The organism is Caballeronia sp. BR00000012568055 (assembly GCF_029439455.1).
Lineage (GTDB): Bacteria > Pseudomonadota > Gammaproteobacteria > Burkholderiales > Burkholderiaceae > Caballeronia.
This window is the reverse complement of sequence record NZ_JAQFVG010000154.1, coordinates 1,394-57,322: the sequence shown is the minus strand read 5'-3', so window position 1 is coordinate 57,322 and position 55,929 is coordinate 1,394. Positions and strand designations below refer to the sequence as shown.

Annotated in this window: 61 protein-coding genes and 1 other RNA gene (1 of these 62 running past the window's edge); 27 read left to right on the top strand and 35 right to left on the bottom strand. The window is 60.0% G+C overall.

Translation table 11 applies throughout. The annotated features are described in order from the left end of the window. Together P7F28_RS08490 and P7F28_RS08485 are read left to right on the top strand one after the other, a co-directional pair. On the top strand, positions 1-189 hold the 3' portion of the coding sequence (locus tag P7F28_RS08490) for a hypothetical protein (RefSeq protein ID WP_277184066.1). It extends 36 nt beyond the left edge of the window; only the last 189 of its 225 coding nucleotides appear in the window; its start codon lies off the left edge, out of view; the stop codon is at positions 187-189. A 72-nt stretch (positions 190-261) separates the two neighbouring features. Then, complete coding sequence (locus P7F28_RS08485) at positions 262-759, top strand: dihydrofolate reductase (RefSeq protein ID WP_277184065.1); 498 nt, start codon at positions 262-264, stop codon at positions 757-759. A gap of 54 nt (positions 760-813) precedes the next feature. On the opposite strand, the gene pmbA is transcribed toward P7F28_RS08485, so the two are convergent. Next, positions 814-2,184 carry a metalloprotease PmbA gene (pmbA, locus tag P7F28_RS08480; RefSeq protein WP_277184064.1) on the bottom strand — a complete coding sequence of 457 codons (1,371 nt, stop codon included), beginning with the start codon at positions 2,182-2,184 and terminating at the stop codon, positions 814-816. 173 nt (positions 2,185-2,357) lie between these two features. Here pmbA and yjgA point away from each other — a divergent pair, with 173 nt between their 5' ends. Then, positions 2,358-2,960, top strand: a complete 603-nt coding sequence (gene yjgA, locus P7F28_RS08475; protein WP_277184063.1) for a ribosome biogenesis factor YjgA — start codon at positions 2,358-2,360, stop codon at positions 2,958-2,960. Further along, positions 2,944-3,552, top strand: a complete 609-nt coding sequence (gene mog, locus P7F28_RS08470) for a molybdopterin adenylyltransferase (protein ID WP_277184062.1) — start codon at positions 2,944-2,946, stop codon at positions 3,550-3,552. The genes yjgA and mog overlap by 17 nt, the downstream gene beginning before the upstream one ends. Here the strand turns inward: mog and orn are convergent. Then, entirely contained in the window at positions 3,549-4,136 is a 588-nt protein-coding gene (gene orn / locus P7F28_RS08465; RefSeq protein ID WP_277184061.1) for an oligoribonuclease, read from the bottom strand. The genes mog and orn overlap by 4 nt on opposite strands. A gap of 121 nt (positions 4,137-4,257) precedes the next feature. Here orn and P7F28_RS08460 point away from each other — a divergent pair, with 121 nt between their 5' ends. From P7F28_RS08460 to P7F28_RS08450, 3 genes are read left to right on the top strand one after another with little or no spacing between them, the layout of a single operon-like run. Next, positions 4,258-5,526 (top strand): M48 family metallopeptidase, encoded by a 1,269-nt coding sequence (locus P7F28_RS08460; protein ID WP_277184060.1) that lies wholly within the window; start codon positions 4,258-4,260, stop codon positions 5,524-5,526. Next, positions 5,523-6,449, top strand: coding sequence for a ribosome small subunit-dependent GTPase A (gene rsgA, locus P7F28_RS08455; protein WP_277184059.1), 927 nt, complete (start codon positions 5,523-5,525; stop codon positions 6,447-6,449). The genes P7F28_RS08460 and rsgA overlap by 4 nt, the downstream gene beginning before the upstream one ends. Next, positions 6,446-6,769, top strand: a complete 324-nt coding sequence (locus P7F28_RS08450; protein WP_277184058.1) for a DUF2007 domain-containing protein — start codon at positions 6,446-6,448, stop codon at positions 6,767-6,769. The genes rsgA and P7F28_RS08450 overlap by 4 nt, the downstream gene beginning before the upstream one ends. Here P7F28_RS08450 and P7F28_RS08445 read toward each other — a convergent pair. The 6 genes from P7F28_RS08445 to rpsP all read right to left on the bottom strand — a co-directional run bounded on the left by P7F28_RS08445 (position 6,766) and on the right by rpsP (position 11,018). Beyond that, positions 6,766-7,704 carry a CobD/CbiB family protein gene (locus P7F28_RS08445; RefSeq protein ID WP_277184057.1) on the bottom strand — a complete coding sequence of 313 codons (939 nt, stop codon included), beginning with the start codon at positions 7,702-7,704 and terminating at the stop codon, positions 6,766-6,768. The two genes, P7F28_RS08450 and P7F28_RS08445, sit on opposite strands and share 4 nt — an antisense overlap. 125 nt (positions 7,705-7,829) lie before the next feature. Further along, on the bottom strand, positions 7,830-8,483 hold the full coding sequence (locus P7F28_RS08440) for a CoA pyrophosphatase (RefSeq protein ID WP_277184135.1): 654 nt from the start codon (positions 8,481-8,483) through the stop codon (positions 7,830-7,832). Between the two features lie 144 nt (positions 8,484-8,627). Beyond that, entirely contained in the window at positions 8,628-9,014 is a 387-nt protein-coding gene (gene rplS / locus P7F28_RS08435; protein ID WP_277184056.1) for a 50S ribosomal protein L19, read from the bottom strand. 137 nt (positions 9,015-9,151) lie between these two features. After that, positions 9,152-9,922: a tRNA (guanosine(37)-N1)-methyltransferase TrmD gene (trmD, locus tag P7F28_RS08430; protein ID WP_277184055.1), complete on the bottom strand. Its 771-nt coding sequence runs from the start codon at positions 9,920-9,922 to the stop codon at positions 9,152-9,154. A gap of 30 nt (positions 9,923-9,952) precedes the next feature. Next, positions 9,953-10,669 (bottom strand): ribosome maturation factor RimM, encoded by a 717-nt coding sequence (rimM, locus tag P7F28_RS08425; protein ID WP_277184054.1) that lies wholly within the window; start codon positions 10,667-10,669, stop codon positions 9,953-9,955. A gap of 94 nt (positions 10,670-10,763) precedes the next feature. After that, positions 10,764-11,018, bottom strand: a complete 255-nt coding sequence (gene rpsP, locus P7F28_RS08420) for a 30S ribosomal protein S16 (RefSeq protein ID WP_277184053.1) — start codon at positions 11,016-11,018, stop codon at positions 10,764-10,766. 221 nt (positions 11,019-11,239) lie between these two features. Here rpsP and P7F28_RS08415 point away from each other — a divergent pair, with 221 nt between their 5' ends. Continuing rightward, complete coding sequence (locus tag P7F28_RS08415; protein WP_277184052.1) at positions 11,240-11,743, top strand: hypothetical protein; 504 nt, start codon at positions 11,240-11,242, stop codon at positions 11,741-11,743. 9 nt (positions 11,744-11,752) lie between these two features. On the opposite strand, the gene P7F28_RS08410 is transcribed toward P7F28_RS08415, so the two are convergent. Then, positions 11,753-12,871, bottom strand: a complete 1,119-nt coding sequence (locus P7F28_RS08410) for a PA0069 family radical SAM protein (protein ID WP_277184051.1) — start codon at positions 12,869-12,871, stop codon at positions 11,753-11,755. Positions 12,872-12,926: 55 nt separating this feature from the next. Next, positions 12,927-13,415: an Lrp/AsnC ligand binding domain-containing protein gene (locus P7F28_RS08405; protein ID WP_277184050.1), complete on the bottom strand. Its 489-nt coding sequence runs from the start codon at positions 13,413-13,415 to the stop codon at positions 12,927-12,929. A 154-nt stretch (positions 13,416-13,569) separates the two neighbouring features. Here P7F28_RS08405 and P7F28_RS08400 point away from each other — a divergent pair, with 154 nt between their 5' ends. After that, positions 13,570-14,862, top strand: a complete 1,293-nt coding sequence (locus tag P7F28_RS08400; RefSeq protein ID WP_277184049.1) for a D-amino acid dehydrogenase — start codon at positions 13,570-13,572, stop codon at positions 14,860-14,862. Between the two features lie 65 nt (positions 14,863-14,927). Here P7F28_RS08400 and P7F28_RS08395 read toward each other — a convergent pair whose 3' ends face one another. From P7F28_RS08395 to P7F28_RS08365, 7 genes are all read right to left on the bottom strand, one after another. Further along, on the bottom strand, positions 14,928-16,718 hold the full coding sequence (locus P7F28_RS08395) for an acyl-CoA dehydrogenase (protein ID WP_277184047.1): 1,791 nt from the start codon (positions 16,716-16,718) through the stop codon (positions 14,928-14,930). 93 nt (positions 16,719-16,811) lie between these two features. Then, positions 16,812-17,747 carry an electron transfer flavoprotein subunit alpha/FixB family protein gene (locus P7F28_RS08390; RefSeq protein ID WP_277184046.1) on the bottom strand — a complete coding sequence of 312 codons (936 nt, stop codon included), beginning with the start codon at positions 17,745-17,747 and terminating at the stop codon, positions 16,812-16,814. A gap of 2 nt (positions 17,748-17,749) precedes the next feature. Further along, positions 17,750-18,499 (bottom strand): electron transfer flavoprotein subunit beta/FixA family protein, encoded by a 750-nt coding sequence (locus P7F28_RS08385; RefSeq protein ID WP_277184045.1) that lies wholly within the window; start codon positions 18,497-18,499, stop codon positions 17,750-17,752. A 175-nt stretch (positions 18,500-18,674) separates the two neighbouring features. Beyond that, entirely contained in the window at positions 18,675-19,469 is a 795-nt protein-coding gene (locus tag P7F28_RS08380) for a MetQ/NlpA family ABC transporter substrate-binding protein (RefSeq protein ID WP_277184044.1), read from the bottom strand. Between the two features lie 5 nt (positions 19,470-19,474). Continuing rightward, the gene (locus P7F28_RS08375) at positions 19,475-20,128 is read right to left on the bottom strand and encodes a methionine ABC transporter permease (protein ID WP_277184043.1); all 654 of its coding nucleotides are present in this window, start codon (positions 20,126-20,128) and stop codon (positions 19,475-19,477) included. After that, positions 20,118-21,152 (bottom strand): methionine ABC transporter ATP-binding protein, encoded by a 1,035-nt coding sequence (locus P7F28_RS08370; protein WP_277184042.1) that lies wholly within the window; start codon positions 21,150-21,152, stop codon positions 20,118-20,120. Before P7F28_RS08370 ends, P7F28_RS08375 begins: the two co-directional genes overlap by 11 nt. Before the next feature lie 180 nt (positions 21,153-21,332). Further along, the gene (locus P7F28_RS08365; protein ID WP_277184041.1) at positions 21,333-22,256 is read right to left on the bottom strand and encodes a histone deacetylase family protein; all 924 of its coding nucleotides are present in this window, start codon (positions 22,254-22,256) and stop codon (positions 21,333-21,335) included. Positions 22,257-22,665: 409 nt separating this feature from the next. Here P7F28_RS08365 and mltB point away from each other — a divergent pair, with 409 nt between their 5' ends. Beyond that, the gene (mltB, locus tag P7F28_RS08360; protein ID WP_277184134.1) at positions 22,666-23,733 is read left to right on the top strand and encodes a lytic murein transglycosylase B; all 1,068 of its coding nucleotides are present in this window, start codon (positions 22,666-22,668) and stop codon (positions 23,731-23,733) included. Between the two features lie 47 nt (positions 23,734-23,780). On the opposite strand, the gene cysM is transcribed toward mltB, so the two are convergent. The 16 genes from cysM to gyrA all read right to left on the bottom strand — a co-directional run bounded on the left by cysM (position 23,781) and on the right by gyrA (position 41,604). Next, complete coding sequence (gene cysM, locus P7F28_RS08355; RefSeq protein WP_277184040.1) at positions 23,781-24,683, bottom strand: cysteine synthase CysM; 903 nt, start codon at positions 24,681-24,683, stop codon at positions 23,781-23,783. A gap of 252 nt (positions 24,684-24,935) precedes the next feature. Beyond that, positions 24,936-25,298 carry a helix-hairpin-helix domain-containing protein gene (locus tag P7F28_RS08350; protein ID WP_277184039.1) on the bottom strand — a complete coding sequence of 121 codons (363 nt, stop codon included), beginning with the start codon at positions 25,296-25,298 and terminating at the stop codon, positions 24,936-24,938. A gap of 74 nt (positions 25,299-25,372) precedes the next feature. After that, entirely contained in the window at positions 25,373-26,365 is a 993-nt protein-coding gene (gene rfaD, locus P7F28_RS08345; RefSeq protein ID WP_277184038.1) for an ADP-glyceromanno-heptose 6-epimerase, read from the bottom strand. A gap of 10 nt (positions 26,366-26,375) precedes the next feature. After that, positions 26,376-27,347 carry a D-glycero-beta-D-manno-heptose-7-phosphate kinase gene (gene rfaE1 / locus P7F28_RS08340; RefSeq protein ID WP_277184037.1) on the bottom strand — a complete coding sequence of 324 codons (972 nt, stop codon included), beginning with the start codon at positions 27,345-27,347 and terminating at the stop codon, positions 26,376-26,378. Next, a complete protein-coding gene (locus P7F28_RS08335; RefSeq protein ID WP_277184036.1) occupies positions 27,319-28,716 on the bottom strand; it encodes a UDP-glucose/GDP-mannose dehydrogenase family protein in 1,398 nt (465 codons plus the stop codon). The genes rfaE1 and P7F28_RS08335 overlap by 29 nt, the downstream gene beginning before the upstream one ends. Positions 28,717-28,761: 45 nt before the next feature. Then, positions 28,762-29,937, bottom strand: coding sequence for a lipopolysaccharide assembly protein LapB (lapB, locus tag P7F28_RS08330; protein WP_277184035.1), 1,176 nt, complete (start codon positions 29,935-29,937; stop codon positions 28,762-28,764). 88 nt (positions 29,938-30,025) lie between these two features. Then, positions 30,026-30,319 (bottom strand): lipopolysaccharide assembly LapA domain-containing protein, encoded by a 294-nt coding sequence (locus P7F28_RS08325; protein ID WP_277184034.1) that lies wholly within the window; start codon positions 30,317-30,319, stop codon positions 30,026-30,028. Positions 30,320-30,570: 251 nt separating this feature from the next. Beyond that, on the bottom strand, positions 30,571-30,900 hold the full coding sequence (locus tag P7F28_RS08320) for an integration host factor subunit beta (protein WP_008342376.1): 330 nt from the start codon (positions 30,898-30,900) through the stop codon (positions 30,571-30,573). Between the two features lie 21 nt (positions 30,901-30,921). Beyond that, positions 30,922-32,655 (bottom strand): 30S ribosomal protein S1, encoded by a 1,734-nt coding sequence (rpsA, locus tag P7F28_RS08315; protein WP_277184033.1) that lies wholly within the window; start codon positions 32,653-32,655, stop codon positions 30,922-30,924. A 130-nt stretch (positions 32,656-32,785) separates the two neighbouring features. After that, the gene (gene cmk / locus P7F28_RS08310) at positions 32,786-33,466 is read right to left on the bottom strand and encodes a (d)CMP kinase (RefSeq protein ID WP_277184032.1); all 681 of its coding nucleotides are present in this window, start codon (positions 33,464-33,466) and stop codon (positions 32,786-32,788) included. A 62-nt stretch (positions 33,467-33,528) separates the two neighbouring features. Next, positions 33,529-34,839, bottom strand: a complete 1,311-nt coding sequence (gene aroA, locus P7F28_RS08305) for a 3-phosphoshikimate 1-carboxyvinyltransferase (RefSeq protein ID WP_277184031.1) — start codon at positions 34,837-34,839, stop codon at positions 33,529-33,531. A 9-nt stretch (positions 34,840-34,848) separates the two neighbouring features. Then, the gene (locus tag P7F28_RS08300; RefSeq protein ID WP_277184132.1) at positions 34,849-35,784 is read right to left on the bottom strand and encodes a prephenate dehydrogenase; all 936 of its coding nucleotides are present in this window, start codon (positions 35,782-35,784) and stop codon (positions 34,849-34,851) included. Between the two features lie 28 nt (positions 35,785-35,812). Continuing rightward, on the bottom strand, positions 35,813-36,895 hold the full coding sequence (gene pheA, locus P7F28_RS08295) for a prephenate dehydratase (protein WP_277184030.1): 1,083 nt from the start codon (positions 36,893-36,895) through the stop codon (positions 35,813-35,815). A 23-nt stretch (positions 36,896-36,918) separates the two neighbouring features. Further along, on the bottom strand, positions 36,919-38,001 hold the full coding sequence (gene serC, locus P7F28_RS08290; protein ID WP_277184029.1) for a 3-phosphoserine/phosphohydroxythreonine transaminase: 1,083 nt from the start codon (positions 37,999-38,001) through the stop codon (positions 36,919-36,921). A gap of 164 nt (positions 38,002-38,165) precedes the next feature. Beyond that, a complete protein-coding gene (locus P7F28_RS08285) occupies positions 38,166-38,783 on the bottom strand; it encodes a DUF2059 domain-containing protein (protein WP_277184131.1) in 618 nt (205 codons plus the stop codon). Between the two features lie 175 nt (positions 38,784-38,958). Next, complete coding sequence (gyrA, locus tag P7F28_RS08280) at positions 38,959-41,604, bottom strand: DNA gyrase subunit A (protein ID WP_277184028.1); 2,646 nt, start codon at positions 41,602-41,604, stop codon at positions 38,959-38,961. 279 nt (positions 41,605-41,883) lie between these two features. Between gyrA and P7F28_RS08275 the strand changes: the two genes are divergently transcribed. The 17 genes from P7F28_RS08275 (at position 41,884) to P7F28_RS08195 (ending at position 54,622) form a co-directional block, all read left to right on the top strand. Then, positions 41,884-42,051, top strand: coding sequence for a hypothetical protein (locus P7F28_RS08275; RefSeq protein WP_277184027.1), 168 nt, complete (start codon positions 41,884-41,886; stop codon positions 42,049-42,051). A gap of 281 nt (positions 42,052-42,332) precedes the next feature. After that, the gene (ompA, locus tag P7F28_RS08270) at positions 42,333-42,995 is read left to right on the top strand and encodes an outer membrane protein OmpA (RefSeq protein WP_277184026.1); all 663 of its coding nucleotides are present in this window, start codon (positions 42,333-42,335) and stop codon (positions 42,993-42,995) included. A gap of 190 nt (positions 42,996-43,185) precedes the next feature. Next, on the top strand, positions 43,186-43,884 hold the full coding sequence (ubiG, locus tag P7F28_RS08265) for a bifunctional 2-polyprenyl-6-hydroxyphenol methylase/3-demethylubiquinol 3-O-methyltransferase UbiG (protein WP_277184025.1): 699 nt from the start codon (positions 43,186-43,188) through the stop codon (positions 43,882-43,884). Between the two features lie 4 nt (positions 43,885-43,888). After that, positions 43,889-44,647 carry a phosphoglycolate phosphatase gene (gph, locus tag P7F28_RS08260; protein ID WP_277184024.1) on the top strand — a complete coding sequence of 253 codons (759 nt, stop codon included), beginning with the start codon at positions 43,889-43,891 and terminating at the stop codon, positions 44,645-44,647. Between the two features lie 63 nt (positions 44,648-44,710). Next, positions 44,711-45,068, top strand: a transfer-messenger RNA (tmRNA) gene (gene ssrA / locus P7F28_RS08255). A gap of 189 nt (positions 45,069-45,257) precedes the next feature. After that, positions 45,258-46,484, top strand: a complete 1,227-nt coding sequence (locus P7F28_RS08250; protein ID WP_277184023.1) for an integrase arm-type DNA-binding domain-containing protein — start codon at positions 45,258-45,260, stop codon at positions 46,482-46,484. Between the two features lie 483 nt (positions 46,485-46,967). Further along, positions 46,968-47,234 carry an AlpA family transcriptional regulator gene (locus tag P7F28_RS08245; RefSeq protein ID WP_277184022.1) on the top strand — a complete coding sequence of 89 codons (267 nt, stop codon included), beginning with the start codon at positions 46,968-46,970 and terminating at the stop codon, positions 47,232-47,234. After that, complete coding sequence (locus P7F28_RS08240) at positions 47,234-47,809, top strand: hypothetical protein (protein WP_277184140.1); 576 nt, start codon at positions 47,234-47,236, stop codon at positions 47,807-47,809. The genes P7F28_RS08245 and P7F28_RS08240 overlap by 1 nt, the downstream gene beginning before the upstream one ends. Next, positions 47,802-48,164, top strand: a complete 363-nt coding sequence (locus tag P7F28_RS08235) for a hypothetical protein (protein WP_277184021.1) — start codon at positions 47,802-47,804, stop codon at positions 48,162-48,164. The genes P7F28_RS08240 and P7F28_RS08235 overlap by 8 nt, the downstream gene beginning before the upstream one ends. Positions 48,165-48,366: 202 nt before the next feature. Continuing rightward, positions 48,367-49,197 (top strand): hypothetical protein, encoded by an 831-nt coding sequence (locus tag P7F28_RS08230; protein WP_277184020.1) that lies wholly within the window; start codon positions 48,367-48,369, stop codon positions 49,195-49,197. Next, positions 49,194-50,561: a replicative DNA helicase gene (dnaB, locus tag P7F28_RS08225; protein WP_277184019.1), complete on the top strand. Its 1,368-nt coding sequence runs from the start codon at positions 49,194-49,196 to the stop codon at positions 50,559-50,561. The genes P7F28_RS08230 and dnaB overlap by 4 nt, the downstream gene beginning before the upstream one ends. A 155-nt stretch (positions 50,562-50,716) precedes the next feature. Next, on the top strand, positions 50,717-50,911 hold the full coding sequence (locus tag P7F28_RS08220; RefSeq protein WP_277184018.1) for a hypothetical protein: 195 nt from the start codon (positions 50,717-50,719) through the stop codon (positions 50,909-50,911). A 68-nt stretch (positions 50,912-50,979) separates the two neighbouring features. After that, complete coding sequence (locus P7F28_RS08215; RefSeq protein WP_277184017.1) at positions 50,980-51,345, top strand: phage antirepressor KilAC domain-containing protein; 366 nt, start codon at positions 50,980-50,982, stop codon at positions 51,343-51,345. A gap of 439 nt (positions 51,346-51,784) precedes the next feature. After that, positions 51,785-52,009 carry a hypothetical protein gene (locus P7F28_RS08210; RefSeq protein WP_277184016.1) on the top strand — a complete coding sequence of 75 codons (225 nt, stop codon included), beginning with the start codon at positions 51,785-51,787 and terminating at the stop codon, positions 52,007-52,009. Positions 52,010-52,054: 45 nt separating this feature from the next. Beyond that, entirely contained in the window at positions 52,055-52,306 is a 252-nt protein-coding gene (locus P7F28_RS08205; RefSeq protein WP_277184015.1) for a hypothetical protein, read from the top strand. 705 nt (positions 52,307-53,011) lie between these two features. Further along, positions 53,012-53,635, top strand: a complete 624-nt coding sequence (locus P7F28_RS08200) for a hypothetical protein (protein WP_277184014.1) — start codon at positions 53,012-53,014, stop codon at positions 53,633-53,635. 237 nt (positions 53,636-53,872) lie between these two features. Next, the gene (locus P7F28_RS08195) at positions 53,873-54,622 is read left to right on the top strand and encodes a hypothetical protein (RefSeq protein ID WP_277184013.1); all 750 of its coding nucleotides are present in this window, start codon (positions 53,873-53,875) and stop codon (positions 54,620-54,622) included. A gap of 64 nt (positions 54,623-54,686) precedes the next feature. Here P7F28_RS08195 and P7F28_RS08190 read toward each other — a convergent pair whose 3' ends face one another. Both P7F28_RS08190 and P7F28_RS08185 read right to left on the bottom strand, forming a co-directional pair. Then, entirely contained in the window at positions 54,687-54,920 is a 234-nt protein-coding gene (locus P7F28_RS08190; RefSeq protein WP_277184012.1) for a hypothetical protein, read from the bottom strand. Between the two features lie 22 nt (positions 54,921-54,942). Next, positions 54,943-55,659, bottom strand: coding sequence for a hypothetical protein (locus P7F28_RS08185; RefSeq protein ID WP_277184011.1), 717 nt, complete (start codon positions 55,657-55,659; stop codon positions 54,943-54,945). Between the last annotated feature and the right edge of the window lie 270 nt (positions 55,660-55,929).

The window sequence follows — 55,929 nt, the reverse complement described above, 5'->3', positions numbered from 1 at the left end:
AATACCGTCCAGCCGGTCGATGGCAAGGAACGGGGCGAGTTGTCCTGGACACAATCGCAGATCATGCTCGACATCCGCGACGGCGGATCGTCCCGAACAGCGTATGGATCGGTCATGGCGCGCAATGTCACGCTATGGGACGAAGGACCGCGTACGGTCCGCGATCCACTCGACGACGACGCCGAATAAGCGAACCACGTCGGTTAGAATCGTGGGCTCTGCTGCGCAATCAGCGCGGCTTCGCACCGATTCCGGAACCGAATGACGACGCTGACACTGATCGTCGCCCGTGCGCGCAATGGCGTGATCGGCCGCGACAACCAACTTCCCTGGCGACTGCCCGAAGACCTCGCGTTCTTCAAGCGCACGACGATGGGCGCATCCATCATCATGGGCCGCAAGACGCATGAGTCGATCGGACGGCCGCTGCCGGGGCGGCGCAATATCGTGGTGTCTCGCGATGCTTCGCGGCGCTATGAAGGCTGCGACGTCGTCACGAGCGTGGAAGACGCGCTGAAGCTGTCGCCCGATACGGAAGCGTTTCTTATCGGCGGCGCACAGCTTTATGCCGATGCCATCGCGCGCGCCGACAAGCTCATCATCACCGAGATCGATGCCGATTTCGAAGGCGACACGCACTTCCCCGCGCCTGATCCGGAGTTGTGGCGCGAAGTATCGCGCGAGGCGCATCAAGCAAAAGCGCCGAATGATTTTGCGTTTGCGTTCGTGTCCTACGAGCGCATTGCATCGGCAGAGTAAAAACGCAAAAGGCTCCGAAAATCCGGAGCCTTTTTGCTTTGCGACGGCTGGGTCTTACTGACCCGCGATCGTCATACGCTCGATCAGCACCGAACCGAGTTCCTTCGTACCGCGCACGACCGTGTCCGCGCCGATCGCCTCGATATGGCGGAACATCTCCTGCAGCGTGCTCGCCACGGTGATTTCCTCCACGGCATGCTGAATCTTGCCGTTCTCGACCCAAAAACCCGACGCGCCGCGCGAATAATCGCCGGTCACGTAGTTCACGCCCTGACCCATCAATTCGGTAAGCAAGAGGCCCGTATCGAGTTTCTTGAGCATCGCCTCGAAGTCGTCTTCGGCCTTCGTATGCGAGCTTGTCAGCGTCAGATTGTGCGATCCGCCCGCGTTGCCGGTGGTCTTCATACCGAGCTTGCGCGCCGAATACGTTGACAGGAAATAGCCCTGCACCACGCCGTCTTCGACCACATTGCGACGCTGCGTACGCACGCCTTCTTCGTCGAACGGCGCGCTGCCCATGCCGCTCTTCACATGCGGATCTTCGACGACCTGAATATGCGGCGCGAACACCGGCTTGCCGAGGCTATCGACCAGAAACGTGGTCTTCCGATACAGCGCGCCGCCGCTCACCGATTGCACGAACGCGCCGAGGATGCCTGCGGCCAGCGGCGCTTCGAACAGCACGCGACACTTGCGCGTGTCGAGGCTGCGTGCGCCGAGACGCGCGAGCGCGCGTTGCGCGGCGTATCGGCCAACGGCTTCGGGATCGGCCAGTTCGCCTGCGCTGCGGCGCGACGTGTACCAGTCATCGCGCTGCATATCGCGGCCATTTTGCGCGATCGGCGCGCACGCGATGTAATGCCGCGAATACGGATAACCCGCCATGAAGCCGCGCGACGTGGCCAGCACGAACTGCGAGTGCTGCGCGGACACGCTCGCGCCTTCCGAATTGGTGATGCGCTTATCGACATCGAAGGCGGCGGCTTCGGCGCGGCGCGCGATATCGGCGGCTTCTTCCGCGTCGAGTTCCCACGGATGGTAGAGATCGAGGTCCTGCGGCGCCTTCTCCAGTAGATCCTCTTCCGCCAGACCCGCCGCGCTGTCTTCCGCCGTGAAGCGCGCGATGTTGTACGCGGCCGCGACCGTATCGCGCAGTGCATCGCGGGTGAAGTCAGCCGTGCTCGCATTGCCGCGCTTCTTGCCGATGAACACCGTCACGCCGACCATCTTGTCGCGGTTGTGCTCGATCGTCTCGACTTCGCCGCGCCGCACGCTGACCGACAGGCCATCGCCTTCGGAAATTTCGGTGGCGGCGTCGCTTGCGCCGAGTTCCTTCGCGTAGCGCAGGATGTCGGAAGCGATCTCCTTCAGTTCGTCTTGCGTATGCGGAAAGAATCGTTGCTTGACGTCCATGTCTGCTGCCATTTTGTCGTTGCCTCTGGAAGTCGGGCGATGAATGCGCGCCCGCGCGAGTTGTGCATTGCGGTCCTTCGACCCATCACGCGATCATAGCAAGGAGCGCGCTTGTGCACTCGCCGCATTGGCCCGGATCGCGCGTATGGAAGATGTAGCGCAAACCCGCAAGCTACAATATCGCCATGAACCGTAAAACCCGCATTCAACCCATCGACGCCGGCGACGAAGCCGACGACAACGGCTACGACCGTCCCAGCAAATCGCAGCTCAAGCGTGAAATGCACGCGCTGCAGGAACTGGGACAGGATCTCATCGACCTGCCGAAAGACGCGCTCAAGCGCATGCCCATGCCCGAAGCGCTCGACGAAGCCGTGCGCGAGGCGCGCCGTATCACCGATCACGAAGGCAAGCGCCGTCAATTGCAGTATGTCGGCAAGGTCATGCGCTCGCTGCTGGACGAAGAAGTCGCCGCGCTGCGTACCGCGCTGGACACGTATCGTGGCGTGAACAAGGCCGAAACCGCGCGCATGCACTGGATCGAGCGCACGCGCGAACAACTGCTCGCCAGCGACGACGCGCTCACCGAATTTCTGCGTCAGCATCCGGGCGTGGACGTGCAGGAGGGCCGCACGCTGATCCGCAATGCGCGCAAGGAACGTGAGCAGCAGAAACCGCCGCGCTATTACCGCGAGCTGTTCCAGTGGATCAAGAACGCGGCGGGCGCGGAAACCGACGACGCCGAAGACGACCACGATCAGGAAGAACGCGATGACGACACGGAATGAGTTGATCGTTGGACTCGTCTCGATCAGCGACCGCGCCTCGCAAGGCGTCTATGAAGACAAAGGCGTGCCGTCGCTTCAGGAGTGGCTCGGCAACGCGCTGACGACGCCCTGGCGCGCCGAAACGCGCCTGATCCAGGACGACGCCGCCACCATTTCCGCGACGCTTATCGAACTGGTCGATACCTGCGGCTGCGATCTGGTCCTCACGACTGGTGGCACCGGCCCCGCGCGCCGCGATGTCACGCCCGAAGCCACACTCGCCGTCGCCACCAAGCCGATGCCTGGTTTCGGCGAGCAAATGCGCCAGATCAGCCTGAATTTCGTGCCGACGGCCATTCTGTCGCGGCAAGTCGCGGTGATCCGCGAAACGCCCGCGCACGCGGCGCTCATCATCAATCTGCCGGGTCAGCCGAAGTCAATCCGCGAAACGCTCGAAGGCCTGAAAGATGCCGACGGCAAGCCGAAAGTGCCGGGCATTTTCGCGGCGGTGCCGTATTGCATCGATTTGATTGGCGGACCGTATATCGAAACGCGGCCGGAAGTCGTTGCTGCGTTCCGTCCCAAGAGCGCGATCCGCCCCGCGAAAAACTAGGAAGCCGACGGAATCAGGAAGTGCTCGCGGTAGTACTTGAGTTCGTCGATCGACTCGTGGATATCGGCAAGCGCGGTGTGCATCGCGCGCTTCTGGAAGCCTTTGTAGATGGCGGGCTGCCAGCGGCGGCACAACTCCTTCAGCGTGCTGACATCGAGATTGCGGTAGTGGAAGAAGGTTTCCAGTTCCGGCATCCAGCGCGCCATGAAACGGCGATCCTGGCAAATGGAATTGCCGCACATCGGCGATTTGCCCGGCGGCACGTACTGACCCAGAAAATCGCGGATTTGCCGCGTGGCTTCCGCTTCATCCACCGTCGATGCCTTCACGCGTTCCGTCAGCCCCGAGCGGCCGTGCGTATTGCGATTCCACTCGTCCATGCGGCCGAGCGCTTCTTCCGATTGATGGATCGCGAACACCGGTCCTTCCACCAGCTTGTCGAGCGTGGAATTCGTCACCACCACCGCAATTTCAATAATGCGGTCGTTTTCCGGATCGAGCCCGGTCATCTCCATGTCGAGCCACACGAGATTCATGTCGCTGCGCACCAAAGCGGTATCGGTCGAAGTGGAAATGTCGGTCATGGGATGCCTGATGTGGAAGGGAAACCGCTAACGCCGTAATTGCAGGCGCTTTTGCAGTATCTGACAGCGCCGATACGGCCTAGAACCTATAATTCTCGCATAGTTCAATCGGAATTCCCGGATGACCAACATCACACTCGCCTTCTCGACGATCTTCGTCATCGCCCTGATCGGCATGGTTGCAACCAAGCTTTGGCTCGCCTCGCGCCAGATTCGCTACGTCGCCGCGCATCGCGATGGCGTGCCCGCGCAATTCAGCGGCACGATTCCGCTCACCGCGCATCAACGGGCAGCGGATTACACCGTCGAGCGCACGCGCCTCACCATGATCGAAGTGGTCACGAGCGCCATCGTGCTGGTCGCGCTGACGCTGCTCGGCGGCGTGCAGGCGCTCGATATCGCCATTTCCGGCGCGCTCGGGCGCGGTTACGTCGGGCAGATTGCGCTGGTGGCGGCGGTCGTCGCGATCACGAGTCTCATCGACCTGCCGTTCGATTACATCCGCCATTTCGTGATCGAAGAGAAGTTCGGCTTCAACCGTATGTCGAAGAAGCTGTTTTTCATCGATTTGATCAAGGGCGTGGTGCTGGGCGTAATTATCGGCGCGCCCTTGTTGCTGCTCACGATCTGGCTGATGGATCGCGCCGGCACGTATTGGTGGCTGTGGACATGGATGGTCTGGGTCGCGTTCCAACTGCTCGCGATGATCATTTACCCGACCTTCATCGCGCCGCTTTTCAACAAGTTCGAGCCGCTGAAGGACGAAGCGCTCGTCGCGCGCATCACGAATCTGATGTCGCGCACCGGTTTCGCCGCCAAGGGTTTGTTTGTGATGGACGGCAGCCGCCGTTCGGCGCATGGCAACGCGTATTTCACGGGCTTCGGCGCGGCCAAGCGCATCGTTTTCTTCGATACCTTGCTTGCGCGTCTCTCGGGCAGCGAAATCGAAGCCGTGCTTGCGCATGAACTCGGCCACTTCAAACGCCGTCACGTTTTGAAGCTGATGATCGTCATGTTCGGTATCAGTCTCGCCATGCTGGCGCTGCTCGGCTGGCTGGTGCAGACCGTGTGGTTTTACGAAGGACTCGGCGTGCGGCCATCGCTGGTCGGTGGCAATAACGGGCTGGCGCTCGTGCTGTTCATGCTCGTGCTGCCCGTGTTCATGTTCTTCGTGACGCCGCTGGGCAGCCTGACATCGCGTAAAAACGAATTCGAAGCGGACGCGTTCGCCGCGAGTCAGACCGATCCGAAGGACCTCGTCAACGCGCTCGTGAAGCTGTACGAAGACAACGCGTCGACGCTCACGCCCGATCCTATCTACACGGCGTTTTACTACTCGCATCCGCCCGCTTCACAACGCATCGATCGATTGATGCAGCACGCCGCATGACGCAGCGCGCAGCTTCGAATAAATGCGGCGAGCGGCTGGCGGGCACGGTCATCGCCGCGCACGGGCGTCACTATCTGGTCGCGCCCGACGACGGCTCGCCGATGCTGCAATGCTTCCCGCGCGGTAAAAAAAGCGATGTGGCCGTGGGCGATCGTATCGGCTATGAGCAGCAGTCGGCGGATCAAGGCGTGATTGTGGAGATCGGCGAGCGGCGGAATTTGCTGTATCGCTCGGATCAGTTTAAGTCGAAGCTCTTTGCGGCGAATCTCGATCAATTGCTGATCGTGCTCGCCACCGAGCCGCATTTCAGCGAAGACCTGCTCGGGCGCGCGCTGATCGCGGCGGAAGCGCATGGGCTGGAACCGCTGATCGTGCTCAACAAGATCGATGTGGAAAGCGCGTTGCCGCTGGCGCGTGAACGGCTGGCGTCGTATCGCGCGCTTGGGTACACGGTGATCGAACTGTCCGCGAAAATGCAGCCCGGCGACGTGCATCCGCAACTCGATGCCTTACTCAAAGATCGCTCGACCATTCTGCTCGGCCAGTCCGGCATGGGTAAATCGACGCTGGTCAATATCCTCGTCCCCGACGCGGATGCCGCCACGCGCGAAATCTCAACCGCGCTCAATTCCGGCCGCCATACGACGACGTTCACGCGTCTCTATCATTTGCCCGCGGGCGGCTCGCTGATCGACTCACCCGGCTTTCAGGAATTTGGCCTGCATCATCTGACCGAAGGCCAACTGGAACGCGCTTTCGCTGACTTCAGGCCGTTTCTCGGGCACTGCCGCTTCTACAACTGCCATCATCTGCAAGAACCCGGCTGCGCGGTTCTGGAAGCCGTCGAAGCCGGCGCGATTCGCCCGGAACGCCACGCGCTCTACGCGCAACTGGTCCACGAAGCCAGCCAGATCGTTCGATGAAACGCCTGACGCGCGCGCCGAACGTGATCATCGCGCAGCACTGGGTCAATGTGCTGGCGACCGCGGGCGTGCCGTGCGAGTTGCACAACCGCTATCTAAATGGCGCGATGGGAGAGATTCCGGCCGATCAATGCGCGCCCGAAATCTGGATCGTCGATGATCGCGACGAGGCGCTGGCGCTGCGGCTATTGGATCGTGCGAGGAACGGACCGGACGCGAATGCCCGGCCGTGGAGATGCAAGAAGTGCGGTGAATCGCTGGAAGCGCAATTCACCGTGTGCTGGAACTGTGGAACGGCGCGTGATCCGCTGGACGACTAGGCTAACCACACCGCGATGGTGAGCATCAGCAACAGCAGCATCCACAGGATCACCGCGCGCCACACCAACCCGACCGCCGATTGCAAGGTACGCGGCGTGCAATCGTCACCGACGGGCAACGGACTGGCATCGCCCACGGCGAGCGCTTCGACGCTCAGCGGTTCTGCCAGCGGACCCGCGAGACGTGCGCCAAGCGCGCCGCTGCCGGCGGCCAGCAATACGCCATCGTTCGCATCCGGCCATTGGCGCGCGTGATTGCGCCACGCGTAGATCGCATCCTCGAAATTGCCGACGATCGCAAAACCTAGCGATGTCAGACGCGTCGGCACCCAATCGATCACGAAGAATGCGCGCTGAGCGAAGGTGGAAAACGCCGCCGTGCGCTCCGGATTCGGCTCCGACCACGCACGCGCCAGATATTCGGCAATGCGATAGAACACCGCACCGGCCGGTCCGATTGGAATCAAAAACCAGAAGAACACGCCGAATACATGCCGATGCGACGCCACCACCGCATGCACCAGCGTCTGCCGCACGATCTCGCTGACGGGCATATCGACGGTGTCGATATTCGTCCATTCGGCGAGGATTTCGCGCGCGCGCGGCACGTCGTCGTTATTCAGCGCGAGGTGGATATCGGTGAAATAGTGGCTGAATTGGCGGAAACCGAGCGTGAAGTACACGATCACCACGTTCCACAAAAACGCCAGAACGAAGTTGATGCGATACAACACGTAATAGATCAGCCCGACCACCAGCGTCCACGGCAACACGACCACCAGCCATGCGATGAGACCGTGCTTTTCCTTGCCCGCATCGAACCCGTGGGCAGTGGATTCCGCATGATAACGAAGCAGCGCCGATACCGGATTGTGCGGCGAAAGCGCGCGCACTTGTTCGATGATGAGAGCCAGCAATACGGAGAAAAAAGTCATGCGAAGGCCGAAACAGTCCGATTAGTTCGAGTTTCGCGTAACGATATCACAGCGCCCGATGGGTTTAGCGCGCCGAGTAATCGCGCGTGCGATGGCTCCCGTGCGCACTTTCCGCGCACGCCGGCTCAAGCCGCGAGGAAGCGATAGAAATTGCGCAACATGCCGGCCGTTGCGCCCCAGATGAAATACGGCGCCATGTTTTCGGCGGGCAAATACGGCATGGCAAAAAAACGACGTTCGCCGCCTTCCCAGCGGAAGATGCGCACTTCGTGATTAGCCGGATTCATCAGCCAGGCGAGCGGGACTTCGAAGATATCGGCGACTTCGCAGGTATCGGCTTTCAATTCGAATGGCGGATACACCAGCGCGACGACCGGCGTGACACGAAATCCCGTGCCCGTCAGATACTCCGGCAACGAGCCGATCACTTCGCAATGTTTCTCGTCGAGGCTGACTTCTTCGCGGGCTTCGCGCAAGGCGGTGGCGGCAGCATCAGCGTCTTCGGGTTCGCGGCGTCCGCCGGGGGAGCTGATTTGTCCCGCATGATCGGAAAGATGGTCGGCGCGTTGAGTCAGCAGCACGGTCAAGCCGCCTTCGCGCAGCACCAGCGCCACTAGCACCGATGCGACACGCGGATCGCCGCCGATCGCCTTGATACGCTGCTCGCGTTCTTCCTGCTTCCAATCGAGATTCATCCCGAAACGCGCGCGCAGACCTTCGGGCGTGAGTCGCTCGGGCGCGATGGGCGGAAGCGCTTCGCCGGTGGCGAAGACGGGCATCTTTTCGGGTTCGAGAATGCGCGGGGTCGAGGTCTTGCCAGTGGACACGGTGGCGATGCGTGGCTGTCGAAGTCTCAATTTGAACACACCAAAGAAAAAAGCACCCACGTGGGGTGCTTTTTTCGACCAGCGACAACCTGAAACTTACTCGGCGGAAGCAGCCTTGCCCTTGAACACCAGCTTTTCCTTGATACGTGCCGACTTGCCCGAACGCTCGCGCAGGTAGTAGAGCTTCGCGCGACGAACGTCACCGCGGCGCTTCACGACGATGCTTGCCAGCAGCGGCGAGTACGTCTGGAACGTACGCTCGACGCCTTCGCCCGACGAAATCTTGCGGACGATGAAGTTCGAGTTCAGACCGCGATTGCGCTTGGCAATCACGACGCCTTCGTAAGCCTGGACACGCTTACGCGTACCTTCGACCACGTTCACGTTGACGACGACCGTATCGCCCGGTGCGAAATCGGGGATGGACTTTTCGCCGAGAACGCGAGCGATCTCTTCCTTCTCGAGTTGTTCAATCAGATTCATTACTGACTCCTTGTGCCATCTTGCCGGAGTTGTGTGCCTACGCTTGCGCGTTTGAAAAAGGCCCCGGTAGAGGATGGGTTTGCTTCAGACGCCGGTTTGACCCGACGTCCCCTTGTTCCCGCCCGTCAGCCCGAAATCTATGCAGACTTCGACGCTTCCTTCGCGAGTTCTGTAAGCCATGCTTCGTCCGCACGGCTCAACATCTTGCTGGCGCGCGCCCGTTGAATCAAGTCGGGCCGCTTGGTGAACGTGTTGCGCAGGGCTTCACGCCTGCGCCACGCGTCGATTTCCTTGTGATGGCCGCCGAGCAGCACATCGGGGACGCGCACACCTTCGTATTCTTCGGGACGCGTGTAATGCGGGCAATCCAGCAACACGTCCACGAAACTGTCCTGTACAGCGGATTGTGCGTCGTTCAGCACGCCGGGCAACTGGCGGACGACTGCGTCCATCAGCGCCATGGCAGGCAACTCGCCGCCGGACAGCACGAAGTCGCCGAGGCTGACTTCTTCGTCCACTTCGCGGTCGAGCAAACGCTGATCGATCGCTTCGTAACGGCCGCACAACAGCACCAGACCGGGTTCCTGCACGAACCGCATCACGCGATCGTGGTCGAGTTTCGCGCCTTGCGGCGACATCATGACCACGCGTGTCGACGTAATGCCTTGTTCGCGCTGCGCCGCCTTCGCCGCGTGGATTGCGTCTTCCAGCGGGCGCGCCAGCATGACCATGCCTGGGCCGCCGCCGTACGGGCGATCATCGACGGTGCGGTAGTTGTTGGTCGTGAAATCGCGCGGATTCCACGTTCGCAACCCGAACCGTTGCTGCGTGACCGCCCGGCTGGTAATGCCGAAGTCGGTCAGTGCGCGGAACATCTCAGGAAAGAGCGTCACGACATCGAACTGCATCGCGCTCTCCCCTTGTCTTGCTGATGCCGTTTAATAATCGGCGTCCCAGTCAACGACGATACGCTTCGCCGCCCGATCCACCGTCTTCACATACACGCCGACGAACGGAATCAGCCGCTCGCCGGTCACGGGCTTGCCATCCTTGTCCGTACTCGGATACTCGATCCGCAGGATGGAATGCGCGCCGTTGTCGATCATGTCGGCGACATGGCCTAAAGCCACGCCCGCCTCGTTTTCGACATTCAGGCCGATCAGATCGACCCAGTAGAATTCGTCTTCGTCGTCGAGTTTCGGGAAATCGACGCGTGCAATGTGCACCGTGTATCCCTTCAACGCTTCGGATGCGTTGCGATCCTCGCAACCACCCAGCCGCGCGACGATGGTATCCGCATGCACTTTCGATTGCATGCAGCGCGCGGACTTGCGTTCGCGGCCCTTCGTCAGCCACCAGCGTTTGGCGGTCAGCAGCGCGTCGCCGCCTGACTTGCCATTCGAATGCGGCACGATCTTGACCCAGCCTTTGAGACCGTAGCCGTCGGCGATATAACCGACTTCCACTGCGTCTTCCGGCAAAGCCTCGACCGACTCGATGACTTGTTCCTGCTTTGCGCTCGAAACGTCGGCGGCCACGCGACGCGCGCCCGGCTTGCGGGCAAACGCGCCAAACGTGGCGGCTTTCTCTTCTTGCCCCGGCTTCGGCTGGCTGACGGCACCATCGTGGCCGTTTTGGGGATCACGCGTGGACATCAGCGAACCTTGGGCTTTAACTTCGGCAGAATTCGAACGACTGGCGATAGAGCCGCATGAAGCGGCGTACATCGCCATCAAACGTTCAGACGACTTAAGCAGCCGGCTGAGCTTGTGCAGCTTGCTTGACCAGACGCTCGACGGTCGGCGACAGTTGCGCGCCAACGCCTTGCCAATAGGTCAGGCGATCTTGAGCGATACGCAGCGATTCGCCCTTGGTGGCGACCGGGTTGTAGAAACCCACGCGCTCGATGAAGCGGCCGTCACGACGGCTACGCGAATCGGTTGCGACGATGTTGTAGAACGGGCGCTTCTTCGAGCCGCCACGAGCCAAGCGGATGATGACCATGCTTAAATCCTTGAAAACCGGGGTTCGGAACTACGAGAACAGGCGATTATAGCCGGATTCCGAAGCACTAACAAACACTTAACGCGTTTTTCGTGTTTGGCTGCTTCGGAACTCCCAATTTCAAGGTGTGGTCAAGGCGTGCGGCAATGTGACTTTCTGTCAGCGGCGGCCTCGCCGGGCGTAAAATGCTTGCCGCGTTCCGTTCACCATTGCACTCGCTGATGACCTCCTCGTCCGTTGCCGCTTCAACCGGCCCGAAGCCCGCCGGCAAACCGCTTCCGCCGTACTTCCGCTCGAAGACGCTGACCGCTGCGCTCGCGTTTCTGTTTGGCTATATCGGGCTGCACAGGTTTTATCTGTACGGCATGCGCGATAAATACGGCTGGGCGCATATCGTCGGGATCATTTTGGGCGCGGTAGGTTTTATGCTGCTTGCCGCGACCGAGCGCGCGTCGATTCTTGGCTGGGTGCTGGCGTTTCCCGGCGCGGTGTCGCTGCTGGCGGCGTTTCTGTCGGCGATCGTGTATGGATTGCGGCCCGACGAAAAGTGGGATGCGCAGTTCAACGCGCACACCAATCGCCAAAGCGATTCGGGCTGGACGGTCATTTTCATCGTGATCTTCTCGCTGCTGTTCGGCGCGTTCTTGCTGATGACCGGCCTCGCGCTCACCTTCCAGACGTATTTCGAAAGTCAGGTCGAATCGGCGAAAACGCTGTCGCAATGACGCGCTGAGCTAGAACAGATCGAGCTGCGGATTCGACGGCGGCGCGATCTCCGGCTTTTTGAACTCCGACATATCGAGAATGCCGTGCGACCGCTGGTTCAGTCCGAGCCGCTTTGTCGCCTTGCTGAAGCGTTGCTTGAGCATGTCCGCCCATAAGCCTTCGCCTTTCATGCGCTTGGCGAAATCCGAGTCGTAGTCTTTGCCGCCGCGCATATCGCGTACGCGGCTCATCACGCGGTCCGCGCGATCGGGAAAATGCGCGGCCAGCCAGTCTTTGAACAGCGGCGCAACTTCCCACGGCAGACGCAGCACGATATAACTCGCGCTCGTCGCGCCCGCCTCGGCGCAGGCTTCGAGTACGCGCTCCATGTCCGGTTCTGTGACGAACGGAATCAGCGGCGCGATGCTCACGCCCACTGGAATCCCCGCATCGACCAAAGTGCGAATGGTGCGCAGACGGCGCGATGGCGTGGCCGCGCGCGGTTCGAGCGTGCGCGCGATGTCGGCATCGAGTGTGGTGACGGTGATGGCGGCCATGACTTGTCCGCGCGAAGCCATCGGCGCAAGTAAGTCGATATCACGTTCGATCAGCGACGACTTGGTGATCGCCGCAAACGGATGTCCGCTGTCGTGCAGGATTTCGATCACGCGCCGCGTGAGCTTCAGATCGCGCTCGACCGGCTGATACGCGTCCGTATTGACGCCCAGCGCGATCGGCTCCGGCCGATAGTTCGGCTTGCCGATCTCGCGCTCCAGCAATTCGCCCGCGTTGATCTTCGCGTAAATGCGGCTTTCGAAATCCAGCCCTGGCGAAAGCCCGAGATAACTATGCGTCGGACGCGCGAAGCAATAAATGCAACCGTGCTCACAACCTCGATACGGATTCAACGAAGTCGAAAACGGTATATCCGGCGAGTTGTTGTGCGTGAGGATGCTCTTGGCGCGTTCCTCGAATATTTGCGTGCGCAGCGGCGGCGTATCGCCCTCTTCCTGAGAAACGTGCTCCCAGCCATCCTCGACGCGCTCGCGTTCATCGCGCTCGTATCGCCCCTGCATATTCGTGACCGCGCCGCGCCCTTTGAGCGGCGAAGGCGGCGCGATGGGGAATTCGCGGTCGGACGTGGGCATAGCGGAGACGCTCCATAAAACACTGTATAAATATACAGTGTTTACGTCCGATGCGTCACATCTCGGCAGGAATAAACAGCGTCTCCTTGATCTCTTCCATCACCACATAGCTCTTTGACTGCACCGCGCCCGGCAACTGCAAGAGAATGTCCCCAAGCAGCTTCCGATAATCCGCCATCTCACCGATCCGCGCCTTGATCAGATAGTCGAAATCGCCGGACACGAGATGACACTCCAATACCTCGGGAATCTTCTGAACCTCGCGCCGAAACTGGTCGAACATGTTGCCGCTCTTGTGATCCAGCGTGATCTCGACAAACACGAGCAGCGCCGCGCCCAATTCCGCCGGATTCACCCGCGCGTGATAGCCCATGATGACGCCGTCGCGTTCCATGCGCTTCACCCGTTCGATGCAAGGCGTCACCGACAATCCGACGCGCTCGGCCAGATCCTTCATAGCGATGCGTCCGTCCTGCTGAAGCGTGTTCAGAATCTTGTGATCGAGCTTATCGAGCGCGCGGACCGGATTACGCTGTGTTCTCATTGTTTTTTCCCGAAAATCACTCAAATACAATAACTAAAACTATATCGATATCCATACCATAGTCGATAACACTATACGAGCTTCCGTTTGCGTCGTCGATCCACTTTCTAAGCGCGCAACGGCAGTTTTATCGAATCTGGTTGGAGATTTTTCCATGCGTATCGTCATTCTCGGAAGCGGCGTCGTTGGCGTAACGAGCGCCTATTACCTCGCCCGCGCCGGTCACGAAGTCACGGTCATCGACCGTGAAGCCGGCCCTGCGCTCGAAACGAGTTTTGCCAACGCCGGACAGATCTCGCCGGGCTACGCATCGCCGTGGGCTGCGCCGGGCGTGCCGCTCAAGGCCGTGAAGTGGATGTTCGAGAAGCACGCGCCGCTCGCTATTCGTCTCGATGGCACGGTGAATCAGCTTCAATGGATGTGGCAAATGCTGCGCAACTGCACGCAGGATCGCTACACGGTGAACAAGGGCCGCATGGTGCGCCTGGCCGAATACAGCCGCGATTGCCTGCAAGCATTGCGCGCCGATACCGGAATTCAGTACGAAGGCCGCACCGGCGGCACGCTTCAGCTTTTCCGCACCCAGCAGCAATTGGACGGTGCGGCGAAGGATATCGCCGTGCTGAAGGACGCCAATGTGCCGTTCGAATTGCTGTCCGCGGATGAATTGAAGAACGCGGAACCCGCGCTCGCCGCTGTATCGCACAAACTGACGGGCGGTCTGCGTCTGCCAAACGATGAAACCGGCGACTGCCAGATGTTCACCACGCGCCTCGCCGCAATGGCCGAAACACTTGGCGTCAAGTTCCGCTACAACACGCCGATCGATGCGCTGGCGATGGCAAACGGCCGTATCGCGGGCGTGCAGTGTGGCAAGGAACTCGTGCAGGGCGATTCGTACGTCGTCGCGCTCGGCTCGTATTCGCCGAAGCTGCTGCGCGATCTGGTGAAGATTCCGGTTTATCCGCTCAAGGGTTATTCGCTCACCGCGCCGATTGTCGATGCGAACCGCGCGCCGGTTTCCACCGTGCTCGACGAAACCTACAAGATCGCGATCACGCGTTTCGACGATCGCATTCGCGTGGGCGGCATGGCGGAAATCGTCGGTTTCGACAAGACGTTGAAGCAGGCGCGTCGCGAAACGCTGGAAATGTGCGTGAACGATTTGTTCCCCGGCGGCGGCGATACCGCCAGCGCGAACTTCTGGACCGGTCTGCGCCCGATGACACCGGACGGCACGCCGATCGTCGGCCGCACGCCGGTGCCGAATCTGTTCCTCAACACCGGACACGGCACGCTTGGCTGGACGATGTCGTGCGGCTCGGGCCAGTTGCTGGCGGATCTGATGTCGGGCAAGCAGCCCGCGATCCGCGCGGATGATCTCTCGGTACATCGCTATTTCGGCGATACGGGCGTGAATCGTCGGCCGGGCTATGCGAACGCGTGATGCTTTCTAGGCACGCTTGAAGAAAAAAAGGCGCCTCGCGGCGCCTTTTCTTTTTGCGGCAACACTCAGAACTGATCTTCGCTCAGCGCCAGCACGCCTTCCGTGCCCTTCGCGCTGATGATCGACGCTTCGATCCCCGGCGCATGCGACAGAATGTGCTCCGCGTAGAACTCGGCCGTCGCAATCTTTGCCGTATGGAAGCGCTCGTCCCCCGCGCGTTTGGCATGCGAGACGAGCATCGCGCGCGCCATCTGCCAGCCGCACAGCACCGTGCCCGCAAGCCGCAAATAAGGCACGCTGCCCGCGAACACCGCGTTCGGATCGCTCTTGTATTTCGCGACGATAAACTCGATCGACCGCGCCAGCGACAAGCTCCCCGCGCTCAAATGCCGATGCATCGACTTGAACGCTTGTCCGTCCACCTCGGTGAGCGCGACGATGGTCTGATCGATTTGCGCCAGCAGCGCCTGCGCCGCGCGGCCGCCATCGCGCACGGTCTTGCGGCCGACCAGATCGTTGGCCTGAATCGCGGTCGTGCCTTCGTAAATCGGCAAGATGCGCGCATCGCGATAATGCTGCGCCGCGCCCGTCTCTTCGATAAAACCCATCCCGCCATGCACCTGCACGCCGATGCTCGCGACATCGACGGACATTTCGGTGCTGAAGCCTTTGATGATCGGCACAAGGTATTCGTAGATCGCCTGATGGCGCTTGCGCGCGTCTTCATCGGCGTGACCGTGGGCGAGATCGGAATGCGCCGCCGCAACATAAGCCAGCGCGCGCGAGCCTTCGGTGAACGCGCGCATGGTGGACAGCATGCGCCGCACGTCGGGATGATGAATGATCGTGACCGGCTCCTTCGCGCTGCCATCGACGGGACGGCTCTGCACGCGGTCTTTCGCATACGCCACCGCCTGCTGATACGCCCGCTCCGCCACCGCGATGCCCTGCATGCCTACCGCGAATCGCGCCGCGTTCATCATGATGAACATGTATTCCAGCCCGCGATTTTCCTCGCCGATCAAATAGCCGATCGCGCCGCCGTGATCGCCGTATTGCAGCACCGCCGTCGGACTCGCCTTGATCCCGAGCTTGTGTTCGATCGAGACGCAATGCACGTCGTTGCGCGCGCCGAGCGAACCGTCGTCGTTGATCAGAAACTTGGGCACGAGAAAGAGCGAAATGCCCTTCACGCCTTCGGGCGCATCCGGCGTGCGCGCCAGCACGAGATGGACGATGTTCTTCACCATATCGTGTTCGCCGTACGTGATGAAAATCTTCGTGCCGAATACTTTGTACGAGCCATCGCCTTGCGGCTGCGCGCGCGTGCGGACCATCGCCAGATCGGAGCCGGCTTGCGGCTCGGTGAGGTTCATCGTGCCGGTCCATTCGCCTTCGATCAGCTTCGGCAAATAGCGCGCTTTCTGCTCGTCGGTGCCAGCGGTGAGCAGCGCTTCGATCGCGCCATCGGTCAGCAGCGGACACAGCGCGAACGACAGATTCGCTGAGTTCAGCATCTCGTTGCACGCCGTCGCGATGAGCTTCGGCAAGCCCTGTCCGCCGAATTCCGATGGATGCACGACGCCTTGCCAGCCGCCTTCCGCGTACTGACGAAACGCATCCTTGAAACCGGGCGTGGTCGTGACTTCGCCGTTCGCAAACGCGCTCGGCTCGCGGTCGCCCGCGACGTTCAGCGGCGCGACGATTTCACCGCAGAAACGCGCGGCTTCTTCGACGACGGCCTGCGCGGTATCGAACCCGCCGTCTTCGTAGCCGGGCATGGCGGCAACGCTGTCGATATCGGCGAGTTCCTTCATCACGAACAGCATGTCCTTGACGGGGGCCGTGTAGCTCATTCTTTTGTCTCCTACGTGTTCAGAAAAAAGAAGGGGCGTAACCGTGGTCACGCCCCTTCTCTCATATGCCGATGTGTGTCACGGCGTGCACGCTCAGCCGAGTTCCTTCACGAGTTCCGGTACAACCGAGAACAGATCGCCGACCAGACCGTAATCGGCGACGCTGAAAATCGGCGCTTCCGGGTCTTTGTTGATGGCGACGATCACCTTCGAGTCCTTCATGCCAGCCAAGTGCTGGATTGCGCCGGAGATGCCGACTGCCACATACAACTGCGGCGCGACGATCTTGCCCGTCTGACCGACCTGATAATCGTTCGGCACATAGCCAGCGTCCACAGCCGCACGCGATGCACCCAGCGCCGCGCCGAGCTTGTCGGCGAGCGGTTCGAGCGTCTGCGTGTAGTTCTCGCCGCTGCCCAGACCGCGTCCACCGGAAACGATGATGTGCGCGCTCGTCAGTTCCGGACGATCCAGTTTCGTCACTTCACGCGATACGAACGACGAGATGCCCGCGTCCGCCGCTGCATCGATCTTCTCGACCGATGCGCTGCCGCCTTCCGCCGCGACCGGATCGAAGCCCGTGGCACGCACGGTGATGACCTTGATCGGATCGCTGGATTGAACCGTGGCGATGGCGTTGCCGGCGTAGATCGGGCGTTCGAACGTGTCGGCGCTATCGACGGCGGTGATGTCGCTGATTTGCGCGACATCGAGATGCGCAGCGATACGCGGCGCAATGTTCTTACCGTAGGCCGTCGCCGGAGCCAGAATGTGCGAGTAATTCTTCGCGATGCTCAGTACCGTGCCATCGACGTTTTCCGCGAGACCTTCAGCGAGTTGCGGCGCATCGGCCAGCAGCACTTTGGAAACGCCCGCGATCTTCGCCGCCGCATCCGCCGCGCCTTGCGCGTTCGAGCCTGCGACCAGCACATGCACGTCGCCGCCAATCTTCGCGGCCGCGGCCACCGTATTCAACGTCGCCGCCTTGATCGACGCGTTGTCGTGTTCTGCAATTACGAGAGTCGTCATATTCAGATCACCTTCGCTTCGTTCTTCAGCTTCTGGACCAGCGTGCTCACGTCCGGCACCGTGATACCGGCGCTGCGCTTGGGCGGCTCGACAACCTTCAGCGTCTTCAGACGCGGCGTCACATCCACACCCAGATCAGCGGGCTTCACCGTCGTCAAAGGCTTCTTCTTCGCCTTCATGATGTTCGGCAGCGTCACATAGCGCGGCTCGTTCAGACGCAGATCGGTCGTCACGACGGCGGGCAGCTTCAGCGACAGCGTTTCCGCGCCACCATCGACTTCGCGCGACACGGTGGCTTTGCCATCCGCAACCACGACTTTCGATGCAAACGTCGCCTGCGGCAGACCTGCCAATGCCGCGAGCATCTGACCGGTTTGATTCGAATCGTCGTCGATTGCCTGCTTGCCGAGAATGACGAGTTCAGGCTTCTCTTGATCGACCAGGGCCTTCAGCAACTTGGCCACGGCCAACGGCTGCAATTCATCCGCAGATTCAACCAGGATGGCGCGATCCGCGCCGATCGCCAGCGCCGTGCGCAGCGTTTCCTGACATTGCGTCACGCCGCACGATACGGCGATCACTTCGGTGGCTACACCCGCTTCCTTCAGACGAACCGCTTCTTCCACAGCGATTTCGTCGAACGGGTTCATCGACATTTTCACGTTGGCGATATCGACACCCGTGTTGTCCGATTTCACGCGGACCTTCACGTTGTAGTCGACCACGCGCTTGACTGGCACCAGAATTTTCATGCACACGCTCCAAAGTTACGATTACGTCAACCCAGCGTCATTATACGAGCGACGCGGCCGCTCCGACCCGCCGAAACGGGTGGGCTGAGTCAGCGTGATGCAGGTTGCAATAAGCTTGAGCCGAAATATATTCGAACGATCGTTCTTTTTATATCCCCGAAAACCCCGACGTGCTTCACCACGCGGTGATTACCGCGCCGCCGAACTTTCCGTCGATAAACTGCTTCACCTCCGGCGAGCGATACGACGACACCAGCGTCTTCACCCACGGCTTGTCCTTGTCCGCCGCGCGAATCGCGATGATATTCGCGTACGGACCGTGCGAGTCTTCGATGGCGATCGCGTCTGCCTTCGGCTTCAGACCCGCTTCCATCGCGAAGTTCGTGTTGATGGCGGCGGCATCGACATCGGCGAGCGAGCGCGGGATTTGCGCGGCATCGAGTTCGACGATCTTCAGCTTCTTCGGGTTGTCGGTGATATCGAGCGGCGTGGCTTTGAGACCCGCATCGGCGCGCAGTTTGATCAGACCTTGCGATTGCAGCAGCAGCAACGCACGGCCGCCGTTGGTCGGATCGTTCGGCACCGCGATACGCGCGCCGTTCTGCAATTCCTTGAGCGACTTGATCTTTCTCGAATAGATGCCCATCGGATACGTCACCGTGTTGGCGACGCTGATGAGCTTGTAGCCGCGATCCTTCACCTGCGCGTCGAGATACGGCAAGTGCTGATAACTGTTGGCATCGAGATCGCCGGATGCGAGCGCGGCGTTCGGCTGCACGTAATCGGAGAATTCGATGATGGTGATCTTCAGCCCTTGCTTGGCCGCGACCTGCTTTACGACTTCCATGATCTGCGCGTGCGGACCGCCGGTCACGCCGACCTTGATCGACTCATCGGCATAGGCGTTTGCCGTGAACAGCGTGGCGCTTGCGAGGGCTGCCGCGAACTTCAGAATATTTCGACGTTGCATGATGGTTATTTATGGCTGAGTCGACGAACGAGCCAGTCGCCGAACGATTGCACGAGTTGCACGAAAACGATCAGGATGATGACCACGGTCAGCATCACTTCAGGCAGAAAGCGTTGGTAACCATAGCGGATGCCGAGATCGCCGAGACCGCCGCCGCCGATTGCGCCCGCCATCGCCGAATAGCCGACGAGCGAGACGAAGGTGATGGTCAATCCGGCGACCACGCCCGGCAGCGATTCCGGCAGCAGCACTTTGAACACGATCTGTCGCGTGGTCGCGCCCGTCGCCTGCGCGGCTTCGATCAGACCGCGATCCACTTCACGCAGCGCCGTTTCCACCAGACGCGCGATAAACGGCGCCGCCGCAATCGTCAGCGGCACGACGGCCGCCGCCGTCCCGATCGACGATCCGACCACGAGCCGCGTGAACGGAATCACCGCGACCAGCAAAATGATGAACGGCGTGGAACGCACCGCATTGACGATACCGCCGACCACGCGATTCACCGCGATGTTCTGCAATACGCCATCGCGATCGGTCAGATACAGCAACACGCCAAGCGGCAAACCCAGCGCCGCGCCGATCAGCCCCGAGATGCCGACCATGATCAGCGTTTCCCAGAACGACTGGACAAACATGTCGAACATTTCACTCAACATGAGACAACTCCTCAACGACCACGCCTTGTGAGCGCAGATAAGCGATCGCTTCGGCGACCTTCACCGGCTGACCGCCCGCGAGCACCGCGAGCGAGCCGAACGCCTGGCCCTGGATCTCATCGATCTGGCCGTGCAGGATATTGAAATCGAGTTCGTAGCGGCGGATGGTTTCCGAGAGAATCGGCTGATCGACGCCGGAACCGGTGAACGCGAGTCGCAGCAAATGCCCGCTGCCGGTCTTCAATCGCTCGGCCACGCGCGCCTTCAGCGCGGGCGGCAACTCATGCGCGATGACATCGCCGATCAGCGCGCGCGTGACTTCGTGATGCGGCTGCATGAAGACATCGACCACTTTGCCTTCTTCGACCACGCGGCCCGCATCGAGCACGGCGACGCGGTCGCACACCTGCTTGATCACCTCCATCTGATGCGTGATGAGCACGATCGTCAGACCGAGTTCGCGATTGATCTTGCGCAGCAAATCGAGAATTGCGCGCGTGGTTTCGGGATCGAGCGCGGAGGTGGCTTCATCGGAGAGCAGCACTTTCGGCTTGCTCGCCAGCGCCCGCGCGATACCCACGCGCTGCTTCTGCCCGCCGCTGATCTGCGCAGGATATTTGTCCTTGTGCTGCGTGAGTCCGACGAGTTCCAGCAGCGGCAACACCGTCGCTTCGATCTCCGCGCGCTTCATGCCGGCAAGTTCCAGCGGCAGCGCGACATTGCCGAACACCGTGCGCGAACTCAGCAAATTGAAGTGCTGAAAGATCATGCCGATATCGCGGCGCGCGGCGCGCAAATCGTTCTTGCCGAGCGTGGTGAGATCGCGCCCTTCGACGACGACACTGCCTTCGCTTGGACGCGTCAGCAGATTGATGGTGCGCACCAGCGTGCTCTTGCCCGCACCGCTTCGACCGATGATGCCGAACACTTCGCCGGCGGGAATCGCCAGATTGACGTTGTGCAGCGCTTCGACCCAGCCGCGCGGGCCGGCGAAACGCTGCGAGAGATTGCGTATGTCGATCATCTTCCGATCATGAAAATACAAACGGCGGAGGCTGCGCGTGGGTCTCCCTCGCGCTGCCGGCCGCCGCTTCTAGGTGTTGTTTCTGGTGTTGTGTTGCGTGTAGACCGCGATTTTACAGGACGGGCTTCATTTCCTTTAATAATGATTTTCGATCGACTTATTGCATTGGGATATTTAGATTCAGATTTCTGCCAGCGCGCGCAAATGCGCGACCACGCTTCGTCCCAACGCCGACAAGTTGTAACCGCCTTCCAGACAACTCACGATGCGCCCCTGCGCGTGCCGTTTGGCGATACCGCGAATCTGCTCCGTGATCCACGCGTAATCGTCCTCGACGAGTCCCATATTCGCCATATCGTCTTCACGATGCGCATCGAAACCAGCGGAGACGAAGATCATCTGCGGCTTGAACGCTTCGAGTCGCGGCAGCCACATCAGATCGACGATCTCGCGCACTTGCATGCCCTTCGTGCGCGCGGGCAGCGGCACATTCACCATATTCGATGCGTGATTGTCCGCGCCGCTGAACGGATAAAACGGATGCTGGAAGAAGCTGCACATCAGCACGCGCGAGTCGCCGGTGAAGGCGGCTTCGGTGCCATTACCGTGATGCACATCGAAATCGACGATAGCGACGCGCTGCAAGCCATGCACTTCGAGCGCATGACGCGCGGCAATCGCCACGTTATTGAACAGGCAGAAGCCCATCGCGCGCGCGGGTTCGGCGTGATGGCCAGGCGGGCGCACGCTGCAAAACGCGTTCTCGTGGCGGCCTTCGATCACCGCATCGGTGGCGGCAATCGCTGCGCCCGCCGCTCGCAACGCCGCGCGATACGACGCGGGACACATCGACGTATCCGGGTCGAGTTCGCTGCGGCCCGACTCGGGCGTGCGGCTCTTGATGTAATCGATATGCGCCTGCGTGTGCACACGCGCCAGCTCGCTTTCTTCCGCCAGCGGCGCTTCTTCATGTTCGATAAATCCGTCGATTCCGCTTGCGATCAGTTGATCTTCGATCGCCTGCAATCGCGCCGGACATTCGGGATGGTATTGCCCGTTGTCGTGCTGAAGGCATTCGGGATGGGAGTAAAAGCCGGTGGCCATGTTGTCTCGCTATGCCGCTTTCGTCGGCTCTCGTCTCGTGTTTTTTCGTCATACGCGACCACAGGCCGCATGTTTGCCGTTAAGTTACCACACCGTTCGATACGGCCCGAACCATCGAATGATCCGACGTGAAGCGCCTTTCGGCCCCAATCGTTCACATACCGTCGGTTATACTGCCGCGATGCTCATGACGCCCTGTGCTTGCCGCGTGGGCCGTTGCAGGCAGTGGCATCGCGTCGGGAATCATTGCAGAGATTCGCAACTCACAGGCGCGTGACACGCGAACTTCGCGCTCGCCTTTCATCGCCACCAAACCACGCACACTATGACTTTTCAGTTTGCTCCGTTCGGAAACACGTTCAAGCCGTCGCGCTTTGCCTGCATCGCTTCGTTGCTCTGCGCACTCGGCATGAACGCCGGTCACGGCGCCTTCGCCCAGACGCAGCAGCCGCAAAACGCGACGCCGCAAGGGCAAGAATTCGAAGAAGAAATCATCCCGCAGCGTTACGCGAACAACCCGAATGTCGATGCCTTCATCAACGACATGGTGGCGCGCTACGACTTCGATCCCGCCGCGCTGCACGCGCTGTTCAATAACGTCAGCTATTCGGCGACTGCGGTGAAACTCGTGCTGCCATCGCCCACGCCGTCGGCGAAGAACTGGAAGGCGTATCAGGCGCGCTTTATCGAACCGATTCGCATCAACGCGGGCGTGAAATTCTGGCGCGCGAATCAGGCCACGCTGCAACGCGCGAGCGAGCAATTCGGCGTGCCGCCTGAGATCATCGTCGGGATCATTGGCGTAGAGACCATCTACGGCAAGTACATGGGCAACTTCCGCGCGCTCGATGTGCTGACCACGCTCACCTTCGATTATCCGAACACGCCGAATCGCGTCGAGCGTATGGCGACGTTCCGCAAGAATCTCGAAGACCTGCTGGTGTGGACGCGCGATTCCCAGATCGATCCGACCACGGTGCTCGGTTCGTACACCGGCGCGATCGGCATTCCGCAGTTTCTGCCGAGCAGCATCGTGCAGTACGCGGTGGATTTCGATGGCAATAGCCGTATCGATCTGCGCGCCAGCCCGGCCGATGCCATCGGCAGTGTGGCGAATTATCTGAAGCAGAATGGCTGGGAGCCGGGTCGTCCGGTAGTGTGGCGCATTGCGGGTGACGAAGGCAGTCAGGGGATCGCGCAGGCGGCGGCGGATGGATCGCCGGAACCGCATTGGTCGCTGGCGCAACTCACCAAGGCGGGAATGCTGCTCAACGAGCCGGGTCTGAACATCAACGCCGAAGCGCCGACGCCGCTCACCGTCGTCGATCTGCCGACGCCCGGCATGTCCACGCAGTACACGCTCGGGCTGAAGAACTTCTACGCGTTGACGCGCTATAACCGCAGCTTCTTTTACGCGCTCGCGGTGTATCAGCTCGGCGAAGCGGTCAAGGCAAAAATGCAGTCCGGCGCGCAGTAAATTGGTTTGAACGAAACCCCGGTACGCCGGGGTTTTTTCATGGAACGTCAGGCAGGAAACACACCCGTCGAGAGATACCGATCACCCCGATCGCAGACGATAAACACGATCGTCGCATTCTCTACCTGACGCGCGATGCGCAACGCCACTTCGCACGCACCGCCCGACGAAATCCCCGCGAAAATCCCTTCGACCGATGCCAGCCGGCGCGCCATCGCTTCCGACGCGGCCTGACTCACGTTCTCCACGCGATCCACCCGCGAGCGATCGAAGATCTTCGGCAGATACTCTTCCGGCCACTTGCGAATGCCCGGAATACGCGAGCCCTCTTCCGGCTGCGCACCAATAATCTCGATCTTCTCGCTCTGCTCCTTCAGATACTGCGACACGCCCATGATCGTGCCAGTCGTGCCCATCGACGAGACGAAATGCGTGATGCGGCCATCGGTCTGCTTCCACAGCTCCGGGCCGGTGGTTTCGTAGTGCGCGAGCGGATTATCCGGATTGGCGAACTGGTCGAGGATGATGCCTTTGCCGTCGCGCTGCATCTGTTCGGCGAGATCGCGGGCGTATTCCATGCCGCCAGTCGTCGGCGTCAGCACGATCTGCGCGCCGTATGCGCCCATGCTCTGACGGCGCTCGATCGACAAATCTTCCGGCATGATCAGCACCATCTTGTAGCCGCGCACCGCTGCAGCCATCGCCAACGCGATACCCGTGTTGCCGCTGGTCGCTTCGATCAGCGTATCGCCCGGTTTGATGCGGCCGCGTTCCTCGGCTTTGCGGATCATCGACAAAGCCGGGCGGTCCTTCACCGAACCCGCCGGATTATTGCCTTCGAGCTTGCCGAGCACGACGTTGTTGCGGCTGCGGATGTCGTCATCGACGACGCGGACCAGTTGCACGAGCGGCGTATTGCCGATCGTGTCTTCGATAGTCATGTAAGCCATATGGGAACCAGTTCGGGTTGCACGCGCTCGACTGCGTGATTTTGATATAAGGATTTCTCGATTGTAGCCCAGCGATCCGTGCGACGCCCGTGCGTCCCTGTTGGCCGGATGGATTGCGTGCTGCGGGCGCTGTATCGCCCGGATTCGGCAACGCAAAAAACCCGCAGGCGGAACCGACTGCGGGAGCCCAAAACCATCCGAAGGCTGAAGGAGGATGTGCTTACCGATGCGACGACACGCGCCGTGTGTCGCCTACTTCTTCACGACCACAGGTTTCGCCGATGCCGATGCGGAGACTTGCGTCGCGGTCGCGCCATTTGCCACAGCGGTTTTCGGCGCGGAACCGCTCGTACCGATAGTCAGCCCTTCGGCCTCCAGACGCTGCACGGTCTTGCCGCCCAGCCCCTTCACGCGCGTGCCGAGATCGCTCGCGTCCTTGTACGGACCGTGCGCCTGACGTTCATCGAGAATGGCTTTTGCCTTGGCGGGACCGATACCCTTGATACCGCGCAGCGCATCGGAATTGGCAGTGTTCACATCGACGGATGCGAAGGCGGAACCGATCGACAGCGCGAGTGCGAAGGCGACGAGCGATGAGAGTGCTTGCTTGAACATACGTAGGTCTCCGAGAGAACCGGCCAGCACCAGCGCTGACCGTGAGACCCAGTGTAGAGAGACTTCGAAAACGTTTATAGCTGGCCGAACAGCCAATGCACGTAGCGGTCCACGCCCTCTTGAACCGTCAAAAACGGCGCGTCATAACCGGCCGCGCGCAGCTTCGACTGGTCCGCTTGCGTGAAGCATTGATACTTGCCGCGCAGCGCATCCGGGAACGGAATGTACTCGATCAAACCGCGCTGCACGAGTTCCGCCAACGACAGCGAAGCCTCGCCGTTCAAGGCGCGCAGCGAATTCACCACCGTCGATGCGATATCGTTGAACGGCTGCGCGCGCCCCGTGCCGAGGTTGAAAATTCCCGACTTCTCCGGGTGATCGAAGAAGAAGAGATTGACCTTCACCACGTCTTCGACGGAGATGAAATCGCGCGTCTGCTCGCCCGCGGCATAGCCGTTGTATTCGCCGAATAGCCTAACTTTGCCATCCGAACGGAACTGATTGAAGTTGTGAAATGCGACCGACGCCATGCGTCCCTTGTGCGTTTCACGCTGCCCGTACACATTGAAATAGCGAAATCCGACGATCTGACTCTTCGCCTTCGGCATCACCTGACGCACGATCTGATCGAACAGCAGCTTCGAATAGCCGTAGACGTTCAGCGGCTTTTCGTACTCGCGCTCTTCAACGAATTTGCTCGATCCACCATACGTCGCTGCCGACGATGCGTAGAGAAACTGCACGTCGTTGGCCTGACAGATGTCCATCACTTCGCGGCTGTAGCGGAAGTTGTTGTCCATCATGTAGCGGCCGTCGGTTTCCATCGTGTCCGAGCAGGCGCCTTCGTGAAACACCGCGCGTACTTTGCCGAAGTCGCCGCGCCGGAAGCGTTCGACGAATTCGGTTTTATCGAGGTAATCGTCGATCTCGCAATCGACCAGATTCTTGAATTTGTCGGCTTTCGTCAGATTATCGACGGCGATCACGCGTTGCTCGCCGCGATCGTTGAGCGCCTTGACGATATTGCTGCCGATGAACCCGGCCGCGCCGGTGACGATAATGGTCATAGGTAGGAGGTCAGGCGAAAAGTTCGTTGTAGTCGACGGTCGCCGTGCCGAGCTTGCCGACGACGATACCCGCCGCGCGGTTCGCATAGACGATCGAATCGACCAGCGGCACACCCGCGCCCAGCATGGTCGCGACGGTGGCGATCACGGTGTCGCCCGCGCCCGAGACATCATACACTTCACGTGCTTCCGCCGATGTGTGTACGACTTGTGTCTCCGTGAACAGGGTCATGCCTTCTTCGGAGCGCGTCAGCAGCAGCGCGCTGAGATCCAGTTCCTCGCGCAGCTTCTTCACGCGCTCGTGCAAATCTTCTTCCGATTTCCACTGGCCGATCACCTCGCGCAACTCCGCGCGGTTCGGCGTAATCAGCGTCGCGCCGCGATACCGCGCCCAGTCGTCGCCCTTCGGATCGACGAGCACGGGTTTGCCGGCGCGCTTTGCATCGCTGATCATCTGCGTGACGTGCGTGAGGCCGCCCTTCGCATAGTCCGACATCAGAATGACGTCGTATTGCGGCAGCAGTTCCGTGAAGCGCGCGAGGCACGCGAGCAGCACTTCATGATTCGGCGCGTCTTCGAAATCGACTCGCAGCAACTGTTGCTGACGCGACAGCACGCGCAGCTTGATGGTGGTCGGCAGATCGGGATCGCGGCCGAGATGCGCGGCGACCTTGCTCTCGCCCAGCAATTCGACGATACGCTCGCCCGGTTCATCGTGCCCGACCACGCACAGCAAACCCGCCTGCGCGCCGATCGCCGCCGCATTGCGCGCCACGTTCGCCGCACCGCCTAAGCGATCTTCCTTCTTCTGCACGCGCACCACCGGAACGGGCGCTTCGGGCGAGATACGGTTCACATCGCCGAACCAGTAGCGATCGAGCATCACATCGCCGACAACCAGCACGCGCGCAGCGGAAATGCGCGCGAGCGGGACGACGGGAATAGCGGCCTGATCAGTTGCGGTTGCTGTCGAGTTCGACATGGGGACGTCCTATTGCGTAATAGTCGATGCCGAGTTCGGCCATCGCCTCCGGTTCATACAAATTGCGGCCGTCGAAGATCACCGGCATCTTCAGCTCGCTCTTCAAGTGCCCGAAATCCGGGCTCTTGAACTCCTTCCATTCGGTCACGATCACGAGCGCATCCGCGCCCGTCAGCGCTTCCTTTTGCGTCTGCACGAAATGCAGGCGCTTCATGTCTTCCGGACGATCCGCCAGGTCCAGCGCGATGACGCGCTCGGCTTCCTGCATCGACACCGGATCGTACGCGCGCACGGTTGCGCCGCGCGCCAGCAAAGCAGCCGCGATCCGACGGCTCGATGCCTCGCGCATATCGTCGGTCTGCGGCTTGAACGCGAGGCCCCACAGCGCGAACGTGCGGCCGCGCAGGTCTTCGCCCATGCGCTTCACGATCTTGTTGACGAGCACTTCTTTCTGATCGTCGTTGACGGCTTCGACGGCTTCCAGAATGCGCAACTGATGGCCGTTTTCACGCGCCATCTGCACCAATGCCTGCACGTCCTTCGGGAAGCACGAGCCGCCATAACCGCAGCCCGCATACAGAAAGTGATACCCGATTCGCGGGTCCGAGCCAATCCCCCGCCGCACGGCTTCGATATCCGCGCCGACTGTATCGGCGAGATTGGAGAGGTCGTTCATGAACGAAATGCGCGTGGCCAGCATGGCGTTGGCCGCGTACTTGGTGAACTCGGCGGAACGCACGTCCATATACAGCGTGCGTTCGTGATTGCGGTTGAACGGCGTGTAGAGGCGCTTCATCTTCTCGCGCGCGCGGTTGCCATCTGCATCGTCGTCGATACCGATCACGATGCGGTCCGGGCGCATGAAATCATCCACCGCCGCGCCTTCCTTCAGAAACTCCGGATTCGACACCACGGAGAAGCGATACTTGTCCGAGCTTTCCAGCCCGCGCGCCTTCAATTCTTCTTCGATCACATTGCGGACATGGCTCGCCGTGCCCACCGGCACCGTCGATTTATCGACGATCACCTTGAAGCCATTCGAATACTTGCCGATATTGCGCGCCGCCGCGAGCACGTATTGCAGATCGGCGGAACCGTCTTCGTCGGGCGGCGTGCCGACCGCGATGAACTGAATCTCGCCATGCTCGACGCTCGCCTTCACGTCGGTCGAAAACTGGATGCGGCCCGCCGCGCGCACGCGATTGAGCATTTCCAGCAGGCCCGGTTCGTGGATCGGCACGCCGCCGTTGTTGAGGATTTCGATCTTGCGCGGATCGACATCCACACAAAACACGTCATTGCCGATTTCGGCGAGACACGCGCCGGTGACAAGACCGACATAACCGGTGCCGACGATGGTGATTTTCATATGTGTATCGGAGGAAGTTCTTCTGTAGCGGTGGCGAAGGCTGAATCAGGCCGAACTGGTGATCGGCTCGACGCGGCGCGGCGCATAGGTTTCCCAGCCGCTGCAGCCGGGGCATTGCCAATAGAATAGACGCGCCCGGAAGCCGCAAGTTTGACATGTGTAGCGCGGCAGATTCTTGGTGCGCTGTTTCACCAGATTACGCATCAATTCCAGCTCGCCGCGACGCGGTTCATCGGCGGTCGCTTCCTGCGCTTCGAGCAAACGCGTCATGCCGGCGAGATTCGGCGCGGCCTGCATCTGCTTGCGCGCGAGCGTGTGCGCGGCGTCCAATCCGCGCAATTCCTGAACGTGCTTGTAAGCCACATCCAGCAAGTCGTTCGATGGATAGCGCGTGGCGTAATCGGTCAGCAGATCGACGCCCGCTTCGGTCTGACCGAGCGCGCTGTACGCCTTCATCAGCTTCTCGGCGACAAGCGGCAGATACGCCTCGTTCTGCCCTTCCACGCGCTTCCAGTGTTCGATCGCGCCCGTCAAATTACCAGCGGCGGCTTCGACATCGCCCGACAAGATGGTTGCGCGCACGTTGTCCGGATTCGATGCCAGCGCGAGTTTCAATTCCTCGCGCGCGCCATCCGGATTCTTGCGCTGCAAGGCTTCCTGCGCGAGTTCGCAATGAAAATGCGCGATCTCCATGTGCAGCGAAGGCGCACCCATCTTTTCGATGCGCTCGGCCGTCGTAATCGACTTCGGCCAATCCTTTTCGATTTCGTAAATGGTCAGCAGCGCGCGTTGCGCGCCGAGCGAATATTCACCGGCATCGAGCGAACGGAAGGTTTCTTCGGCGCGATCCAGCAGCCCGGCTTTGAGAAAGTCCTGCCCGAGTTCATACAGCGCGTGATCGCGTTCGGCGGCAGGCAAATCTGCGCGGCTCAACAAATTTTGATGCACGCGAATCGCGCGATCCGTCTCGCCGCGCCGCCGGAACAGATTGCCCAGCGCAAAGTGCAGTTCGATAGTTTCGGGATCGAGCTTGGCGACTTCGATAAAGGCATCGATCGCCTTGTCGTGCTGTTCGTTCAGCAGGAAATTGAGGCCGCGAAAATACGATCGCGGCAGATTCGCGTTCTCGGACAGCAGCGTTTTGAGGTCATAGCGCGATGTCATCCAGCCCAGCGCGAACGCGATCGGAATGACGAGCAGCCACCAGAAGTCTAGATCCATGCGATTAGTCGTTGAGTCGGTTAGGTGTCTGCTTTTTCGCAGCGATACAGGCGCGTTTCAGTTGACGCGCGCCTTGGTGCAGACAGCGTCAGATGAGCGGCGGCATCGGCGGTTCTTCCTTCACCACCGGCGTCTCGCGCGCCACGCGCAACTCGCGTTTCAGGCGGCCGTTTTCCATGCGCAGGCGGACCATCGCCGGGACTGCGGACACAAGTCCCGCCAGCAAGCCCACGACGAAGAACGCCAGCCCGATCAGAATCAGCGGCGCGGACCACGCGTAACCCGCGAGGAAATTGAGCGTCGCCGGTTGCGTGTTGGCAAGCGCCAGCACGAGCAACAGAACGAAAACCAGAACGCGGATCAGCCAGACGATAAATTTCATGAAGGGTCTCGCGAGAGCGTGCTTGCTCAGGTCAAAGTGACCGGTATTGTAATTGATGCGTTTGGAAGGGCACACCTGAGCGCGCTCCGACTTGAAAGGGAGCAAGTGCTGCACCTGTTGCATCGAGCGCATTTGCTTAAGAGTACGAAAGCGCCGCGCATAAAAAAAGCACCCCGCAGGGTGCTTTTCTGGTCGATTGCCTCGTGGCCGGACGCCGCGGACTGAAACATCTCAGTCAGGATGCGCGCCGATCAGAGATCGTCCGCATCGTCGTCATTCGACGCCTTCAGCGGCTCGCCCGCGCGGCCATCGACACGTTCGCGCAATTCCTTGCCCGGCTTGAAGTGCGGCACGAATTTCTCCGGCACCAGCACCTTCTCACCCGACTTGGGATTGCGCCCCACGCGCGACGGACGACGGTTGAGCCCAAAGCTGCCGAAGCCGCGAATCTCGATACGATGACCGTTGGCCAAAGCCTCCGACATCGCATCGAGCATCGTCTTCACCGCGAAATCCGCATCTTTGAGAACAAGTTGCGGAAATCGCGACGCCAACTGGGCGACCAATTCACTTTTGGTCATACTGCAGCGTGCCGGTAGGGCTTAGCTGTTCTGGCCGTCGAGCTTGGCCTTGAGCAGCGCGCCGAGGTTGGTCGTGCCGGTCGCGGCGGCGTTCGAGTCCGAAGCTTGCAGGCCGCGAATCGCTTCCTGTTGCTCAGCCGAATCCTTTGCCTTGATCGACAGGTTGATACCACGCGACTTGCGATCGATGTTGATGATCATCGCGTTGACCTTGTCGCCTTCCTTCAGCACATTGCGCGCATCTTCCACGCGGTCTTGTGCGATTTCCGAAGCACGCAGGTAACCTTCGACTTCGCCGGACAGCGTAACGACCGCGCCCTTCGGGTCCACAGCCTTCACGATACCGTCAACGATCGCGCCCTTGTCGTTGATCGCGACAAAGTTGTTGAACGGGTCGCCTTCGAGCTGCTTGATACCCAGCGAGATGCGTTCCTTCTCGACGTCGATGCCCAGAACCACGGCTTCGACTTCGTCGCCCTTCTTGTACTTGCGCACGGCTTCTTCGCCGGTTTCCGACCACGACAGATCCGACAGGTGAACCAGACCGTCGATACCGCCAGGAAGACCGATGAACACGCCGAAGTCGGTGATCGACTTGATGGCGCCTTGCAGCTTGTCGCCCTTCTTGTAGTTGCGGCTGAAGTCATCCCACGGATTCGGCTTGCATTGCTTCATGCCGAGCGAGATACGGCGGCGGTCTTCGTCGATTTCGAGAACCATGACTTCGACTTCGTCACCGAGTTGCACAACCTTCGACGGTGCAACGTTCTTGTTCGTCCAGTCCATTTCCGACACGTGGACCAGGCCTTCGATGCCCGATTCCACTTCGACGAATGCGCCGTAGTCGGTGATGTTGGTGACCTTACCGAACAGGCGCGTGCCCGACGGGTAACGACGCGAGATGCCTTCCCACGGATCGTCGCCGAGTTGCTTGATACCGAGCGAAACGCGGTTCTTCTCTTGGTCGAACTTGAGGATCTTCGCGGTGACTTCCTGGCCAACCGACAGCACTTCCGACGGGTGACGCACACGACGCCATGCGATGTCGGTGATGTGCAGCAGGCCGTCGATACCGCCGAGGTCCACGAACGCGCCGTAGTCGGTGATGTTCTTGACCACGCCTTCCACAATCGCGCCTTCCTTCAGCGTTTCCAGCAGCTTTGCGCGCTCTTCGCCTTGGGTCGCTTCGATCACGGCACGGCGCGACAGCACGACGTTGTTACGCTTGCGGTCGAGCTTGATGACGCGGAACTCGAGGGTCTTGCCTTCGTACGGGGTCGTGTCCTTGACCGGACGCGTATCAACCAGCGAACCCGGCAGGAACGCGCGGATGCCGTTGACCATGACGGTCATGCCGCCCTTGACCTTGCCCGTGATCGTGCCGGTCACGAGTTCGTTGTTGTCGAGTGCTTTTTCCAGCGACAGCCACGAAGCCAGACGCTTCGCCTTGTCGCGCGACAGGATGGTGTCGCCATAGCCGTTTTCCAGCGCGTCGATCGCGACGGAAACGAAGTCGCCCGCCTGCACTTCCACTTCACCCGCGTCGTTCAGGAACTCTTCGAGCGGAATATAGGCTTCGGACTTGAGACCAGCGTTGACGACCACGAAGTTGTGGTCAACGCGCACGACTTCAGCGGAGATCACTTCGCCAGCGCGCATGTCTTGCTTGGTCAGCGACTCTTCGAACAGAGCCGCAAAGGATTCGGTATTCGGGGTGGAGGTTTGCAGGTCGGACATAAAAATCGATATTTGCACAGCTTTTGCGCGATGGTCTCGGAATTGAGACCGGCGATGCGCTCGGCCATACGGGGTTAAATGGTTTAACACACGCTCCGCTTCCGGCGGAGCACCTTACTTCTTGCTACTTACGACAACTACACGCCAACTACACACGAATGGCGCTGTACCAGCCGATGATCTGCTCGACCGTTTGATCGATCGACAAACCGGAGGTGTCCAGCGTCTTCGCGTCCGCTGCGGGCTTGAGCGGTGCGGCGGCCCGGTTCATGTCCCGGGCGTCGCGCTCGCGCAAATCGCGCAGCAAGTCATCCATATTAGCAGAAAAGCCTTTTTGCATCAATTGCTTATGCCGTCTGGCGGCACGCGCCTCGACGCTTGCGGTCAGAAACACCTTCAGCGTGGCATCGGGGAAGATCACGGTGCCCATGTCGCGGCCGTCCGCGATCAGGCCCGGACGCTTGCGGAACGCGCGCTGGCGGGCTACGAGCGCCTGCCGCACCTCCGAATGCACTGCAATTGCTGACGCGCGATTGCCCACTTCCTCGGCGCGAATTTCGGTCGATACGTCCAGCCCGTCGAGCTGTGCGCAGCCTTCGCGGAAGGTGATATGGAGCGCTTCGACCAGCTTTGCAAGCGCGGGAGCATCGTCGGTTTCGATGCTGTAGCGGATGCTCGCCAGCGCCGCCAGCCGATACAGCGCGCCACTGTCGAGCAAATGAAAGCCGAGCGTTGCCGCGACGAGCGCCGCGACCGTGCCCTTGCCCGATGCCGTCGGCCCGTCGATGGTGATCACAGGTGTGGGGTCGAAAGGTCGGGTCGGTTTCATTTCTTGTGGGCGTTCTGGCGCTTTATTGCCGTTGAAGAGATCGAGTGCATCGCGTTTCACGTTCAGGCCCTCACGAGCGTGGCGAACCGGTCGAAGTAGTCGGGGAACGTCTTGTTCACGCACTTCGGATCGTTGATGCGCACCGGCACGCCGCCCAGGCTCACCAGCGAGAAACACATCGCCATGCGGTGATCGTCGTAGGTGTCGATGGCGGCGTTCGGCGTCAGCTTGTGGGACGGCGGCGGCGTGACGACGAGATAGTCCGCGCCCTCTTCCACCGTCGCGCCTACCTTGCGCAATTCCGTCGCCATTGCGGCGATGCGGTCGGTTTCCTTCACGCGCCAGCTCGCGATATTGCGCAGCGTGGTCGTGCCGCTGGCGAACAGCGCCGCGACGGCGATGGTCATCGCGGCATCGGGAATCAGGTTGAAATCCATGTCGATGGGCGCAAGCCGCCCGTCGTCCGACTCCACGCCGCGCACTTCGATCCAATCCTCGCCCATCATCACGTTCGCGCCCATTCGGTTCAGCGCGTCGGCGAAACCGACGTCGCCCTGAATGCTCGAACGCCCGACGCCTTCCACGCGCACCGGCCCGTGGCCGATCGCGCCCGCCGCCAGAAAATACGACGCCGACGACGCATCGCCTTCGACCATGATCGCGCCAGGCGACGTGTAACGCGCGTTCGGCGCCACCGTGAAGCTCGCCCAGCCATCGCGCTCGACCGTCACGCCGAAGCGCTCCATCAGCCGAATGGTGATGTCGATATACGGCTTGGAAATCAGTTCACCTTCGACTTCGACCGTCACCGGCGCGCTGCGGCCTTCGATCACGGGCAGGCTCATCAAAAGCGCGGTCAGAAACTGGCTCGACACATCGCCGCGCACGCGGATCGGTTTATCGATCGCGATCTTCGCGGGATGAATCTTCAGCGGCGGAAAACCATCGTTCAACTCATAGTCGATGCTCGCGCCGATCTGGCGCAGCCCATCGACCAGATCGCCGATCGGTCGCTCGTGCATACGCGGCACGCCGTGCACGCGATACTCGCCGCCATTCACCGCGAGCGCCGCCGTCAGCGGACGCACCGCCGTGCCCGCATTCCCCAAAAACAGTTCCGCCGATTTCGACGGAAACGCGCCGCCCGTGCCTTTCACGACGACACGCTCGCCTTCCTCACGCACATCGATGCCGAGATTCTTCAGCGCGGCGATCATCACGCGCGTGTCGTCGGAATCGAGCAGATTGGTGATCGACGTTTCGCCGTTCGACAGCGCCGCCAACAGCAGCACGCGGTTCGAGATGCTCTTCGAGCCGGGCAGCCGCACCGTGCCGGACGCGCGGGAGAAAGGTCCGAGATCGAGATGTTCCATAGTGTGTCCTCATTTCGCGGCGATTTCGCCCGCGGTCGTATCGCCTGCGGGCTTGATGCCGCCGCGTTCCTGCCATTCCGTGCGCGCCACGCGCGAACGCGCGAACGCCGCTTCGAGCGCCGCGCCATCCGATGCATCGATCGCCGCGCGAAAACGGGCGAGCACGTTCACGTAATCATCGAGTTCGGCCAGCAGCGCCGCGCGATTCGCGACACAGATATCGCGCCACATTTCCGGACTCGACGCGGCGATGCGCGTGAAGTCGCGAAAGCCGCCCGCCGCGAACGAAAACTTCAGTTGCGCGTCGGGCGAATCGAGAATCTGATCGACCAGTGCAAACGACAATACATGCGGCAAATGACTGACCGTTGCGAACACGCGATCGTGCTGCGCCTCGCTCATCTGCCGCACGCACGCACCGGTCGCGCGCCACATCGCGGCGATTTTTTCAACGTCGTCGGGCGCGTTCTCGCTCAGCGGACAAAGCACGACATTGCGTTCGACATACAAATCCGGCAACGCCGCCTCGACGCCGCTCGACTCGCGCCCGGCAATCGGATGCCCCGGCACGAATTGCGCGATGCGCGCGCCCAGCGCCTCACGCGCCGCCGCGACGACATCGCTCTTGGTGCTGCCCGCGTCCGTGACGATGGTGCGCGCATCCAGCAAGGGCGCGATCTGTGCGAGCAGCGGCCCGGTCTGCGCGACGGGCGCGGCGATCAGCACGATATCCGCGCCGTGCAACGCGTTCGCGAGCGCAGCGTCGTCCTTGAGCGTGACGGCTTCGTCGATCACGCCGAGTTCGAGCGCGCGCTGCACTGCTTTCAGCGAACGCCCGACGCCGACCACGCGCCCGCTCACGCCCGCGCGCTCGCGCAGCGCCCGCGCCAGCGATCCGCCGATCAAACCGACGCCGAAAATAACCAGTTTGTTGAAAGAGAACATCGATGCCGATTGAAGCGAATAACCCGGATCAGCGCGCACGCGGATACGAGCCGAGAATCTTGAAGAACGCAGCCTTGCGCTCCAACTCTTCGAGCGCCGCCGATACCGACGCATCGTTACGATGCCCTTCGATATCAATATAAAAGTAGTACGCCCATGTGCCCTCGCGCGCCGGACGCGATTCGAAACGCGTCATGGATACGCCGTGCGTGGCGAGCGGTTCGAGCAGCTTGAACACCGCGCCCGCCTCGTTCTTCACCGAGACGATCAGCGACGTCTGATCGTGACCGCTCGAATCCGTCGGCTGCCGGCCGATGATCACGAAGCGCGTGCGATTGTGCGGATCGTCCTGAATCAGCGAGAACACGACGCCTAAGCCGTAGTGCGTCGCCGCGCGATCACCGGCGATGGCGGCAACGGTCGGATCATCAACCGCCATGCGCGCCGCTTCCGCATTGCTCGATACCGCCTGCCGCTCCAGATGCGGCGCGTTCGCGCTCAACCAGCGCTGACACTGCGCCAGCGCCTGCGGATGCGCGCACACGCGCGTCACGCCATCGAGCTTGCCGGATGCGGTGAGCAAGTTATGGTGAATCGGCAAAGCCAGCTCACCGCCGATCAACAACGACGTGGACAGCAGCAAATCCAGCGTGCGCGACACCGCGCCTTCCGCCGAATTCTCGACCGGCACCACGCCATATTCGGACGCGCCCGATTCGACCGCGCGAAACACTTCGTCGATAGACGAGCACGGCAGCCCTTCAATCGAATGACCGAAGTATTCGAACATCGCCTGTTCGCTGTACGTGCCGACCGGCCCGAGATACGCCGCGCGAATGGTCTGTTCGAGATCGCGGCTCGCCGCCATGATCTCGCGCCAGATCGACGCGATATGCGAATCCGCCAGCGGACCTGCGCTCATTTCCTGCAAACGCGCGATCACTTGCAGTTCGCGTTCGGGACGAAACACCGGCGCGTTGAAATGCTTCTTCACTTCGCCCACTTCGAGCGCCACGGAAGCGCGCTGATTCAGCAGCGCGATGAGTTGCGCGTCGAGCGCGTCGATGCGCTCACGCAGCGGTTTGAGTCTTGAATTGAGATCGTCGTCCATGCGGTGTTTTTTCGGATGCGGTTTTAAGCGCCCTGGCGCTCGAATTCCTTCATGTAATCGACGAGCGCCTTCACGCCCTCGACCGGCACCGCGTTGTAGATCGATGCCCGCATGCCGCCGACGGACTTGTGGCCCTTCAGTTGCAACAGACCGCGCGCTTTCGCGCCGGCCAGGAAATCGGTATTGCGCGATTCATCGGCAAGAAAGAACGGCACGTTCATGCGCGAACGGTTTTGTCGCTCGATCTTGTTGATGTAGAAATCGCTCGAATCGATGGTGTCGTACAGCAGCTTCGCCTTTTCGACATTGCGCGCTTCGATGGCAGGCAGGCCGCCGAGCTTCTTCAGCCACTTGAACACCAATCCGGCGATATAGATGGCATAGGTCGGCGGCGTGTTGTACATCGAATTGTTTTCCGCGACGATTTTCCATTCGAACGCGGACGGGCAAATGGGCAACGCGCGATCCAGCAGATCTTCCCGCACGATCGCCACCGTCACGCCCGCCATGCCGATATTCTTCTGCGCGCCGCCGAACAACACGCCGTACTTGGCGATGTCCATCGGGCGCGACAGGATGTGCGATGAGGCATCGGCGACCAGCGGGATATCGCCGAGATCGGGAATCTCGAACGCCTCGACGCCATCAATGGTTTCGTTGCTGCACAGATGCACGTAGGCCGGATCGTCGGACAGCTTCCATTCGCTGAACGCGGGCACGCGCGTGAAGCCTTGCTCGGTCTTGCCATTGGCCGCGAGGTGCGGCGTGCAGTATTTCTGCGCTTCCTTGAACGACTTCGTGGACCACGAACCGGTCACGACGAAATCGGCGGTCTTCTTGTTGCCGAGCAGGTTCATCGGCACGATCGCGTTTTCGCCGATACCGCCGCCCTGTAGAAACAGAATACGGTGCGAATCCGGCACGTTGAGCAGTTCGCGCAAGTCGGTCAGCGCCTCTTCATGGATCGACATGAATTCCGCGCCGCGGTGGCTCATTTCCATCACGCTCATGCCGCTGCCGTGCCAGTCGAGCATTTCATCGGCGGCTTGCTTCAGGACTTCTTCTGGCAGGGCGGCCGGACCGGCGGAGAAATTGAACACGCGCATCTGGAAATCCTGAAAGGCAGGCGCGAGAAAAATGGCGGACTTCGCGTTCTTCCCGACCAAAAAAGAAATGGCTGCTTGCGCTCACGCGCAAACAGCCATTATCGCACTGTCCTGAAAACCCGCCAATGCACGAGGCGGCGAGCCCCGGCGGCGGATTCCTGAACTTACTTCGCGCTCGGCTTGACGCTTGCCACTTCCTGATCGGCTTGCGTACGCGTTGCCTTGATCGATTGCGGCATGTACTTCTGCATCAGGCCGTTGACCACGTCGCGGCCAACCTGGTCTTGAACCTGGATGAACTTGCGACCGGTCGGGCTCTTGTAGAAGTTGGTCAGGTCTTTGATTTCGTCGGTGCTGTAGTACTTCGCGTAGGCGTCGTACTGAGCTTGCATGGCGTCCTTGCGGAACGAGTCCGTTGCGAACACCTGACCTGCGGAGTCAACCAGCTTCGGCACTGCATTCTTTTGCAGCGACGGAACGGCAGCTTGCTTCTGCTTGTCGTTCAGGGTCTTGTTTTCCGACAGCGCGTCCGACAGGATTGCCGGGACCAGCTGCTTCGACTGCATCTGCGCGCTATTGCCGATCGCGCTGACGAGCTTCTGCGCGTCGATCGCGTCGAGCAGATCCTTGATCGCGGCTTGCTTGGCCGGATCAATCGGGGCTGCTGCGGCCGGTGCCGCCGGCGCTGCCTGAGCCGGCGCCTGATTCTGGAGCGACTGAGCCATCGCGAAAGTCGGCACGAAAGCGGCCAGCAACATCCACTGCTTGAAACGTCCTTGCATCATTACTCCCTGTAAAAAATTTCCAGTTCGGCACGGGCGACGCGCCTGGCGTGTCGGAGCGTGGCTCGCCCCGCACGATGCGGGGACAAGCACGCCGGCAAATAGCCGACGTCGCGCAGCTTAACTAATTCGAGCTTTCAAAAGCGATAACGAGAGCCGGGCGTCACAAAAAATATCAGACGCCTTCGCCGTTTTCTGCATCGTCCGATGCGTCCGGTGCCGGTGCGGAACCATTCGATTCTGCATCACCTTCCAATTCGGCTTCAGCTTCGGCCTCGGCGATATGCTGCAGTCCCGACAACTTCGTTCCCTCGTCAAGGCTGATGAGTGTAACACCTTGAGTCGCGCGGCCCATCTCGCGGATCTCGGACACGCGGGTGCGGATCAGCACGCCCGACGTGGTGATCAGCATGATTTCGCTTTCCGGCTCGACGAGCGTCGCCGCCACCACGCGGCCATTTCGCTCCGACGTCTGAATAGCGATCATGCCCTTCGTGCCGCGGCCATGACGCGTGTACTCGTTGATCGGCGTGCGCTTGCCGTAACCGTTTTCGGTCGCGGTCAGCACCGACTGATTCTCGCCGCCCGCGACCAGCATCGCGATGACCTGCTGGCCGTCTTCGAGCTGCATGCCGCGCACGCCACGTGCCTCGCGGCCCATTGCGCGCACGTCGTTTTCGTCGAAGCGCACGGCCTTGCCGGCATCCGAGAACAACATGACGTCGTGCTCGCCATCCGTAATGGCCGCACCGATCAGGAAATCGCCGTCATCCAGACCGACCGCGATGATGCCCTTCTTCATCGGACGGCTGAATGCTTCCAGCGGCGTCTTCTTGACCGTGCCGAGCGACGTGGTCATGAACACGTACTTGTCCGCCGAGAACTCCTTAACCGGCAGCACGACGTTGATCTTTTCGCCTTCCTGCAGCGGGAACATATTGACGATCGGACGGCCGCGCGAGTTACGCGAACCCTGCGGCACTTCATAAACCTTGATCCAGTACACGCGACCGCGATTCGAGAAGCACAACATATGATCGTGCGTGTTCGCGATGAACAACGTGTCGATCCAGTCGTCTTCCTTCATCTGCGTGGCCTGCTTGCCGCGCCCACCACGCTTCTGCGCGCGATACTCGGACAGCGGCTGCGACTTCACGTAACCGGAATGCGACATGGTCACGACCATGTCCGTCGGCGTGATCAGATCTTCGGTGTTCAGCTCGGTCGCATTCATTTCGATGCGCGAGCGGCGGTCGTCACCGAACTCCGTACGGATCTGACCGAGTTCATCGACGATCATCTGACGGATACGTTCCGGGCGCGCGAGGATATCGAGCAAATCGGCGATCTGCGCCATGACTTCGCGGTACTCACCAACGATCTTGTCCTGCTCCAGCCCGGTCAGGCGTTGCAGACGCATCTGCAGAATTTCCTGCGCCTGCACGTCGGACAACTTGTACAGACCGTCTTCCTGCAAGCCATACGCCGGATTCAAGCCTTCCGGACGATACGCCGCACGCCCGCCCGAAGCCTCGGTGTCGGTACGCGTGAGCATTTCGCGCACGAGCGACGAATCCCACGGACGCGCCATCAACTCTTGCTTGGCGATAGGCGGCGTCGGCGCGGCCTTGATGATCGCGATGAATTCGTCGATATTCGCCAGCGCGACGGCCAGACCTTCGAGCACGTGCCCGCGATCGCGCGCCTTGCGCAGTTCGTACACCGTGCGCCGCGTCAGCACTTCCCGTCGATGCGACAGGAAGCACTCGATCATTTCCTTCAGATTCAGCAGCTTCGGCTGGCCATCGACCAGCGCGACCATATTCATGCCGAAGGTGTCCTGAAGCTGCGTCTGCTTATACAGATTGTTCAGGATCACTTCCGGCACTTCACCGCGCTTCAGCTCGATCACCACGCGCATGCCCGACTTGTCGGACTCGTCGCGGATATCGGAAATGCCTTCGAGCTTTTTCTCGTTGACGAGTTCGGCGATGCGCTCGAGCAGCGTGCGCTTGTTCACCTGATACGGAATCTCATCGACGATGATCGCCATGCGCTGACCGCGATCGATCTCTTCGAAGTGCGTAGCAGCGCGCATCACCACACGCCCGCGCCCGGTGCGATAACCGTCGCGCACACCCGCCACGCCGTAGATGATGCCGGCCGTCGGGAAATCCGGCGCCGGCACGATCTCGATGAGTTCATCGACCGTGGATTCGGGGTTGTTCAGCAGATGCAGACAGGCGTCGACGATTTCGCGCAGATTGTGCGGCGGAATGTTGGTCGCCATGCCGACCGCGATGCCGGCCGAACCATTGATCAGCAGATTGGGGATACGCGCCGGAAGAACGAGCGGCTCGTTTTCGCTGCCGTCGTAGTTCGGACCGAAATCGACCGTTTCCTTGTCGATGTCGGCCAGCAACTCGTGGCCGATTTTCGCCATGCGGATTTCGGTGTAGCGCATGGCCGCGGCGTTGTCGCCATCGACCGAACCGAAATTGCCCTGGCCGTCCACCAGCATGTAGCGCAGCGAAAACGGCTGCGCCATGCGAACGATCGTCTCGTAGACCGAGGCGTCGCCGTGAGGATGGTACTTACCGATCACGTCGCCGACGATACGCGCCGATTTCTTGTAGGCGCGGTTCCAGTCGTTGTTCAGCTCGTGCATGGAGTACAGTGCACGACGGTGCACCGGCTTCAGGCCATCGCGGACATCGGGAAGCGCGCGCCCGACGATCACGCTCATCGCGTAATCGAGATACGAACGGCGCATTTCCTCCTCGAGGGAGATTGGCAGAGTCTCTTTGGCGAATTGATCCATTATCCGTGTCTTGAACTGTGCAGCAGCGACACGGCAGCGCGCCGGCAAAATACGCGAAACTCGCCCGCGAGCCGCACGGCGGATGCCGGCCACGCGCGTAGCCGACGTACGCCGCGCGCTGCGTATGCAGCGCATGCCTTTGATACGCGCCGCGAGCGCAGCGCATCGAAAGATTCTAACATGCGCGGCATCTGCGCCCGGCGCACAGCGTATACATACTGTGTGATGCGCGTAAGACGAGGCCAAAACGGACCGCGCATTTCACCTTACGCACTCGCAATGCACGATGCGGAACGCCGTGGCAATTACTTACAAAAACAGCGGGAACGAAACCGTCAATTCGTCATCGGGCCGGGCTATCATGCCGCCTCGTCGCGCTTCGTCGTTTTGGCGACGCGAAAAATCGCCATGATGAAAATTCGCAGGAAATGGCGTTCAGGCACGTAATGTGCGCACGTTTTGCGCCTTCTGCGAGCCTGCGTCGCTCCTGTCCCTTTCTTGTTGCGCATGCACCACATAAGGTTGCGGGCGCTTGGGGTGCGGGGATATTTTTATCGTTGCAAGGGAACGATATGGCAAAATGCCAACGCACAAAGTTAGACACTGCTCGAAGTCTACACAGCGCGTTTTGTTCCGTAGGGAATGTTATACTTCGAGCAATGTATGACTTGTCTTCGTCTACAGGCTCGCAGTAAACCTGCGGTAATCTCAATTTCGAGAGGAGAAATATGAATAAACTTTCAAAGCTCGCGTTCATTGCAGCTACCGCGGTTATGGCTGCATCGGCCTACGCACAGTCGGTGCCGGCCTCGCGACAAGCAGTGAATGACAACTGGGTGAACGGTACGGGCGAGTACGTGTGGATGAACGGCACGAACGAACTCTGCTGGCGCGACGCATTCTGGACCCCGGCAACGGCAAACGCAAAGTGCGATGGCGCGCTGGTCGCGCAAGCCCCGACGCCGCCGGCACCGGTCGCTCCGCCGCCGCCGGTTATCCAATCGCAAAAGGTTACCTATCAGGCTGACGCTCTGTTCGACTTCGACAAGGCTGTCCTGAAGCCGGCTGGTAAGGAAAAGCTTGACGATCTGGCATCGAAGATCGGCGCGCTGAACCTCGAAGTCGTGGTTGCAACGGGCTACACGGACCGTATCGGTTCGGACAAGTACAACGATCGTCTGTCGCTGCGCCGTGCACAAGCTGTGAAGGCTTATCTGGTCAGCAAGGGCATCGAAGCCAACCGTATCTACACGGAAGGCAAGGGCAAGCGCGACCCGGTCACGAAGGGTAGCTGCCAACAGAAGAACCGCAAGCAACTTATCGCCTGCCTCGCACCGGATCGTCGCGTGGAAGTCGAAGTTGTGGGCACGACCCGTCAGCCGCAGCAGTAAGCGCTGGCAGGATTGCCGCAGATCAAACCCCCGCCTCGGCGGGGGTTTTTTTATGCCTGAAACGCCTGCTCGCACGCACCTTCGACCGTCCAGGCGGTGCGATGACGCAGAATCCGCTTTTTGCCCACCATTCTTCCCGCCTATATACTCGGTCTAACCGATTCACGACTCACTCCAAGCCAAACTGAACATGACCAATGTCGATCCCCACGAACTACAGAAATTCAGCGAGCTGGCGCATCGCTGGTGGGACCCGAACGCGGAGTTCAAGCCGCTCCACGAACTGAATCCCGTACGGCTCGACTGGATCGATTCGCAGGCGCACTTGATGGGCAAGCAGGTGGTGGATATCGGCTGCGGCGGCGGCATTCTGTCCGAGTCGATGGCGATGCGCGGCGCGAAGGTCAAGGGCATCGATCTGTCGTCGAATGCGCTCGGCGTGGCCGATCTGCATAGTCTGGAAAGCGGCGTGGACGTGGCGTACGAAGAGATTTCCGCCGAAGCGCTCGCCGCGCGCGAACCCGGCGCGTACGACGTGGTCACCTGCATGGAAATGCTCGAACACGTGCCGAATCCGGCCGGCACAATTGCCGCGTGCGCCGCGCTGGTCAAGCCGGGCGGCTGGGTGTTTTTCTCGACGCTCAACCGCAACGCCAAGGCTTATCTCTTCGCCGTGATCGGCGCGGAGTACATCGCGCGTATGCTGCCGCGTGGCACGCACGATTATGCGCGCTTCATCAAGCCGTCGGAACTGGCGACGTTCGCGCGTGCGGCATCGCTGTCGCCGCTGAATATCAAAGGCATCACTTATCGCCCGATCTCGAAGCATTTCGGCCTTTCCAACGACACGAGCATCAACTACATGATGGCTTGCCGCCGGGAAGCCTGAAACCATGATCCAAGACGACAACACGGGCACGATTCGCACCAAACCGCTGCCCGACGATCCGACTCCCCTGCCCCAGCGCCTCGCCGATAACGACCGGCTCGGGCTGTGCCAGGCCGTGCTGTTCGACCTCGACGGCACCGTCGCCGATACCGCGCCCGATCTGGTCGCCGCCGTCAACAAAATGCGCCACGATCGCGGTCTGGAGATGCGTCCGCTGGAAGCGCTGCGGCCGTTTGCCTCGGCGGGCGCGCGCGGCCTGCTTGGCGGCGCGTTCGAAATTGGTCCGGAGCATCACGATTTCCCCGCGATGCGCGACGAATTCCTTGCCAATTACGAAGCCGATCTGTGCATCGAGACGACGCTGTTTCCGGGCATCGCCGAACTGCTGGATCAGCTCGATGCGCGCGGCGTGCGCTGGGGCATCGTCACGAACAAGGTGATGAGGCTGTCCGTGCCGCTGGTCGGCTTGCTCGGGCTGGATACGCGCGCCGGCTGCCTCGTCTGCGGCGATACGACACCGCACGCGAAGCCGCATCCCGCGCCGCTGCTGCACGCCGCCGAATTGCTGGATACCGCGCCGGAGCGCATCGTCTATGTCGGCGACGATCTGCGCGATGTCCAGGCGGGCTTCGCCGCTGGCATGGTCACCGTGGCGGCCGCCTACGGCTACTGCGGCGACGATATCCCGCCGCGCCGCTGGCATGCCGATCACGTGGTCGATTCGGCGGTCGAGCTTCAGGAACTGCTGCGCGACATCGGCTGAACACTTGAAGCGCCGACGAGTCGCCCCATCTACCCTTTCCATGCGATAATTTCAGTTCCGCTTGGGGGCGACCTGGTTTCGACAGGGGTTGTGAAGCGGTCAGGGCATACCGAGGACCCGTCACCTCGTTAATCAATGGGAAAATCGTAACTGCAAACGACGATACGTTCGCACTGGCAGCCTAAGGGCCGCCGTCCTCTCACTAATTCGCTGACGGGTTAGGGTAGCAATACCGCGAGAGGTCATATACGTCAGATAAGTCTTGGTGGCGTCACGACGCCAGGGTCGAAAACTTAGTGAATCGCCGTCACGCAGCGTGTTCGTCCGCGTCGTTCCGGTTAAATCAAATGACAGAACTAAGTATGTAGAACTGGTCGTAGAGCGCTTCTGGACGCGGGTTCGATTCCCGCCGCCTCCACCAAATTGATGTTCGGCGATGTTCGCAATTGCCCGGAAACCCCGATAGACTCACGTCTTCGGGGTTTTTTTATTGTTCGGTGGCGTCCGGCAATGTACCCCTTGAGCCGGGCTTTGCAGGGGGTAAGCGGTGGGGTACTTGACCTGCCTGAAAGCCCGGTACCCCTTGACCGACAAAAAGACGAGGTGGGCATTGGCATTGACCGACATTCAGGTGCGCGCAGCAGAGCCGCGCGAAAAGCAGTATCGACTTGCTGATGGCATGGGCATGTATCTTGAAGTCCGACCGAATGGCGGCAAATACTGGCGTCTAAAGTATCGATTCGCTGACAAAGAAAAAACGTACACAATCGGCCCGTATCCGGCTGTCTCGCTTAAGGAAGCTCGCTCTCGCCGGGACGACGCGCGCACGAAACTTTCGAATGGCATCGATCCGTCTGCTGAAAAGCAATCAATCAAACGCACGAATCGCTTAAACGCCGAAAATTCCTTCGAAGCTGTTTCACGCGAATGGTCGGCGGCTTTCGCGTCAACTATCTCCGATTCGCACGCCCATCGAAATCTTCGACGCCTTGAGGTTCACGTCTTCCCTTACATCGGCGTGCATCCGACTGTCTCTCTGCAACCGCCCGTGGTTCTCGATGTAATCAAACGCATTGCTGCCAAGGGCCATCTAGAGACTGCGCACCGGGTGCGGGTGCTTGTTGGTCAGGTGATGCGTTACGCGGTCAGCACGGGTCGCGCGACCCGCGATATCACCGCCGATCTTCGTGACGCGCTCCCGCCTTCGCCAGAACGGCAACATGCAGCGGTAGTTGATCCGAAGGCAGTGGGCGCACTTCTTCGTGCCTGCGACGGATATACGGGCAGCGCGACCGTAACTGCGGCCTTGAAGATCGCTCCGCTGGTGTTTCAACGCCCCGGCGAACTGCGTCAGGCCGAATGGACGGAAATCGATATGGACGCAGCAATGTGGACTATCCCGGCACGCCGAATGAAACGCCGCTTGGCAGGAAAGGAATACGGCCCAGATCATCTGGTACCGCTAAGCCGCCAAGCCGTTGAGCTTTTTCGAGAGTTGCATTTGCAAACCGGTCGCTGGCGCTACGTATTTCCGAGTCAGCGCGGCGTGACTAGGCCTATGTCGGATATGGCGCTGTCCGCAGCGTTCAAACGCATGGGAATCGACGCCGAGACAGCACTTCCGCATGGATGGCGAGCGACGGCACGGACCTTGGCAGTTCAAGAACTCGGCGTGCCCGCTGAAGTGGTCGAAAGGCAGCTGAGCCACACCGTCCGGGATTCGCTGGGCACAGCCTATAACCGGACGACTTGGCTCGACGCACGCCGTGACCTGATGCAACGTTGGGCGGACTATCTCGACAAGTTGAAGACGGTGACGACGGAAGCTTCGACGTAAGAAATGGATCGTTTCTCGTTTGGGAATCTAGCTACGCGATATTTGCTGATTGCCGCAAAAAACATTCTTGCCACGGAAGCAGGCACTACGTTTTCACAATAGATCGCCGAATAGAAAAATTACATAAATCATCAAACTTTAGAGAAACAAAATTCCATTTTTGATTCGTGAGCGCATACTATTGACCAATAAATGCGCGTTATTTGGCATAAAAACCTCTTGCCTTGCCTCCTTTCAGTAGGCATAGTCGCCACTGTCAGACAGTGGTAGCGCACAAGACGACTCCAAATGCAACGCGAAAAGCCACTTCTGCACGGGGCCGACCCGGCGCTTTGACTTTCGGGTATCCGTTCCCCTTGGAGGAGTCTAAGCGCCCGGCCTGCTAAGCCCGGCCTCGTGCAGAGAGGGTTTTCGTTTCGTGTGCTGCCACGTCGGACATTGACTCTATTAGGACAACTAAAAATGTCTCGACGGAACGGAACTATGCAAACGACTGAGAAGCAACTCGAACAGGCGGTAGGAAAGAAGGTCGCCGTAGGTACAGAGCGCAAATTCACGCTCGAAATTCTCCGCATGCGCGAAGTGATGCGAATCACCGGCATGGGGCGCACTACGATTTATGACGCAATCGCACGCGGCGCTTTCCCAAAAAGCGTCAAGCTGACGTCGAAATCGATCGGGTTCTACGCGGCGGATATCCAGACTTTTCTCGCCGATCCGATGGGCTATCGCGCTCCGGGGGCTGTGTAATGACGACGAACAACACCAATCCCGTCATCAGCTTTGGACTCGTCGCAACGATCGCGGTTAAACGTCTGATGAAAACGATTTGCCGTGCTACCAAGCGTGAAGGTCGTCTGAAACTTGCGTACGCTTGTAAACCCGCGCAGGTTCGCTATACTGCATTCATGGTCCAGACAGCGACCACCGGGCCTGAGAAACCCGAATGTTCCAAGGCGGACGACCGCTATGAGGCGGTATTTTTTCGTCTGTACATTATCGTTCGCGACCTTCAATGGCTGGGCGGTAGTGGGTGGCACGCTTGCGTGCGCCGGTTCCCTTGGACGCCGGTTTTCTCAGCATCCGCTATTCGTCCGGCCACCCGCCTGAGAAACGGGTTCCGGGCTTCGTTCAAAGTCCAAGGAGGTCGCATCATGCGCCGAGTCCTCGCTCGTCCTGAGCAAACTGAATCCCCGCTTCAAATCATCAATCGCGCCCTCCGCGCCGCTGCTGTCGCGCCGACTGTATTCGATGCGCTCGACGTGACTGGCGACGCGCTTCGCCTGCTGGCTGAACTTGCTCGCGGAGAGGTGAGCCATGCGTAAGCTGCCTTTCATCGAACGCACTCATGGCCCGATCGGTTGCACGCTGGAGTCGGTAGACAGTCAGGCGCGCATCGCTGTCGGTCCCGTCGCCGCCTACCTCGCTCGCAGCCATGCACTGACGCAAGGCGCAAGCGCCGTCGCCCGTGTAGTCCGCGCGCAAAACCTTAGCGGTGACATAGACGAGCCGGAATTGATTAGCCCTACGACAACGGACAGCCTGCTCGCGCTTGTTGAAGCCGCCTGTCAAATGCATGCCGAGTCGATGGAACAATTCGCCGAATGGATCGCGGTCGCTGGGCTGGCCGATCCGCGCGAGAAGTCTGCACCGCACCCTCTGAACGGAGGCGTCCTGTGAACGACGAAGCAGATTCTGTCCGCGCGAGTTCGGACTGGGAAGCCATGTTTCAGCGCGAATTGTGCGCTGAAATTCCGCTCGCATCGAACCAAGACGATAAAAAAGCGCTCGCGCGCTCTCTGTGTCGCTCGCTTGCGGAGTATGTCGCGAATGTTCGCGGGGGTCGCGGTTAATGGATTGGTTTCGTTGGTGGCACGGAACTTTGACCGATCCTAAGTTCCGCTGGGTGGCGCGCAAATCCGGCTGTTCATTTACTGGTGTCATCGCCATATGGGTAGCGCTGCTCGAACGCGCAAGCTGCGTGACAGACGGTGACGCAGATGTGACGCGTGGTGACGTCACAGGGTTTGACTGTGACGCTCACGACGCAATGCTTGATGTGGACGACGGAACGTGCGCGCGCATTCTCGCCGCGTTTGTCGAAAAAGGAATGGTGTCGGATGGGCGCATCGTGAACTGGGAAAAACGGCAGCCGAAGCGCGAAGACTCAAGCGCGGCGCGGACTCGCGAGTATCGCGCGCGCCGCAACGCGACCAAGTCCAGTGACGCAGGCGTGACGAACGGTGACGCAGATGTGACGCAGGGTGACGATAAGAGAAGAGAAGAGGAGATTAGAAACATAGAGGCTTACGCTTCTGTCAACAGCGATGCGTCCGCCTCGCATGCTGACTTGCTCGAACAAGCGGAAACATCGCTTGCTTGCCCCGTTGACCGGATAGTAGAAGCGTATCAAGCCGCAATGCCCGACAACCCGCGCGTGAAAGTTAAGAGCAACGCTCGTTGCAAGGCGATCGCCGCCCGCTGGCGCGAAGCGGCACGCCTTAATTGCGAACCGTTTGGATACACCACGACTGCGGATGGACTTAAGGCATGGCGCAAGTTCTTCGAAATCTGCGCGCAGTCTGACTTCCTTACCGGTCGTTCGAAGCCGATGCCCGGAAAACCGCCGTTCATTGCCAATATCGATTTTCTGATGACGCCGCATGGCTTCGCGCGGTGCCTTGAGAACATGTATCACCGGGAGGCGGCATGACTGCGAATGAGCTACAGCGCTCGATTCCGTCGGCGGTCGAGGCAGAACAATCGGTCATCGGCGGACTGTTGCTCGACAACGATGCCATCGACCGTATTGGCCATCTGCGCGCAGGACATTTCTTTCGGGCCGACCATCGCGTCATTTTTAAGGCGGTGACGGCGGCGATTGCCGAAGGCGGCGCGGACCCGATAACGGTCAACGACCGCTTGCGCGTGTCCGGCAAGGCAGAGCAAGTTGGCGGGCTAGCCTACCTCAACGCCATCGCCCAGAGCACGCCGAGCGCCGTAAACATCTCGCGTTATGCCGATATCGTTCGCGACCGCTCCCACAAGCGCAGATTGCTGGCCGTCGCACACGAGATTCAAGATTCTGTAGGCGCGACGCCAGATGACGCGGCGACGCTGATTGACCGCGCGGCATCGAAGCTCGAAGCGATTGCCGAAGGTACAGCGGTGCGCGAACCTAAGCTTGCGGCACAAGGTCTCGCCGAACACTTGGCTGAGCTTGAACGCCGCTCCACCGGTACGTCGCAAGCCCTATCCACAGGGCTTGCGGACCTTGACCACCGGTTGAATAGCGGGCTTCGGCCCGGCTGGCTAGCGATTGTTGCTGCTCGTCCTGGCGTAGGCAAAACCGCGCTTGCACTAAACATCGCAACCCACGTTGCGCAAACCCACAGTGTGCTCTTTTGCAGCATGGAGATGCCCGAACCGGAGCTTCACGACCGGATGATCGCGTCGCTTGGGCGAGTTTCGCTCGACACAGTGATGCATGCTCCTGAGCATGACAACGAGTTTTGGAATCGTATGACAACAGTCGCTGCGAAGGTGACGGAGTTGCGGTTGCGAATTGACGACCAAGCCGCGCTTCGATTGGCTGATGTACGAGCAAAGGCTCGCGCGATCAAGCGCAAGCATGGACTCGACTTGATCATCGTCGATTACTTGCAACTGATGACCGGCGATGGCTCGAACCGGAATTCTGAAATTGAAGGCATATCGCGCGGCCTGAAGGCGCTAGCCAAGGAACTGAACATCGCGGTAATCGCGCTGGCCCAGTTGAACCGGCAGGTCGAGCAGCGTGCGATCCGCATTCCGCAGCTTTCCGACCTTCGCGATTCAGGCGCTATTGAGCAAGACGCCGACGTGGTTATGTTCGTTCATCGCGAAGAGGTCGCTAATCCGGACTGCGACGAGCAGTTTCGTGGCTTCGCGCAAGTACGAGTCGCAAAATTCCGACATGGCAGCACAGGGGACATTCCACTTCGCTATCGTGGCGAGCATGTGACCTTCGAAGGCTGGACTGGAGCGTGGCCGACCGTTAATGCGAGCCGCCCGTCGCGGATACGAGGCTTTGATTGAAATAGTTGGGCCCAGCAACCGGGCAAATCACGCGCTGCTTGGCTTCGAATGCCCAAGTCAAGATAGTCAGTAGCATTAGTCATCGAGACGCGTAAGCACCGCCATAAGCGGATCAAACAGGCTCTCAAATTAGGATTACTACCGGTTAGGAAAGCATGAAAAAGGAACACGTTGTCACGGCCATCGCCGTCACCACTACATTCGGCGCACTGAACCACCTGCGCGAACTTCGCGTCGCCGTCAACAATGGTGATGCCGGGTATCGCGCTTCGCTATCCCAGTCAGCGATTTATCTTTACGAGCACGTGGAAGTGAATCACGCGGCCCGTACCGGCATGCGGGGTGCGTAGTGGCGAAACGGTTCAAGAGTCGCGCCTCCGCCGCTCGACGCTTCGCGTACCGGATGCGAATGTCAGGTATGGCTTTGCCGGAAGCGCAAATTCAGGAAGCAATCGCCAAAGGTGAGCGCCATGACGCGGAGGCACGCGCAGCGCGCGAAGAGACGGCGCGAATTGAGCGCGAGCGCTTCGCCGGATGCCTATCCGTCACCGATTGCGCGCGTGAACTCGGAATGTCCCGCACTGCGCTCTTTGAACGCCTTTCGCGCGACGGCTGGCTTGTACGCGGTGGCAGCGGCAACTGGACACCGACGCGGTGGGCTGTATCGCAAGGCTTCATGATGTCGCGTGGCCCAGTTTCGAGTGAACACGGACGACTAACGCCGATGGGGCGACAGGAACTCGTTCGGCAATTGAACGTGATGCCGAAAGACGACAATAAGTAAAGACGCGGCACGGCTTTATAGGTGCCCTCTTCGATAATGGCAATGGCGAGTCGTAGCTAATAGGACGTGAGAAATCGACACGACAGTGTGTCGTATGCATCATAAAAAAATGGGTCCGACCCTAAGATGAGGATTTCTTAAACTCCTGCTCATTAAAATGCGAAAAGCCCTTCTAGCGCTTATGCTGACGTCCTCGACCGCAGTTCATGCACAAAGCAACATTGCCGCCTCCGTGAATTCTCTTTTCTCTTCGCTGACCGGTTCGCAACCTGAGAGCCAAGAGTCAAGAGACGACAAGCAGCGACGGATAAATGAAGTGGCATCAAGGACATTCGTTGTGAATTCGAACCTGAGTCCGTGGTCATCGTGTCGAACGGCTGTTGATACAAAGGGAATCTTGGGGCGACAGGAAAACTGGAAACCCTACTACGACAGTTGCATGACCACGCTGCAGGCTCGACAAGATGAATGGCAGGCAGAATCGAAGGCAAAGCAAGCTCAACAGGCCTCCGCGCTAAAACAAGCAGAGGAAGCGAAAGCCGCGCAACAGGTCGAAGACAAGCGGAAGTTCGACGCGAACGTGCAAGCGGTATCAGCGGGCCTTCAGCAACCCCGGTCAATAGACGAAGCAATCGCGGCATATGGTGCCGTGAATGGCTGGTAACTCGCCGGCGCACCTAAAGTTCGGCCGGACGGAAAAATGTATTTCATGACTGCCCAACTGTATAAGGCGCTCGATTCAAGTGCCGATTTCATCGCGACCGTTCCGACCGATGACTACGTGCCCCGGTATGTGAAGGTTCGGGTACCCAAACGCTTGGAGAATGACTACTTTGACAACGCACAGGAGCAGAAATTCTTTGTTGTGGTCGGTACCTACAAATCGAACGCAGACTACCGCAACAATGTAGGTGGCAGCGTAAAAATGCCTGTTATCGACGCCGAATACATAAAGTTTTAAGCTTCGTAGCGATCGTTTGCCGGACTTGAGCCTATCTCTGCACTGCGGTGAACATTCGTGATTCGCCAGCGCATCTAAACGATCAAATCACGTTCGGCAGCGACGTCGCGCGCGAGCGGTCGTTTTGCACAGCGGTCCGCCGATCTAATCGGGCGAACGTCGAACCTCTTATTCCTCGCGCCTCCGCCGAGCAAGCAGCGAGGTTCGCATCGAACCATTCATACGGGTTCGTCAGCGAATATCCCGCTCACTCACTGCTCTGCGACGTCCAAACAGTCGGGTTATGGCCGCGCCTAACTTATAGCCCGATCGAATTGCGCGCTTGATCCTGCACATATGCATCTCGGCAATGAAAGATCGGAGCTTGGCGACCAATCGATCAAAACGCAAACCGTAATGATCATTCGCGCGCACTTTCGGCCAGTCTCGCACTGGCTTACACGTGGCAATTGCGACGTTCCGAAAATACACTCGAAAATCCGGCAAATGCATATGCTCCAAGGCTGCGCGAAGATTTCGATCGTCTACGCCACGTAATTTCTTTGCACGGAGCGCGCGTGCGCGCGCGTGCGCCCGCGCGGGTACCACAGCGATCGAAGCGACGCAATTTAGATAACGGCTTGCTATTTGCACGTTGGAAAGCGGCGTCCGTGAAGCGTGAAGTCGGGTGCGACGATGGTGCCTTTCAATCACACGAAGAAATCCATGACCGACCTGCTTGAAATCCTGAGCGCCGACGCCTCCGACGCCCAAGCCACGTTCTTCGCCATGGCGCGCAACGATGCCTGCATGCGCGCCGCGAAGTCAGTGCTGGAAGCGCAAGCAGCCGCACTAAAGGCTTCCGGCCCGGCGCACCTGTTGGCAGAATTCATCCAGCGTGAAGTCACTAGCGAAGCGAACGTCCTCGCCGCGCTTATCGCCGAAATGTCGCGGCTGCAAAAGCAAGCAAACGATGCGCGTATCGGAAGCGCTGCGCTCGAAGATTTCTATAAATCGCAGCGCGCGCTTTTTAGCAAAGAACTCGTTACGGCTGGGCGTGTCGCGCTCGCGCTCACTTCAGACGCCATTCCACAACTGGCACGCCGCATCGATCGTTTCGACGCCGACCGCGCGGCGCACCGCGAGCGCCTTCTTGGCGTCGGCATTAGCGACGCCGAAATCGATGCGGCGGATTTGATCAAGCCGCGTATTGAAGACCGCGATGCGTGGATCGTGCATCTTCAAGAATGCCGCGCCCGACACGCTCGCGTCGATGCCTTCGCCAATTCGGGTCCGTTGTTTGACATGGCCTTGCTGCACGACGACGACCTTATCCGGCCCGTCTGCTAATGGGAGCGCGGCTTAAGCCCACGCAGTGGCTGGAGGCTGAGCGGCGGTATCGAAGCGGCACGCCCGCCAAGTCGATTTCTGCCGCCTTCGGCATCTCCACAAGCGCCGTGTACCAGCGTGCGAGCCGCGAAGGCTGGCGAGCGAGCAGTCCAGGTCACTCAATCAGTCAGTTGGACCGGCTTGAACAAGTGCTGTTACGCCTCGAACGCGTAGCAAAAAAATTAGACAGAGGTCAACGTGACTGAGAAATTCGCCGAGCCGGTTACGCCGCACCAGCATGACGAAGCGGTGAAAGCTGCCCTGAAGCGTTTTCGCCGCAGCGCCCTTGAACCCAAAGAATCTGAAGACTTTCGGCTTCGTTTGATTCAGGGGCGCGTGCTCAACGGTCTGACGATCAAGCAGGCACAAGATGGATTCACCAAGACAGGCGTGCATGTGAATATCGCTGCCATCGAATCGGGAGCCTTGGCGTCGGCAAAGAGCGTGGAATTCTTGTTGGCCGCGACGACAGTCTATTCGTGCTCTGCCGATTGGCTCGTAGGTATCTCGCCCGATGTTGAGCCGGACGCGCGCCGTGCCGCCATGTTCGCGCAGTTCCGTCACATGGAGACGTTCATTGGCGGCGCGGTCGCCCAGTTCGTGAAAGCCGCTGAGGATAGCGTGCGCGCCGTACAGTTTGGACCGGACGAGATCGAAAACTTCGTAAACGCGATCGATGCCGTGGCAGCGCGCTACGAAAGATTGTGCATGCACGCGTCGTTTGACACCCTACCCGCTGCGCCGCTTGGCGCTGCTGTAATGCGGCTAAAGGCAATGCTTCCGCGTCTTCGCACGGTTCATCAGCGTTACACGGAGCTCGACAGCTTATTCGGCTCGCTTGGAGACTCAGCTTTCCTCCCACCCGCGCTCCGCGCAGCACACGATGCTTGGTCTGAGTTTCAAGGTCGAGGCAATGCGCCGTCAATGACTGAAGTCGAAATCGAGTAGGACCTTCCGACATACCAAGTTCGATCTGAGCCGGTCTTAAACCGGCCAGTAAGGGGCGTTCGACCTAGTAGCCTGAATCGGCGGCAATTTGCAGCGCCAGCCCTGTCGGAGCAGGCTGCAAGTCTCGCTTCGGTAGCTGTTTAGCGGCCATTTGCCTGAGCAACCAGGCCTGCGGCGTCACCTCATTCGGCGTGCCGATGGCCGCCTGCAATGCATTGGTGTCCTTGAAGGTCGGGGTGTGGGTATGGAAATCGAACTTCCACCAGCCTGCGCCGGGGTAAGGCCAAGGTTGGCTCATGTTCTTCTCCTGGTTGAGGCCGTCAATCTTCCACCTTGTTTTGAAGCGCCTTCATTAGCGTCTGCACCTCGTCCCGGAACGGACTGCCGTCGAATTCGCTCAGGTCGCAGGCAAGACAGGCCTCGATGTCCTTGCGCGACAGGTAGTGCTTGTGCAGGAAGTTTATTTCCACGTGAACTTCGCTGTCAGCGATCTCGCGTTCGTCTGGATTCGCGCTATCGCGCAAGAACTGCAACAGACAAGCATGCAGCACGCTCGGCATATGGGCCTGGATGCCCCAAATTTGCTGCATGACTCCTTCAATACGCTGGTCTGCCGTTGCCTGATCGCTAAAGAAAATGTTGCCGTTGGGATGGGCGATCTCATTGCGCTGATCCACCAGCTTCTGAAACTTGCCGATGTGCTGGTTCTCGCAACCAGCCAAACGAAGGAATTTAAAGATGCTGCGCTCATTGACTTCGCTGAAGGTAAATGGCGAGCTGGCGGTCAGCAGCTCCTTTTCCTTTTGCTGGAACAGCACCGCGTGGATGAAGGCTTCCGGCCTGGCCTGTTTGATCTGCCACACCGAGAAATACACGTAGCTCATGTAGAGCATATGGAAAGCAAGCATCGCAAACTGATACTTGCCTGCCACGTAGTTGCTCTCGAAGGCTTCCCAGACAAAACGGATGTACTCGCCTTCACCGCTTGACGGATAGGCCATTGGTAGGTATTCGTGGATTTCCAGTGCGGCGTCCATATTCAGCTCACCCAGACTCGATCAATCGCCGCCTTGATCTTGGCCTCGAAACGCTCAATTAGCTCTTTGTTCGAGTTGATGAGGACTTGTTCGGCCAGAACTTCATCGACGAGTGCTTGTTGGTCATCCAAGCGGGGGGGGGACGGGAATCTGCCATTCGGAAAGCACATCTCGTGGCACCCGTTGCAAGCCTCCCGTACCGGTCATGCGATTGGCCCCGTGATTCCTGAAGAACGGTGTTGCAACATGTAGGTAGATCCATTCCGGTAG

Bases quoted from the DNA above. Each gene is read 5' to 3' on its own strand.
- P7F28_RS08485 (WP_277184065.1), top strand. From the start codon at position 262: ATGACGACGCTGACACTGATCGTCGCCCGTGCGCGCAATGGCGTGATC.
- pmbA (WP_277184064.1), bottom strand. From the start codon at position 2,184: ATGGCAGCAGACATGGACGTCAAGCAACGATTCTTTCCGCATACGCAA.
- yjgA (WP_277184063.1), top strand. From the start codon at position 2,358: ATGAACCGTAAAACCCGCATTCAACCCATCGACGCCGGCGACGAAGCC.
- mog (WP_277184062.1), top strand. From the start codon at position 2,944: ATGACGACACGGAATGAGTTGATCGTTGGACTCGTCTCGATCAGCGAC.
- orn (WP_277184061.1), bottom strand. From the start codon at position 4,136: ATGACCGACATTTCCACTTCGACCGATACCGCTTTGGTGCGCAGCGAC.
- P7F28_RS08460 (WP_277184060.1), top strand. From the start codon at position 4,258: ATGACCAACATCACACTCGCCTTCTCGACGATCTTCGTCATCGCCCTG.
- rsgA (WP_277184059.1), top strand. From the start codon at position 5,523: ATGACGCAGCGCGCAGCTTCGAATAAATGCGGCGAGCGGCTGGCGGGC.
- P7F28_RS08450 (WP_277184058.1), top strand. From the start codon at position 6,446: ATGAAACGCCTGACGCGCGCGCCGAACGTGATCATCGCGCAGCACTGG.
- P7F28_RS08445 (WP_277184057.1), bottom strand. From the start codon at position 7,704: ATGACTTTTTTCTCCGTATTGCTGGCTCTCATCATCGAACAAGTGCGC.
- P7F28_RS08440 (WP_277184135.1), bottom strand. From the start codon at position 8,483: ATGCCCGTCTTCGCCACCGGCGAAGCGCTTCCGCCCATCGCGCCCGAG.
- rplS (WP_277184056.1), bottom strand. From the start codon at position 9,014: ATGAATCTGATTGAACAACTCGAGAAGGAAGAGATCGCTCGCGTTCTC.
- trmD (WP_277184055.1), bottom strand. From the start codon at position 9,922: ATGCAGTTCGATGTCGTGACGCTCTTTCCTGAGATGTTCCGCGCACTG.
- rimM (WP_277184054.1), bottom strand. From the start codon at position 10,669: ATGTCCACGCGTGATCCCCAAAACGGCCACGATGGTGCCGTCAGCCAG.
- rpsP (WP_277184053.1), bottom strand. From the start codon at position 11,018: ATGGTCATCATCCGCTTGGCTCGTGGCGGCTCGAAGAAGCGCCCGTTC.
- P7F28_RS08415 (WP_277184052.1), top strand. From the start codon at position 11,240: ATGACCTCCTCGTCCGTTGCCGCTTCAACCGGCCCGAAGCCCGCCGGC.
- P7F28_RS08410 (WP_277184051.1), bottom strand. From the start codon at position 12,871: ATGCCCACGTCCGACCGCGAATTCCCCATCGCGCCGCCTTCGCCGCTC.
- P7F28_RS08405 (WP_277184050.1), bottom strand. From the start codon at position 13,415: ATGAGAACACAGCGTAATCCGGTCCGCGCGCTCGATAAGCTCGATCAC.
- P7F28_RS08400 (WP_277184049.1), top strand. From the start codon at position 13,570: ATGCGTATCGTCATTCTCGGAAGCGGCGTCGTTGGCGTAACGAGCGCC.
- P7F28_RS08395 (WP_277184047.1), bottom strand. From the start codon at position 16,718: ATGAGCTACACGGCCCCCGTCAAGGACATGCTGTTCGTGATGAAGGAA.
- P7F28_RS08390 (WP_277184046.1), bottom strand. From the start codon at position 17,747: ATGACGACTCTCGTAATTGCAGAACACGACAACGCGTCGATCAAGGCG.
- P7F28_RS08385 (WP_277184045.1), bottom strand. From the start codon at position 18,499: ATGAAAATTCTGGTGCCAGTCAAGCGCGTGGTCGACTACAACGTGAAG.
- P7F28_RS08380 (WP_277184044.1), bottom strand. From the start codon at position 19,469: ATGCAACGTCGAAATATTCTGAAGTTCGCGGCAGCCCTCGCAAGCGCC.
- P7F28_RS08375 (WP_277184043.1), bottom strand. From the start codon at position 20,128: ATGTTGAGTGAAATGTTCGACATGTTTGTCCAGTCGTTCTGGGAAACG.
- P7F28_RS08370 (WP_277184042.1), bottom strand. From the start codon at position 21,152: ATGATCGACATACGCAATCTCTCGCAGCGTTTCGCCGGCCCGCGCGGC.
- P7F28_RS08365 (WP_277184041.1), bottom strand. From the start codon at position 22,256: ATGGCCACCGGCTTTTACTCCCATCCCGAATGCCTTCAGCACGACAAC.
- mltB (WP_277184134.1), top strand. From the start codon at position 22,666: ATGAACGCCGGTCACGGCGCCTTCGCCCAGACGCAGCAGCCGCAAAAC.
- cysM (WP_277184040.1), bottom strand. From the start codon at position 24,683: ATGGCTTACATGACTATCGAAGACACGATCGGCAATACGCCGCTCGTG.
- P7F28_RS08350 (WP_277184039.1), bottom strand. From the start codon at position 25,298: ATGTTCAAGCAAGCACTCTCATCGCTCGTCGCCTTCGCACTCGCGCTG.
- rfaD (WP_277184038.1), bottom strand. From the start codon at position 26,365: ATGACCATTATCGTCACCGGCGCGGCCGGGTTCATCGGCAGCAATATC.
- rfaE1 (WP_277184037.1), bottom strand. From the start codon at position 27,347: ATGTCGAACTCGACAGCAACCGCAACTGATCAGGCCGCTATTCCCGTC.
- P7F28_RS08335 (WP_277184036.1), bottom strand. From the start codon at position 28,716: ATGAAAATCACCATCGTCGGCACCGGTTATGTCGGTCTTGTCACCGGC.
- lapB (WP_277184035.1), bottom strand. From the start codon at position 29,937: ATGGATCTAGACTTCTGGTGGCTGCTCGTCATTCCGATCGCGTTCGCG.
- P7F28_RS08325 (WP_277184034.1), bottom strand. From the start codon at position 30,319: ATGAAATTTATCGTCTGGCTGATCCGCGTTCTGGTTTTCGTTCTGTTG.
- P7F28_RS08320 (WP_008342376.1), bottom strand. From the start codon at position 30,900: ATGACCAAAAGTGAATTGGTCGCCCAGTTGGCGTCGCGATTTCCGCAA.
- cmk (WP_277184032.1), bottom strand. From the start codon at position 33,466: ATGAAACCGACCCGACCTTTCGACCCCACACCTGTGATCACCATCGAC.
- aroA (WP_277184031.1), bottom strand. From the start codon at position 34,839: ATGGAACATCTCGATCTCGGACCTTTCTCCCGCGCGTCCGGCACGGTG.
- P7F28_RS08300 (WP_277184132.1), bottom strand. From the start codon at position 35,784: ATGTTCTCTTTCAACAAACTGGTTATTTTCGGCGTCGGTTTGATCGGC.
- pheA (WP_277184030.1), bottom strand. From the start codon at position 36,895: ATGGACGACGATCTCAATTCAAGACTCAAACCGCTGCGTGAGCGCATC.
- serC (WP_277184029.1), bottom strand. From the start codon at position 38,001: ATGCGCGTGTTCAATTTCTCCGCCGGTCCGGCCGCCCTGCCAGAAGAA.
- P7F28_RS08285 (WP_277184131.1), bottom strand. From the start codon at position 38,783: ATGCAAGGACGTTTCAAGCAGTGGATGTTGCTGGCCGCTTTCGTGCCG.
- gyrA (WP_277184028.1), bottom strand. From the start codon at position 41,604: ATGGATCAATTCGCCAAAGAGACTCTGCCAATCTCCCTCGAGGAGGAA.
- P7F28_RS08275 (WP_277184027.1), top strand. From the start codon at position 41,884: ATGCACGATGCGGAACGCCGTGGCAATTACTTACAAAAACAGCGGGAA.
- ompA (WP_277184026.1), top strand. From the start codon at position 42,333: ATGAATAAACTTTCAAAGCTCGCGTTCATTGCAGCTACCGCGGTTATG.
- ubiG (WP_277184025.1), top strand. From the start codon at position 43,186: ATGACCAATGTCGATCCCCACGAACTACAGAAATTCAGCGAGCTGGCG.
- gph (WP_277184024.1), top strand. From the start codon at position 43,889: ATGATCCAAGACGACAACACGGGCACGATTCGCACCAAACCGCTGCCC.
- P7F28_RS08245 (WP_277184022.1), top strand. From the start codon at position 46,968: ATGCAAACGACTGAGAAGCAACTCGAACAGGCGGTAGGAAAGAAGGTC.
- P7F28_RS08240 (WP_277184140.1), top strand. From the start codon at position 47,234: ATGACGACGAACAACACCAATCCCGTCATCAGCTTTGGACTCGTCGCA.
- P7F28_RS08235 (WP_277184021.1), top strand. From the start codon at position 47,802: ATGCGTAAGCTGCCTTTCATCGAACGCACTCATGGCCCGATCGGTTGC.
- dnaB (WP_277184019.1), top strand. From the start codon at position 49,194: ATGACTGCGAATGAGCTACAGCGCTCGATTCCGTCGGCGGTCGAGGCA.
- P7F28_RS08220 (WP_277184018.1), top strand. From the start codon at position 50,717: ATGAAAAAGGAACACGTTGTCACGGCCATCGCCGTCACCACTACATTC.
- P7F28_RS08215 (WP_277184017.1), top strand. From the start codon at position 50,980: ATGGCTTTGCCGGAAGCGCAAATTCAGGAAGCAATCGCCAAAGGTGAG.
- P7F28_RS08210 (WP_277184016.1), top strand. From the start codon at position 51,785: ATGACCACGCTGCAGGCTCGACAAGATGAATGGCAGGCAGAATCGAAG.
- P7F28_RS08205 (WP_277184015.1), top strand. From the start codon at position 52,055: ATGACTGCCCAACTGTATAAGGCGCTCGATTCAAGTGCCGATTTCATC.
- P7F28_RS08200 (WP_277184014.1), top strand. From the start codon at position 53,012: ATGACCGACCTGCTTGAAATCCTGAGCGCCGACGCCTCCGACGCCCAA.
- P7F28_RS08190 (WP_277184012.1), bottom strand. From the start codon at position 54,920: ATGAGCCAACCTTGGCCTTACCCCGGCGCAGGCTGGTGGAAGTTCGAT.
- P7F28_RS08185 (WP_277184011.1), bottom strand. From the start codon at position 55,659: ATGGACGCCGCACTGGAAATCCACGAATACCTACCAATGGCCTATCCG.